The organism is Kitasatospora sp. NPDC056531, from assembly GCF_042794375.1.
In the GTDB taxonomy this organism is placed as follows: Bacteria; Actinomycetota; Actinomycetes; order Streptomycetales; family Streptomycetaceae; genus Kitasatospora.
In genome coordinates, this window is the sequence record NZ_JBHTTU010000058.1 from 1 (window position 1) to 42,698 (window position 42,698).

Here is a 42,698-nt window from a genome sequence, read left to right on the forward strand (position 1 = left end):
CATCTCGAAGCGTGGAGAACGGCCGCCTCCGCTGTCTCGGGAAGAACCGCAGATCAGCAGGTCGGGTGACCTGCGAGGTTAAACGCCAAGCTCAGACGGGGTATCCGATCCGATCCGCTCCGCCTGGCGGAAATCGGGGGATCCGCGGCCGTTGCCGGATCCGGATGCGATCGTGGTGGCGCCGGCGACGTTCAACACGATCAACAAGTGGGTCGCCGGGATTTCGGACACGCTCGCGCTCGGGATTCTGTGTGAGTCGTACGGGTGGGGGATTCCGGTGGCGGTTCAGCCTTGTCTCAGTGCGGCTCAGGCGGCGCATCCGGCGTACGAGGAGAGCCTGGCGAAGCTGCGGCGCATGGGGGTGCGGATCGCGGAGTACGTACCCGGGGCGTACAGCTGGACGCGGGCACTCGACCTGCTCGACAGCTGACAGGCTGGCTGGTCCGGCGTCGGGATCCTGGCAGGCTGAGGGGTGGCCCGCCGTGATCGGCCCGGGGTGCACGCGATGTACGCCGCGTACCACGCCGCCGACCGGCAGGAAGCGGCCGGGCGGGCCGTCACCTCGCCGATCGCCCGGGTGGCGGACCCGGTCTCCGGGCGAATCCGACGGTCCGTTCGGAGGATGTGTGCGGCCGGGCTGCCGCGCGGTCCGCCGTGAGCCGCCCACCGTTGGGGCGTGCTGAGGAGAACCCTGCCGGTCCTGGGCCTTGCCCTGCTGCTCTGCGCGCCCGCGAGCCGCGCGTACGCCGGGTCGTCGCAGGGGGAGGTGGTTGCCGTGGACCAGGCGTCCCGCCGTGTCCTCGTCCTGCGGGGAGCCGAGGAGCTGGTGGACTACCAGGGGCCCGACCGGCCGCCCGTGGTGTGGTCCTGGGGCGCCGACCGGGCGGACGACCTCGGTGACCTCGATCGCGAGCACAGCTGGACCAACCCGGACGAGGCGAAGAGCCGGATCCTGGACGGCCGCCGCTACCTGCTGACCACCGCCTCCGGCGGGCTCGCCGCGGTGGTGGACACCGCCACCGGTGGCAGCCGCTGGGCGGCGGACCTGGGCAGGGCCGCCAATCCGCACAGCATCGAGCTGCTTCCGGACGGCAACGTCGCGGTCGTCGCGAGCGGCGGCGGGTGGGTGCGGCTGTACGCGGCCTCGCAGGGCCCCCGGACAAACACCCACGCGACCTTCCTCCTCCCGGGCGCGCACGGGGTGCTCCGGGACGCGCGGACCGGCCTGCTCTGGGTGCTCGGCGACGACCGGCTGACCGCACTGCGGGTCGGCGGCACCGCGGCCGAGCCCACCCTGACCGCCGTCCGGAGCGCCCCGCTGCCCGACCAGGGCGGCCACGACCTCGCACCCGTGCTGGGTGAGCCCGGCCGGTTCTGGGTGAGCACGCTGAACGGTATCTGGACGTACGACCCCGGCGCCGATCGGTTCACCCCCGTCCATCTGGCCGATCCCGCCGCCGAGCGGGGGGTCAAGAGCATCGGCGACGACCCCCGCACCGGCCGGCTGCTCACGGTGGCGCCCGATCACAACGGCCCGTGCGACTGGTGCACCTCGGTGATCCGGCTGGACCGCCCGGAGGGGACGTGGACGCTGGGCGGTACGCAGCTGTACAAGGCGCGCTGGTGGGAGTCGCACTAGCAGATCAGCGGCGGACAGCAGTTGATCTTGCTCGGCGGGTCGGCGATACCACCCGTTCTGCTTACCGCGATCGGCTGATGGGGCATATTGTGTACTCCCGCAAACTACTCCAATAGAAGTCAGTTTCCCGTCGCGGTCCGAAAACCATCTGCGGACCCGCGCCGACTGGGATAGCGTCGAAGGCGTCGGGGGGTCGACACCGAGCCGGTGTATTCGAACGTTAGTTACCGGGCCGTAACGGCTCGAATTGGTCCTGGAGAAAAGCATGCGAAATTCCCCCAAGGAAAGCCGGTCGGACGTTATCGACGATCTGCAGCTCGCGGTCGACTCGCTGGCCGAATTCCCGGCCGGGAACGCGGCCGGCGCGGCCGATGTCACCGAGCGGCTCGCGGCCGTCGCCGAACTCTGTCGTTCGGTCGACGCGGTGCTCGACAGCCTGGTCGTCCAGGCGGCCGCCGAGGCCGCCGAGGAGGGGTGGACCGTGGCCCGGATGGCGGCCGAACACTCCGGCTACTACGCGAGGTTGCGGCGCGCGCTGCTCCCCGCCGGGGTCGCGGCCGGGCTGACGCAGCAGTGAGCGCGGTGTACGCCCGCGCGCACGTGCTGTCCTGCCCCACCCGGTGGAGCGACGTCGACGAGAACGGGCACATCAACAACGCCCGGCTGGTCGGCTACATCCAGGAGGGGATTTACGACCTGTTCTGCCACCACGCGACGGCCGTCCGGGAATCCCTTTTCCCGTCCGGATTCATTATCGCGCGGCACGAGATCGATTACCTGGAACAGCTCCACCACGGGCCGGAGCCATTGTCGGTGCGGCTGACCGTGGAACGGCTCGGGCGGAGTTCCGCCCAGGTCGAGGTGAATGTCTGCCGCGAGCCGCTCACCTTTATGCGGGCGCGGACCGTGGTGGTCGCGCGGGACCGGGAATCCGGCCGTTCGCGCAAACTCAGCGAGAACGAGCGCCGTTTTCTGTCGGCGTATATGACGGACACGGCGCGTGGCGACGCCCTGGCCGTGGTCGGCCAGCCGACGGCGCCGGGCCCGCGACTGGCGGCCCGGTCCGGTAGCGGCGGGGTCGGCTCCCAGCGCGGCGCGCGCAGACGGTGTCGGGCCTCGGCGGGCTGACCGCCGCCGCTCGAATCCGTGTGTTCCCGTGAAGTCCCGTGCCGGTGACGGCGCGGGCCGGCGGCGTGATCGACAACGGCGTCGATCCGTCCGTCCGGCACAACGTCGGCGTCCGTCCGTCCGTCCGTCCGTCCGACCGGCGCCGGCGTCCGCGTCAAGGTTCCGTTCGGGAACGGAGCTCCCGCCCGAACCCGCGGGTATCGGCCCGGCCCGACCGCAGTACGCTGAGCAGCACGGGAACCGGCACGTCCCCCGGCGGTCACGGGCTGCGATGAGGCAGGCCCCTCGGGCCATCGGCCGCCGGTCCGGCCGGATCCCGCCGACCGGATGGAGGACGCGATGACCATCTCCTGGGAGGACTTCCTCGCCCGCATCGTGGAGCGCGGCGAGTACCGGGGCGAAGCGGAGGCTGACCATGCCGCCCGGGTCGTGCTCGGTCTGCTCGGCGAGCACCTGGTGGGCGCCGAACGCCTCGCACTGGCCGACGCGCTGCCCGTGGCGTACGCCCCGCTGCTGCGCGACGCGCAGCCGGCCGCCGAGCCGCTGACCGCCGAGCGTTTCGTGGACGCCGTGGTCGGCTGGATCGACGGGGCGACGCCGGCCACCGCGCAGTGGGACATCGGGGCGGTGCTCAGCACCGTGGCGGACCTGGTTCCGGGGGAGCAGATCGACCGGGTGATCGAGCAACTCCCGGTGGGGTACGACCTGCTCTTCGGCCACCCCTTGCGGGCCTGAGGGCCTCCTTCGCCGGCGCGGGCGGCCTGGGGCCCGTCTCTTGGATCCTTGCCGGGCCCGCGACGCTCCCCCAGCCTTCGGCCGGGAGGTGCCCCCAGGGCACAAGTGCACCTCGCGGCGTTGTCGTCGGTCGCCAATGTCCCCCAGCCTTCGGCCGGGAGGTGCGCCCACCGCAGTGGCTCCCTCCTCCGCCTTGCGATGCACGCACCCCAACACCGCGCGCTGATCCGACAAAATCCAAGAGGCAGGCCCTACCGGCCCGTGGTGGCCCGGAACAGCTCCGAGCCCGGGCCCGTCAGCTCGACCGGCCCGGCGCCCGGCCGCAGGTAGGCGGACGCGCCCGCCGGCAGGTCGAGGTCCGGACGGCCGGGGGCGCGCAGCCGGGCGCGGCCCGCGACGCAGAGCAGGATCCGCGGGGTGGGCAGTTCGACGCGGACGGGGGCGTCGCCCGGGCGCAGTCGGGAGAGGCGGAACTCCTCGGAGGCGGAGGGGAATTCGGCGGTCCGGGCGTCGGCGGTGAGCACCTCGGGCGGCCTGGTGCGGAAGGCCGTGACCGCCGGCAGGCCGTCGACGTCGATGTGCTTGGCGGTGAGCCCGCAGCGCAGCACGTTGTCCGAGTTGGCCATCAACTCCACGCCGGTGCCCCGGAGGTAGGCGTGCGGCACCCCGGCGTCCAGGTACAGCGCCTGCCGGGCGGTGAGCCGGACGTGCTTGAGCAGCAGCGCGGCGAGCAGCCCGGGGTCGCCGGGGTCTGCCCGGCGGCCAGCACCTTGAACAGGAGGGGCAGCGCCGGGCCGAACCGCCGTACGGTGTCCGGCCCGAGCAAGCCGTCCGGGTCCGCGGCGATCAGCCCGTCGAGCGGCCGGCCGTTCAGCCGGGACGGCGCCGAGAGGTTGTGAGCTGTGCGGCCGCGAGTGAGCCGGAGCGCACCTAAGGGCGCACGCGTTGCGTGCTCGCGCCCTCCGGATTGGGCTCGATCCGGTGGTGCGGTAGCGTCAAGCTCGCGATCTGGGACACCGGGAACGGCGCCAGCGTGCGGGGCTCCCTCTCCACCAGAGCGATGGTTTGAGACCTCCCCGTCGCCTCTGGCCGTGCCCACTTGGCCAGGTCGTGAGGGAACCGGCCTCCCGGGACGGACCACGCACGGGATGTGTGGCGCCCAGCGGGGTTGAGTACGCCGGGGACCAGTGCGCCCAAGACCGTTCGGGGCGTGCGGCTCATCGGGAGTCACTCCTGATCAGTCCAGAGGAACGGTGCGCGCCCATCCACAGTTCGGCCTGCGGGGTGCCGTCGGGCCCGGTGCCGGTGAGCGCGGGGATGGCCGTGGCGGAGCCCCAGGCGTAGCGGCGGACCGGGTTGTCGAGCAGGGCGTAGGGCGGCATGGCACGGGTCTCCGAACGGGGCGTCGTGCCAGTGGGCGGCGGGCGGTGGGCAGCGGTCAGCGGCAGAGCGCGGCCGCGCCGATCAGCCCGGCGTCGGTGCCGAGTTCGGCGCGCCGCACGTCCAGGCCGCGGATGTACGAAAGGGCGGCGTAGCGGTCCAGGTGGCGGGCGAGCGGGGTGAACAGCACCTCCCCGGCGGTGGCGACGCCGCCGCCGACCACCACCCGGTCGAGGTCGACCAGGGCGGCCGTAGCGGCGATCCCGGCGGCCAGTGCCTGGGCGGCCCGGTCGAAGGCGGCGAGCGCGATCGGGTCGCCGGCCGCGGCCGAGGCGGCGACGGCCCGGGCCGTCCGGTCGTCGGTGCCGGGAAGGCCCCGCCAGCCGTCGGCGAGGGCCCGGCGGGCGATCGCGGTGCCGCTGGCGAGGCCCTCCAGGCAGCCGCGCGAGCCGCACGGGCAGGGCTCGCCGTCCAGGTCGACGCTGATGTGGCCGAGGTGCCCGGCGTTGCCGCTGGGGCCCGGCCGGACGGCGCCGTCGAGCACGAGCCCGGCGCCGACGCCCGTCGAGACCACCAGGCAGAGCGCGTTGGCGGCGCCCCGGGCCGCGCCCTGCCAGTGCTCGGCGGCGGCCATCGCGACGCCGTCCCCGGCCAGGCGGACGGGCAGCCGCCGGGCGGCCACCGCCGGGTGCGCGGAGACCTCGGCGACCAGCGGGAAGGCGCGCCAGCCGGGGATGTTGACCGGGCTGACGGTGCCGTCGGCGAGGTCGACCGGGCCGGCACTGCCGATCCCGACGGCCGTCACGGCGGCCCAGTCGGCCGTACCGGCCAGCTGGTCCAGCACCTTGTGCACGACGGCGAGCACGGCCGGGCCCGGCTCCCGCGCCGGGGTGGGCAGCTGGAGCCGGTGCCGCAGCCGTCCGTCGCTGTCGACCAGCGCGCCGGCGATCTTGGTGCCGCCGATGTCGACGGCGGCGAAGAGGGGGGTGAGCGGCACGGTGGGCTCCAGGGGTGGGAGGGTCGGCGCCCCCGGCCGCGGGGGCCGGGGGCGCCGCACAGCGTACGCGGATCAGCCGGTCAGCCGGCCGTGTTGAGCCGCAGCGTGACGAGTTCAGCCCGTGGTGCTGAGCCGCAGCGTGACGAGTTCGAACGGCCGCAGTGCCAGTCGTACCCCGCCGTCCTCCACCGAGACCTCGCCGCGGGTGCCGCCCCAGGGCCGCTCCAGCAGGTCGCAGGGGACGGCGCCGGCCAGCGGGAAGGAGGTGGTGAGCCGGCCCCGGGAACGGCCGCCGCCCGCCTCGTAGACCCGGACGATCAGGTCCCCGCTGCGGTCGTCGGCGAGCTTGACCGCGCTGACCACCAGAGCGTCGTTGTCCAGCTCGACCAGCGGCGCGACCTGCTCGGCGCTGCCGGTGACCCGCCGCTCGGGCAGGCCGATCCGGTAGCCCTCGCGGACGGCGTCGGCGATCGCGGCGCCCGGGACCAGGGCGTGCCGGAAGCGGTGCGGGCCCTGGTCGGTCCTCGGGTCGGGGAAGCGCGGGGCGCGCAGCAGCGAGAAGCGGACCGTGGTGGTGGTGCCGCCGTCGGCGTCGCGCACGGTGCGGGTGACGTCGTGGCCGTAGGTGGAGGCGGTCACCAGGGCGACGCCCCAGCCGGGCTCGTCCAGGTGGACGAAGCGGTGGTTGCAGGCCTCGAACTTGGCGGCGTCCCAGCTGGTGTTGGTGTGGGTGGGCCGGTAGAGGTGGCCGAACTGGGTCTCGGCGGCGTAGCGCTCGGTGTGGATGTCCAGCGGGAACGCGGCCTTGAGGAACTTCTCGGTCTCGTGCCAGTCGACCTCGGTGTCGATGTCGAGTCGCTGCTCTCCGGCCCGCAGGGTGAGGGTCTGGACGACGGTGGAGGAGCCGAAGGAGCGCGCGATCCGGACCGAGGCCTGGCCGCCGGCGGCCGAGGCGGTGAGCGAGTCCACGCCGGTCAGGTCGGTGACGGTGTTGCGGTAGAACTGGTCGACGTCCCAGGCGTCCCACATGTTGGGGAAGTCCGGGTGCAGCTGGAGCAGGTTGGCGCGGCTGCCGGGGGCGACGCTCTCCCGGCCGCTCGCCGTCTCGACCACCGAAGTGATCAGGCCGTCGGCGTCGACCACGACCTCCAGCAGGCCGTTGCGCAGCGTGAAGCCGCCCCCGTCCACCGGGGCCACCGAGCAGGCCGCACCGTCCTGGACGGCAACCGCCGCCCCGCCCGCCGGAACGGCCGAGCGCGCGTGCGGCGCCGCGTTGAACACCAGCTCGCGCCCGCCCGAGGCGACCCCGGCCAGGGCCTGCTGGGCCGCTTCGATCAGCGCCTCCAGCTCGCCCGCCAGCGCCGCGTACGTCGCCTCGGCCTCGCGGTGCACCCAGGCGATCGAGGAGCCGGGCAGGATGTCGTGGAACTGGTGCAGCAGGACGGTCTTCCAGATCCGGTCCAGCTGTTCGTGCGGGTACTGGGCGCCGGTGCGCAACGCGGCCGTGGCGCACCAGAGTTCGGCCTCGCGCAGCAGGTTCTCGCTGCGCCGGTTGCCCTGCTTGGTCTTCGCCTGGCTGGTCAGGGTGGCCCGGTGCAGCTCCAGGTAGAGTTCGCCGACCCAGACCGGCGGGTTCGGGTACTCGGCCTCGGCCTTGGCGAAGAACTCGGCAGGCTTCTCCCAGCGGACGGTGGCCGAGCCCTCAAGGCTCTTCATCCTGGCCGCCTTGGCGACCATCTCGCGGGTCGTCCCGCCGCCGCCGTCGCCCCAGCCGGTCGGGGCGAGCGAGTGCCGGGCCACCCCCTTGTCCTTGAAGTTCCGTGCCGCGTGGGCGATCTCGCTGCCCTTCATGGAGCAGTTGTAGGTGTCCACGGGCGGGAAGTGGGTGAAGATCCGGGTCCCGTCGATGCCCTCCCAGAGGAAGGTGTGGTGCGGGAACTTGTTGACCTGGCTCCACGAGATCTTCTGGGTCAGCAGCCACTTGGAGCCCGCGTTGCGGATGATCTGCGGCAGGCCGCCGGCGAAGCCGAAGGTGTCCGGCAGCCACGCCTCGTGGTTCTCGACCCCGAACTCCTCCAGGAAGAACCGCTTGCCGTGGACGAACTGACGTGCCATCGCCTCGCCGCCCGGCATGTTGGTGTCGGACTCCACCCACATGCCGCCGGCCGGGACGAACCGTCCCTCGGCCACCGCCTTGCGGACCCGCGCGTACACCTCGGGGCGGTGCTCCTTGATCCAGGCGTACTGCTGCGCCTGGGACATGGTGTAGAGGAAGTCCGGCTCGTCCTCCAGCAGGGCGGTCATGTTGGCGGTGGTGCGGGCCACCTTGCGGACGGTCTCGCGCAGCGGCCAGAGCCAGGCGGAGTCGATGTGGGCGTGGCCGATCGCGCTGATCCGGTGCGCGGACGGCACGGCGGGCGCGGCCAGCACCGCCTCCAGCTCCGAACGGGCCGCGGCAGCCGTTCCGTTGACGTCCTGCAGGTCGATCGCGTCGAGGCAGCGCTCGACCGCGCGCAGGATCTCCCAGCGGCGGGCGCTGTCCACCGGCAGCTCGGCCGTCAGCTCGCCGAGCACCTCCAGGTCCAGCGACAGCTGCCAGACCGTGTCGTCGAAGACCGCCAGGTCCATCCGGGCCAGCTTGTACTGCGGCCGGTCGCCCGCCGTCTCCCTGTCGCCCAACTCGGTGGGCAGGAAGGGGTGGTAGTCCAGGATCACCGGGTTGGCGGCCGCCTCGACGTGCAGCAGCACCTGCTCGCCGCCGGCCGCCGGGGCGGCGATCCGCACCCACTGGTTGCGCGGGTTGAGGCCCTTAACCGGGCTGCCGTCCGGGCGGTAGACCAGGCCCTCGCACTGGAAGCCGGGCATGTTGGCGTCGAAGCCGAGGTCGATCAGCGCCTCGACCGTCCGCCCGGCCCAGGCCTCGGGGACGGTGCCGGTCACGGTCAGCCAGCTGGTGCCCCAGGGCGCGCCCCAGGCGTCGCCGACCGCGATCGGGGTGCGCGGCGCGGCCAGGCCCTCGGCGACCGGGACGGGCTCGCCGGGGGCGGTCCAGATGCCGACCTCCAGCGGGACGGACTCGGGGTAGACCGCCGGGAGGATGCGCTCCTCCAGGACGCGCTTGAGGCGGGACTCGACCAGGGTGCGGTCATCGTGCATGTCGGCAGGCTCCGTTGCGTGCTGGGGGACGGTTACAGGGAACGTACGTCGTCGGGGTGGACCACCTCGGTGATGCCGCGCGCGGCCAGGTGCGCCCGGTCCCCGGCGCGCTCGGCGAGCACGGTGGTCGGGCGGGCGCCCGCCTCGGCGAGGCGCATGAACGCCTCGTACGCCGGGCCCCCGGGGCCGCAGACCGAGCGCCGGGGGGAGGAGACCTCGTCGCCGGCGGCCACCACCACGGCGGTGCTGCGGGGCTTGGGCGGCTGCCAGGAGCGGCGGGCCTCGGCGGCGGCCTCGGCGAGCCGGGCGCCGGCCGGCTTGACCCGCCGGTCCGTGGTCAACAAGCCGAGGCTGTACTCGAGTTCGGGGAAGTCGGCGAGGGAGCGGTCCACGTCGTGCGAGCACCACCAGGTGACGCCCCACAGGTCCGGGCAGTCCAGCACGGACGCGACGGTCGCGCCGGTGAACCGGGCCGCGTCCTCGGCGCTGATGTGCGGGGCGGGCGCGCCGACCTCCTGCAGCCAGACCGGGCGGGCCGGGTCGTCCGCCCAGGCCTTGGACAGCTCCACCAGGTAGGCGGCGTGCTCGGCGGTGGCGGTGGACCGGGCGCCGTAGCGCTGGGCGGTGCCGTTGAAGACCCAGGAGTGCACGGCGGTGGCGGCGCCCAGCCGGGCCGAGTGCCAGGGGGTGAACGGGTGCCCGTCCAGGTACCAGGCCGCGTCGTAGGAGGCGTGCAGGTGCAGCCGCCCGGGCGCGCCCTGCTCGCAGGCGGCGAGCATCCGGCGCAGCCAGGCCTCGGCCTCGGCGGGGGTGACCCGGTCCGGGTCGGGGTGCGGGGCGCCGGAGAACTGGTTGATCTCGTTGCCGAGCGTCATCCCGAGGAAGTTGGGCCGCTCGCTCAGTGCCTCGGCCAGGGTGCGCAGGTAGGCGGCCTGGCCGTCGAGGACCTCGAGGTCGGTGAAGATGTTCCGCCGGTGCCAGGTCCGGGTCCAGGAGGGCAGGAAGTCGAAGCTCGACAGGTGGCCCTGCAGACCGTCCACCGCGACGTCCAGGCCGCGCTCGCCGGCCGCGTCCACCAGGGCGGTCAGCTGCTCGACGGCGCGCGGGCGGATAAGGGTGCGGTTGGGCTGGAACAGCGGCCAGAGCGGGAAGACCCGGACGTGGTCCAGGCCGAGGGCGGCGATGGAGTCGAAGTCGGCGCGCACGGCGTCGAGGTCGAAGTCGAGCCAGTGGTGGAACCAGCCGGCGCTGGGGGTGTAGTTGACGCCGAAGCGCGGAGGGGTGGTCACGTAGTCCTCAACTCGGTCGGGGAGTAGTGGAGACGGGCTCATCCCTTGACGGCTCCCTCCTCGACGCCCTTGAAGAAGAAGCGCTGGCAGAGGCCGAACACCACGACGATCGGCAGGAAGGCGATCATGGTGCCGGCCGCGATCAGCCGGGGATTGGCGGAGAAGGTGCCGTTCAGGTACTGGAGCCCGACGGTGAGGGTGTACTTCTGCGGGTCGTTGAGCACGATCAGCGGCCAGAGGAAGTCGTCCCAGGCGCCGATGAAGGTGAAGATGACGATCACACTGAGCATGCCGCGCACGTTGGGCAGGCCGATGTGCCACAGCCGCTGCCAGACGTCGGCGCCGTCGACCAGCGCGGCCTGGTCGAGCTCGGCCGGCACGGCGGCGAACGCGGTGCGCATCAGCAGCACGTTGAGCATCGCGATCGCGCCGGGTAGGGCGACGCCGGCCAGGCTGTCGGCCAGACCGAGGCTGCGCACCAGCACGTACTGGGAGACGATGGTGACCTCGCCGGGCAGGACCAGGGTGGCCAGGAAGAGGCCGAGGACCAGCTTGGCGCCGCGGAAGCGCAGCCGGGCCAGCGTGTAGCCGGCGAGGGTGCAGCCGACCACGTTTCCGGTGATGCAGACGGCGGCCACGATCAGCGAGTTGAGGGCGTAGGTCCACACCGGGATGGTGTCGGCGACCTTGCCGTAGTTGCCGAGGGTGGGCTGGTCGGGGACGAAGCTCGGGGTACGGGTGAAGACGTCCTCGGCGGGGCCCTTGAGGGAGGTGGAGAGCTGCCACAGGAAGGGGCCGATGACCAGCAGCAGGACGAGGGTCAGGAGCAGGTAGCGGGCGACGGTCCGGGCGGGGGAGGGGGTGTTGAAGCCCCGGGAGCCCCGCGCGGCCTTGGCGTGGACGGTGGTCACGGGGTCAGGCCGCCTTCCGGTTCAGCCGCATCAGGAACAGCATCGGGCCGAGGGTGATGACGAACAGCAGCAGGCTGAGCGCGGAGGCGTAGCCCAGGTGGCCGTTGAAGCCGCGGCTGTACATCTGGATCAGCATCACCACCGACATGTCCCGGCCGCCGGGCCCGCCCTGGCCGTTGGAGAGCACGTACAGCTCGGAGAACACGCGCAGCGAACTGACCGAGATCAGGGCCGAGACCAGTACCATGGTCGGCCGCACCCCCGGCAGCGTGACGTGCCAGAACCGGCGCACCGGGCTGGCGCCGTCCACGGCCGCCGCCTCGTGCAGTTCGCGCGGGACGTTGGCGAGGGCGGACAGGTAGATGACCATGTAGTAGCCGAGGCCCTTCCAGACGGTCAGGGCGATCGCGCTGAACAGCAGCAGCCAGCGGTCGGTGAGGAAGGAGACCGGGGAGTCGGCCAGGCCGCTCTGTCGGAGCAGGCCGTTGACCAGGCCGCGGTCGTCCAGCACCCAGCCCCAGATCAGCGCCACCACCACGGCGGAGGCGATCACCGGGGTGTAGAACGCGGTGCGGAAGAAGGTGATGCCGGGGATGCGCCGCTGGACCAGCAGGGCGAGCAGCAGCGGCAGGACGGTCAGCAGGGGGAGGCAGACCAGCATGAACACGATGCTGTTGAGCAGGGCGTCGGCGAGCTGGTCGTCGTCGAGCATGCGGCCGTAGTTCTCCAGGCCGGTGAACTGCCCGCCGCCCAGGGGCTTGGCGTTGGTGAAGGACAGGATCACCGTGTTGACGGCCGGCCAGAGGTTGAAGACGGCCAGCCAGACTATCGCGGGCCCGGCGAGCAGCCAGGGAGTGAACCAGCGCCGGTGGGTCATGCCGTTGCCTTCCTGGGGGCGGTACGGGTCATTCCCGGGGCGGCGGGTGCGGGGGAGACCCGCCGCTTCGCCGGTACGGTCCTCGGAGCGGGTGGTCAGCCCTTGAGTAGCTTGTCGCACTGCTCGACGGCGGAGTCCAGGGCCTGCTTGGAGCTCGCGTCACCGCTGATGGCCAGGGCGATCTGCTGGTTGATGACGGTGCTCATCGCGTCGTCGACCTGGACGGGCTGGATCAGCTCGGCCTTGGCGAGCGAGTTGAAGGCGATCACCTTGGCGTCGCCCGCGTTGGTGCCGTCGCTCCTGCTGAAGAACGGGTCGTTCGACGAGGCCTTGGTGGACGGGAAGATGCTGGTCAGGTGGGCGAAGGCGGCCTGGTTCTCGGGGCTGGTGACCCAGCGGGCGAGAGCGACCGCGGCGGCCGGGTTCTTGGTGCTCTTGGGGATGGACAGGCCCTGGACGTACAGCGGCGGGGTGGCCAGCGCGGGGGAGGGGACGACCTTCGGGGCGAGCGTCGGGTTGTCGGTGGCGAGGCTGGTGATGTAGTTGGCGCCGGCGGTGGTCCAGGCGGCGGTGCCGGCGTTGAACAGCTTGGAGTTGCCGGCGTAGGTGTTGGTCAGCACGTCTTTGGGGAGCAGGCCCTCCTTGAAGGCGTCGCGGTACTTGTCGAGCAGTGCGGCGGCCTCGGGGGTGTTGAAGGTGAAGGACTTGCCGTCGTCGGCCATGATCTTCACGCCGGCGTTGTAGAGGTCGCCGAGGCCCGGCTTGCGGCTCATCAGGTAGGTCTGGCCGCCGGACTTCTCCTTCATCACCCGGGCCTGGGCGATCAGTTCGTCCAGGGTGGTCGGGGGCTTCTTCGGGTCCAGGCCGTTCTTCGTGAGGAGTTCCGAACTCCAGTAGTTCACATCGGTGTTGAGGTACCAGGGGTAGCCGAAGGTGCCGTTCTGGCCGGTGAAGCGGTAGGCGTCGACCCCGCCGGGGACGTACTCGTCGGCGAGCTTCGGGTCGGCCTTGGCCACGTCCAGCAGGAGGTCCTTCTTCGCCAGCGGGAGGGCGAAGTCCGGCGGGAGGTTGACCACGTCGGGCAGGGTGTTCGAGGCGGCCTGGCTGAGCACCTTGTCGGAGTAGCCGTCGCCGGGCTGGTCCAGCCAGTCGACCTCGACGCCGGGGTACTTCTTCTTGAAGCCGTCGATCACGCCCTGCATGTAGTCGGTGAACTTGGGCTTGAGCGCCCAGGTCTGGAGCGAGACCTTGCCCTTGACCTCACCGGTGGCGGCCGCACTCGCCACGCTGTCGCTGCTCTTGCCGTCGCCGGAGCCGAGTCCGCAGCCGGTGAGGGCCGCCGCGGTGAAGGCCGTTGTCGTCAGTGCCGCCCAGATTCTTCGCATGAGGGTCTCCCGGTCCTGGGGTGGGTGGGGGATGGTGCGGAATATCAGAATCGGCATAACTAAACCGGTCTAGCTATGGCAGGGACTATGCTCCCGCCTAAACTTGGCTGTCAAGAGAAGGAGTCGGGTTCTGTGGGCAGACCGACGATCGCCGACATCGCCCGCCAGGCAGGTGTCTCCAAGGGCGCGGTGTCCTTCGCGCTCAACGGCCGCCCGGGGGTCAGCGAGGCCACCCGGGCCCGGATCCTGCGGGTCGCCGAGGAGATGAACTGGCGGCCGCACAGCGCCGCGCGCGCCCTCGGCGGGGCCAAGGCGGACGCCGTCGGCCTGGTGATCGCCCGCCCGGCCCGCACCATCGGCGTCGAGCCGTTCTTCAGCCAACTGCTCTCCGGCCTGCAGGCCGTGCTCTCGGCCAGCTCGGTCGCGCTGCACCTGATGGTCGTCGAGGACACCGCCGCCGAGATCGAGGTCTACCGGCGCTGGGCCTCCGAGCACCGGGTGGACGGCTTCATCGTGGTCGACCTGCAGGTCAAGGACCCGAGGCTGCCGGTGCTGGATGAGCTCGGGCTGCCCGCCGTCGTCCTGGGTGGGCCCGGCAAGGGCGGCAACCAGCTGCGGATCTGGGCCGACGACCGGGAGGCGATGCTCTCCATCGTCGACTACCTGGCCGCCATCGGGCACCGCCGGATCGCCCACCTGGCCGGGCTGCCGCACTTCCAGCACACCCAGCGGCGGATCCGCGCGCTGCGCGACGCCTCACGCCGGCTCGGGCTGGAGGAGGCGGTCTCGGTGCCCACCGACTTCAGCGACGCCGAGGGCGCGGCGGCCACCCGCACCCTGCTCTCCCGGGCCAAGCGGCCCACCGCGATCGTCTACGACAGCGACGTGATGGCCGTCGCCGGGCTCGGCGTGGCGGGGGAGATGGGCGTCGCGGTGCCCGGCGAGCTGTCCATCGTCTCCTTCGACGACTCGGTGCTCGCCCGGATCGTCCACCCGCCGCTGACCGCGCTCAGCCGGGACACCTTCGCGCTCGGCGAGCAGGTCGCGCGCAGCCTGCTGGAGGCGGTGGACGGGACCGGGCCCGGACGGGACCTGCAGATGCCCACGCCCCGGCTGACCGTACGGGAGTCCACCTCGCCGCCGGGTGCCGCGCCGCCGTCACCGGTCGGTGTGATTGCTGCGCGAGTCGTTGACACGGGTTCTGAACCGGTTTAGCCTCGCTGCGCCGAGGGGGCCCGGTCCTGCGCACCGTCCGCTGTCATGTTCACTGAATTCCCCCTCTCGATGAGCACCGCCGCGCCCGCATGCACCCGGGCCTGCCGCTGCCGGTGGGCCCGGCTCCACCCACTCCGCTCGATCGGAGCCACCGCATGTCAAGACGTCTCCCCCTGCTGCTCAGCGCCGCGCTCGCGACGGCCGCGCTGGGCGTCGTACCCGCCGCCCAGGCTGCTCCTGCTGCTGCTCCTGTTTCTGCTCCTGGTCCGGCCTCGCCGGTCGTCGCCGCTCCCGGGAACCAGCCCTACGCCTCCTACTGGTACCCCAGCACCATCCTGAACTGGGACCCGGCCACCGACCCGGACGCCCGGTTCAACCGCTCCCGCGTCCCGCTCCAGCCGCGCACCAGCGACCCGGCCCTGGCGGCCAACCCCAACGCCCATGCGGGCGAAGGGAAGATCGCCTCGCTGGTCTCCTTCGCCCCCACCTCCAACAACCCCTCCCAGGGCTCCGCCGACCCCAACTACTACGCCTTCGGCTACTGGCAGTACGTCGACAAGCTGGTGTTCTGGGGCGGCTCGGCCGGCGAGGGCCTGATCCTCGCCCCCAACCCGACCGTCATCGACGCCGCCCACCGCAACGGCGTCAAGGTCTACGGCACCGTCTTCTTCCCGCCCACCGCGTACGGCGGCCAGCTCCAGTGGGTGCGCGACTTCGTCCAGAAGTCCGGCGACCGCTACCCCGTCGCCGACAAGCTGGCCCAGGCCGCCCAGTACTACGGCTTCGACGGCTGGTTCATCAACCAGGAGACCGGCGGCGGCGACTCGGGCCTCGCGACCGAGCTGCAGAACCTGATGCAGTACACCAAGGCGCGGAGCGGCACCGACTTCATGTGGTACGACGCGATGACGACATCGGGCGCGGTCGACTGGCAGAACGCCCTCACCTCGGCCAACTCTCCGTTCCTGCAGGACGGTCCGAAGCGCACCTCGGACTCGATGTTCCTCAACTTCGGCTGGACGCCCGACGGCCTGGACTCCTCCCGGACGCTGGCCCGGCAGCTCGGCCGCAGCGAGTACGAGCTGTACTCCGGCGTCGACACCGAGGCCAACGGCTACAACACCTCCGTCGACTGGAACACCCTCTTCCCGTCCGGGCAGCCGCACACCACCTCGCTCGGCCTCTACCGGCCCGAGTGGACCTGGAAGTCCGCCACCGACCGCGCCGACTTCTACGCCAAGGACGCCCGCTACTGGGTCGGCGCCAACAACGACCCCTCGAACACCGACCCCTCCAGCAGCTGGCCCGGCCTGGCCGGCTACGTCGCCGAGTCCTCGCCGATCACCGCCAAGCCCTTCGTCACCAACTTCAACACCGGCCAGGGCGACTTCTACAACGCGGCAGGCACCCGGGTCGCCACCGGCGGCTGGAACAACCTCTCGCTCCAGGACGTCCCGCCGACCTACCACTGGGTGCTCAACTCCAGTGGCAGCAAGCTGAGTCCGTCCGTCGACTTCACCGATGCCTATCAGGGCGGCTCCTCGCTGCGGCTGACCGGCACCCTGGACGCTGCCAACACCGTGCGGCTGTACGAGACCAGCCTGCCGGTCGCGGCGAACACCAAGCTCGACCTGGTGGTCAAGACCCCGGCCGCCGGACCGACCAAGCTCAAGGCCGCCCTCTCCTTCACCGACTCCCCGGGCGGCTTCACCACCGTGGACGTCGGCGACGACTCCGGCACCGGCTGGGAACGCCACACCCTCGACCTCTCCCCGTACGCGGGCCGGATCATCTCCCAGGTCGCCCTCCAGGTGGACGGCTCCGACCCGGCGTACGACCTCCGAGTCGGCCAAGTAGCCATCCATGACGGGGCGGTGGAAACCCCGGCCGCGCCGGGCGGGCTGACCGTTCTCGGCGCGAGCGACGTGACCCCGGGCGCCAGCCAGTCGCTGCGGCTCTCCTGGACGGCCGCACCCGGCGGCAACGTCCACCACTACGAGGTGTACCGGCGCAATGCCGACGGCAGCCGGACCTTCCTGGGCGCCACGCCCAACGACGCCTACTTCGTCGGGCGGCTCGACCGGGCCGGGGGCGAGTCCACGACCACGCTGGACGTGGAGGCGGTGTCCACCACGTACGGGCACTCGGGTGTCGCCTCCACGGTGGTGAGTTGGAACGGAACGCCGTCCACTTCCACCAACCTGGCGCTGAACCGCCCGGCGACCGCCTCCGGCCAGTGCAACGCCAACGAGGGACCGGCCAAGGCCGTCAACGGCAGTGTCAGCGGCGGCAACAGCGACAAGTGGTGCACGCTGACCTCGTCCAAATGGCTCGAGGTGGACCTCGGTTCGGCGAAGAAGCTGAACAAGTTCGTAGTCAAGCACGCGCAGGCGGGCGGAGAGAGCGCCTCGTACAACACCCGGGACTTCTCCATCCAGGTCCGGTCCAGCACAACCGACCCCTGGACGACCGTCGCCACCGTGACCGGCAACACGGCCGGAACCACCACCCACCCGGTGAACACCACCGCCCGCTACGTCCGGCTGGTCGTCACCAAGCCGACCCGGACCAGCGATCCGGCCGCCCGCATCTACGAGTTCGAGGCCTGGGGAGCCTAGACCCGCCCGCTTCCTCGGATCTCCGGAAAGGAACCACCCCCGTGCCGGTCACCACCATCACCGCCGTCGAGAGCACCGACCTGTTCGTCGGCCCCGAGGACACCCCGCGCCAGATCCTGCGGGTGGCGATCGAGGGCCCGGCTGCCCGGATCACCGTCCGCGGCCCGGGCGTCCACGGCGAGGCGACCGGCACGGGGCTGGTCGACGTCCCGCTGGAGATCACCGGCGCGGACGTCGGCGACCAACTGCCCGTCACCGTACGGGCGGGGTCGGCAGCGGCCGAGGCGCTCGTGGCGGTCGCGGAGCCCGGCTGGACGATGTTCCTGGTCTCGCACTTCCACTACGACCCGGTGTGGTGGAACACCCAGGCCGCCTACACCTCGCCGTGGGAGCTGCTCTCCGCCGACGCCACCACCCGGCCGCTCTGGGAGCGCAACGGCTTCGCGCTGGTCGACGCGCACCTGGACCTCGCGCTGCGGGACCCGGTGTACAAGTTCGTCCTCGCCGAAGTCGACTACCTGAAGCCGTACTTCGACCAGCACCCGGAGCGCCGCGAGACCCTGCGGCTGCTGCTGGAGCGCGGCCAGGTCGAACTCGTCGGCGGGACGTACAACGAGCCGAACACCAACCTCACCGGCGCCGAGACGACCATCCGCAACATCGTCTACGGCATCGGCTACCAGCGCGACATCCTCGGCGGCGATCCCCAGACCGCCTGGCAGCTCGATGTGTTCGGGCACGACCCGCAGTTCCCCGGCCACCTCGCCGCGGCCGGCCTGACTGGCAGCGCCTGGGCCCGCGGGCCCTTCCACCAGTGGGGCCCGATCCAGAAGAACTTCCGCGAGGCCAAGGACGACGCCCGGGCGATGCAGTTCCCGAGCGAGTTCGAGTGGATCGCGCCCGGCGGCGAGGGCGTGCTCACCCACTACATGCCCCACCACTACTCGGCCGGCTGGTGGATGGACTCCTCCCCGGACCTCGCCACCGCCGAGCAGGCCGTGTACGAGTTGTACCGCAAGCTCAAGCCGGTTGGCGCCACGAAGAACCTGCTACTGCCGGTCGGGACGGACTACACCCCGCCGAACAAGTGGGTCACCGAGATCCACCGCTCCTGGGCCGCCAAGTACCTGTGGCCGCGCTTCGTCTGCGCCACCCCGCGCGACTTCCTCGACGCCGTCCGGGCCGAACTGTCGGTCGGCGGCCGCCGACTCAGCCCGCAGACCCGCGATATGAATCCCGTGTACACCGGCAAGGACGTCTCGTACATCGACACCAAGCAGGCCCAGCGGGCGGGCGAGGTCGCGGCGGTGGACGCGGAGAAGCTCGCCACGCTCGCGGTCGTGAACGGACTCGGGCGCTACCCGGCCGCCGCGCTCGACAAGGTGTGGCGCCAACTCGCCTACGGCGCACACCACGACGCGATCACCGGCTCGGAGTCGGACCAGGTGTACCTGGACCTGCTGGGCGGCTGGCGGGAGGCGTACGACCTGGCGTCGGCCGTCCGGGACGCGGCGCTGGACGCGCTGACGGCGCGGATCTCGACGATGGGGGCTGGATCGGCGGTGGTGGTGACCAACACGCTGTCCTTCGACCGGACGGACCTGGTGGTGGTCGAACTCCCGGACGGCGTACGGTCGGTGTGGGTACTCGACGAGGCGGGCTCGCCGGTGCCGAGCGTCGTCGACCGGGGGACGCTTCGCTTCCTGGCCGAGGACGTTCCGGCGCTCGGCTGGCGCACCTGGCGGCTGGTCTCCGGGAAATCGGTGGACGCCTGGACCGCCGCCGAGGGTGCCACGATCACCAACGGGCGGTACCGCGTTTCCGCCGACCCCGCACGAGGAGGCGGCCTGACATCCGTCTACGACCTGCTGCACGAACGGGAGTTGATCCAGGACGGCCGGATCGGCAACGAGCTGCGGGTGTACGAGGAGTACCCGCAGCACCCCGACTTCGGCGAAGGCCCCTGGCACCTGGTGCCGAGCGGGCCGGTGCTCGGCTCCGGGGACGCTGCCGCGTCGATCCGCCGCGAGACCGGTCCGCTCGGCGAGCGGCTGGTGATCGGCGGGACGGTCGACGGGGTCCGCTACGAGCAGACGGTCACGCTGTGGCGCGGCCTCGATCGGGTGGACTGCCGGACGAGGGTCGTGGACTACTCCGGCGCCGACCGGCTGCTGCGGCTGCGCTTCCCGGTGGATGTGCCCGGTGGGCTGCCGGTCAGCGAGGTCGCGGGAGCGGTCATCGGGCGCGGCTTCGCGATGCCGGACGTCGACTCGGTGGAGGCGCCGTGGACGCTGGACAACCCGGCCAACACCTGGTTCGGGCTGGGCGCTACGGCGCGGGTGGAGCTCACCGACCCGGCGGGGGAGGTGGTGGGCTCGCGGGCGCTCGGTGTGGCGGAGGTGGTGGTGCCGACGCTGGACGACGCGGCGGACGTCCGTCCGCTGGTGGTCGCCCTCGCCCGGGTCGGGGTCACCGCCACGACCTCGGGGGCGGACTGGGCTCGGTACGGGTGGCTGGACGTGGACTCCAACCTGCCGGACTTCCGGATCGTGGTCGGCGGGCCGGAAGTCAACGATACTGCGCGGGAGTTGATCGCTCGGGCGGGGGAGGAGTACGCGGCGGTACTGAAAGCGTACGGCGCGGTGTGGGTGCCGGCGCTGACGCCGCTCGCCGAGGTGTGGCGGCCGGATGCGGACCTGCGCGACCTGCGATCCCTTCCCGCCCTGGTCGTGTCCGATGTGCCGGCGCTGGTGGACGACCTCGCCGATGCGCGGATCACCGCCGTCTGCCCGGTGGCCGTCCCGGACCAACTCGCCGACCACACCGTGGCGTTGCTCAGCTTTGGCCTCCCCGGCTTCGCGGTGGACGCCACCGGCGCGCTCCACCTGTCGCTGATGCGCTCCTGCACCGGCTGGCCGTCGGGCGTGTGGATCGATCCGCCTCGGCGTACCCTGCCGGACGGGGCCTCCTTCCAACTCCAGCACTGGACGCACGAGTTCAACTATGCGTTGGTCGGCGGGGGCGGTGACTGGCGGGCACAGACGCTGCCCGCGCAGGGGCAGGAGTTCAACCACCCGCTGTACGCACGGATCGTGGAGGCCCAGGAGGGGCCACTGCCGGCCACGCTGTCCTGGCTGCGGGTCCAACCGCAGCGCGAGGTGCTGCTCGGCGCGCTCAAGCCGGCCGGGAACCCGATCGCCCACGGTTCGGCTTCTTCGGAGGGCGGGCGGGACCTCACCGTCCGGCTGGTCGAGTCGACCGGCCTCGGGCGGACGGCGCAGCTCGGCGGCGCGCTCGGCCTGGATGAGGTGCGGCCCGCCGACCTGCTGGAACGCCCGCTCGGGGAGCCGGCCGATGTCCTGGACCTCGCTGGTTCGCAGATCATCACCCTGCTCGCGGCTCCTGCTCTGACTGCCCCAGCCGATGACCCCGTGCTCGGCCCGGTCGCCGAGCCCGCCCAGCCGGTCCACGCCCGCTATTGGCTGCACAACCGGGGCCCGGCACCGCTCGGGTATCTGCCGGTGTCCGTCGGCGCCTCGCCGGGGCTGCTGCGGACGGCGGGGGAGTCGGTGACACTCTCGGTGGCGCTCTCCTCCCAGCTCCGCGACGCCGCCGTCGAGGGCACGGCGGTCGTCCTGCCGCCCGAGGGTTGGACGACCAGCCTCGGCAGCCGCCCGTACCGACTGGAGCCCGGCGGCCACCTGCGCTTCCCGGTGACCTTGACCCCGCCATCGGACACCGAACCCGGGCTCTACTTCACGGCCGTCCGGATCGAGCACGACGGTCAGCAGGTCGAGGACGTGGTGACCATCGCCGTCGGCGACCTCCCTGACCTGTTGCCGGTCCCCGGAGACGTCCCAGAGGACTGGACCGCCGCCCAGGGCGCCAAGGCCACCACCGGCCGCGACACCGGCCTGTCCGTCGACGTTTCCGACCAGTCCCTTCGCCTAACCCCCGGCGGCCGCGCCACCCTCGGCCTCACGCTCACCAACCGCACCCGAGGTGAGATCCGGGGCGAACTGCAGCTGGTCTCGCCGTGGGGCACCTGGGACGCGATCGCCGAACCCGTCCGAGGCTTCACCGTCCTGGCCGGCTCCGCCACGACCGTCGACTTCGACCTCGCCGCTCCCGAGTCGGCCGACCCGGGCTCGTACTGGGCCCTCGCCAAGGTGATGTGGTTCGGCCGCTGCCAGTACGCCCCGACCGTCGCCCTGGTGGTGGAAGCATGACTCTCGGTCTGCTCGACGGACATCCCGTCCCACGCACCGCTCTCGACCAGCGCCTCGCCGCCCTCCGAAACGGTCCGCGCTCCACCGCCCTTCCCCAGCCCGGAAGTGCAGAGGACCGCCAGCTCACCCGGTGGGTCGCCCAGGTGCTCCTCACCGAAGTCCTGTGTGAGACAGTCGCCGCCGAACGCAACCTGCCCATCGGCCCCGGCGGCCCCGCCCACCTCGACCAACAAGCCGCCGTAGAGCTCGGCTCCATCACGGCGGCCGCCTACGAGGGCAGCGCAGCCGTGCGGGCCGTCTACGCCTCCGTGACGGCCGACATCGAGCCCTCACTCGCCGACATCGCCCACTACCGCGCCCTGACCACCCACCCACCGGCCACCCGCTGGCACATCGCGACCCCCGACGGCGGCTTCGAGGCCGACCCCGACACCCTCCCGGTGGCCCTCTCCGAGGCCCTCTGCGCGGCCCCGCCCGGCGAGTTGGTCACCGTGGGCCCCTGGAAGGCCGCCCTCCTCGCCACCCTGACCATCCCCCAGAACACCGACCCCACGCCCACCCTCCGCGAAGCCGCTCGCCGAGTCGCCTTCGTCCGGTGGCTCGACCGCGAGCGAGCCCAACGCCTCACCCTGGTCGAGGGATTGGAACACCCCGGCGACCCCGCCCAACCAGACAACCACCATCGTCACTGAGAGTCGCGCCACTTCGCGAGGAGTCTTCCGAGTTCGTCGACGACGAGCTCATCGGGGGCATCGCCTTCTCCGGGCCGCCAGATCAGCGTCAAGTCCCCTCTCTTGGTCACGATGCGGTACGGAAAGTAGTCAGCCATACGGGTCTCCCTGATGCCATGGCGGCACTTGCTGCGTTGGCCATTCTGCTTGCAGCGTTCGCCACGTGGTGAGTTCGGATCAGGTGGAGCGGTGGGGCGGCAAGGTCGAGCTCGGCGACGGGCGACGAGGCGGCTACCCTCCGTGGCAGGCTTTCCGGGCTGGTGCCCGAAGTGGCCGATCTGCCGATCGGTCTAGGATCGCCGCATGGTGACCGTACTCGTGAACGGACTGCCCGCCGCGGGGAAGACCACTCTTGCTCGGGATCTGGCGCGGCAGTTGAGACTTCCGCTGTTCAGCAAGGATTCCGTCAAGGAGACCCTGGCGGACGTTCTCGGGGTGGAACCCGCAGCCGGTACCTCCGCGCGTGAGTGGAGCGGCGTCTTGGGGCGCGCCGCGGCCGAGACGCTGTGGACGCTGCTGAGGTTCGCGCCTGACGGCGCTGTGCTGGAGAGTCCCTGGCTGGGCCATGTGCGCCAGTTCGCGATCGCGGGACTGGCCCGGGCGGGGGTGGAGGAGGTCCAAGAGGTCTGGTGCGACGTGCCGTTGGAGGTGGTGCGACGCCGTTACGCCGAGCGAGCCGCGAGCAGGCACCCGGTGCACCTCGACGACCGGCCGGACTCCGACGAGCGGTGGGAGCTGTGGAGCCGGACGGCCGAGCCTTTGGGCCTCGGGCCGGTACATCGCGTCGACACGAGCCGCCCGGTGGACATTGTGCTGCTCGCGAAACGGATCAGGGAGGCGAGCGGCGAAGGCCGCGCGGTCGTCCCCTAGGCAGAAGCCCCTGTCGCCGGCTGTCCCACGCCACCCTGGGCGGGACGACGGTGTGCGTCAGATCGGCAGGTCCCAGCCGGGCCCGTCCTCGGTGCGGAGCCAGACCCGCTGTCTGGTGGCCGAGACCGTGATGCCGAATTCCCCCTGGTGAGGTTCGTCGGCGGCCTGCCAGCGCTGCACCGCCTGCTCGACCCGATCCCACAGACGGACGGGACCGCGCTGCACGACGGTCCACCCGCCATCGGGGTTGGGTGCCGTCCGGGCCTGCGAACCGGTGGACACGTCCCAGAGGACCTGTTCCGCTCCCGCCCCCATGCGTTCGGCCGGGGGCGCCGCGAGTTGCGCGACCCAACCGCCGGTCCAGTCGTCGAGCTTCGCCGGGTCGATCAGGCTCAGGCGCTCCTCCCCGGGCAGCAGGGCCAGCGTCGGGCGGGGCGGCCGGTCGTGGGGCCGGGCGATCATGAAGCTGGTGTAGCCGGGCAGGAACCGGCCCGTGGCCTGTCCGGGGCCGGTCACGTCGAGCAGCGCGAGGGCGTTGGCGTAGCTCCACCCGGACAGGGTGACCAGGATCTTTCCGCCCGGCTTAACCTGGTGCAGCCACGGGAGTGGGATGTACCGGACCGAGCAGGTGGCGATGAGCCGGTCATACTGCCTGCCGTCCGGGTCGCCGCGCAGCCCGTCACCGATGATCAGTCGGGGCGCGAAACCGGCGGCCTTGAGTGCCGCCGCCGCAGCCCCGCCCACCGCCGGGTCGTACTCGATGCTGGTGAGGTTGGCGTCCCCGAGGCGGCGCGCGCCGAGCGCGGTCGAGTAGCCGGTTCCGGTGCCGATCTCCAGTACCCGGTGTCCGGCCTCGGCGCCGAGCTGGTGCCACATGCGCAACACCAGCGATGGCAGGGTGGACGAGGACGAAGGGGAGCCGGTCACGGTCCCCTCGGTCACGTCGTCGGGCCGGGTGCGGCCGTCGAGTTGAGTGATCAGCGTTTCATCGGAGTACACCCCCTCCAGCCATCCGGGCTCACCAGCTCGGACGGGGCGGTAGCTGGTCGGGACGCTGCCCGCTACCGGCAGGAAGTAGGACCCCGTGAACAGCTCGCGGGGCACCGCCCTGGCGGCGCTGCTCCATTCGGGTTCCGTGAGGGTGCCGTCCTCAGTGAGTGTGTCCGCCAGGGCAGTGCGGAGCTGAGTTGCCGTGCTCATGTGTCGGGGCCTTTCTCCAACTGGTCGGCGATGGCGTGGGCGACTGCTGCGGTGGTCTCTGCCGGCTGCCACGCCCACTGGCCGTTCGGGTTGCACTCAAGGAAATACCAGTCACCTGCGGTGGTTGCGGCCAAGTCGAAGGCGCCGTAGGTCAAACGGAGTTCAGCGAGGTAGGCGACGGTCGCACGCGCGATCGGCTCTGGTACCTCGACCGGCGTGCACGTCATGAGGTCCTGGCGGTGGCGCCAGTCGAGATCGGGGCTGTCGATCCGGACCCCGAACACTCGGCCGCCTACGGCGGTCACCCGCACATCGAACGCCTTGTCCACCTTGGCTTGGAACATGTGCGGGCAGACGGACACGGCATCGGTGATCTCGGCCGCATGCACCTCTCGGACCCACACGCTGTGCGGCCGGTCGTCCACGCGGTAGAGCGTGTTCCACAGCGGTTTGTAGACCACTCCGCCGGGTTGGTGAGTGGCGAACTTCCGCGCCTCGTGCGGGTCGTTGGTGATCACCGTGTCTGGCACCAGGAATCCGCAGCGTCGTGCGGTCGAGAGCTGTGCAGGCTTGAACTCGGCGGCGCGGTTGTTCCACGGGTGGTTGAGGTAGGACGCACCCGGCAGGGACGCGAGGATGCCCCTCGTGCCCCACAGCGCTTGCTCTGCGGCGAACCGGCGGTCCTGGTCGTTCAACCCGGGTGGCCCCTCGTACGGGGAGGGCCTGCGTACCCAGACGGACCGGATCCGGGTGGTGTCGAGTTCCCGGCTTGCCGTGCGCAGGGTGCCCCGCTGCTCGTCCGTGTCGTACGTGACGGTCAGCGAGGCATCCGCGTGCAGGTCGGCGCCGGGGTCGAGACGGACCACCGGAACCCGGCGTTCGGCGAGAAGCCGCAACACCACGTCCGCCGTCACGTCATAAGGGTTGGTCAGCACCAGGACCGACCTGTTGTCGCTCATCAGCCGGAACTCTGGTCCTGGTCGTACGACTCGGTGCTGTCCGCGTCGGTCGCACCGCCCGGACCGGACCCGTCACCCGGAGTGGTCGTGGTGGGCGTCAGGCCACTCGTGCTGGTGCCGTGGCTGCCCAGCTCGACCGTCCGGCCGTGCTCGTCCAGGATGACCGCGATCTGCGTTTCGGGGTCGATCACGGGCGTGTACTGCGGGACCGTGGTGGTGACCGCGTACGGTCCCATTCGCTGCGTACCCCACGGCGCGGGCGTCTTCGTCATCTGTCGCTTCATGCGCAGACTCCTTCCGTTTCGTGAAGGAAGTTCTTCGGTGTGTGTCGAGTACAACCCAACTCGTCATCACTGAACAGGCGTTGCCGGTAGTCCCGGGGTTGTCCCGCTAGCGCTGACGGTAGGCTCGCGGGCACTGTCGATGATGGGATTGGCCCGTGGACGACCCGATCCGGCATCCCCTCGCCTATGCGCGCGAACTGCGCGGCTGGTCGCAGGGCGATCTCGCCGCGCACCTCGACAAGGCTGCTCGTGGCCACGGGCTGCGTTCAGGTGCCGACAAGGCGGCCGTGAGCCGGTGGGAGAACTGGCGCAAGACGCCGAACCTGGACTCCCAGCTCCTGCTCGCCGAAGTCTTCGGCGTCACGGTTTCGGAGATGGAGGCCTACGGCTGGCCGTACTGGCTGCCCGGGCGCGACGAGCCGCTGCCGCTGGACTCCGCCCACACAGTCCAAGCACTCCACGACGCACAGAGGGCTCTGATGGACCGCCGCACCTTCATGACGTACAGTGCCGTTTCCCTGGCGGGACTCGCCGCCCAGTGGGCCGTGATCGAGCCCGAACACCTCCGCTCCGCGTTGGACGGCAAACGTGTGGACGCCGAACTCGTGGACTGGCTGGAGGCGACCAGCAAGCAGCTGACGGCCCTGCCGACCGAACAGCGGCAGCACACCGTCCGGTTGATGGACGCCCAGCTGGCAACGGTGACCGGATTGATTGCTGACGGCCGCTACAGCGAGTCCATCGGCCGGCGCCTCCACCTGCTGGCGGCATCACTCGCGACCACGTGTGGGTGGTACCGCTTCGACCACGGCCAGCACTGGGCGGCCGGCAAGCTCTGGGGAGCTGCTCTGCAGTCCGCCCACGCCGCCGGGGACCGTGACCAAGGTGCTGGAGTGCTCTCGGACTTCGCCTACCAGTCGAACTGGCTCGGTGAACCCAAGGTCTCGGTCGACCAGCTCGGGTACGCGCTGTCGGGTACCCGGCATCCCACCGCGCGGTCGCTGCTGTTCCTGCGCCGCGCTCGGGCACACGCCACCCTCGGGGACCGTACGGCCTGCTACCGGGATCTGGCGGATGCCGAGACGGCTCTCAACCTGGATGCCGCCGACCCCGCACCGGGCTGGTGCGCATGGATGGGCCCGGCCGACCTTGCCGTTGACTCCGGCCAGTGCCTGCTCGACCTCGGCCGTACCGAGGAGGCTCACGCCCGGATCGCCGAGGGGATGGTGCTGTTGCCCAGGGCCCGCGACAAGACGCGCGGGATCTTCCTGACCTACCAGGCCAGCGGCTACCTGCAGTCGAACGACGTCGAGCAGGCGCTTGCCGTCACCCGGGAGTCGCTGGACCTGGCCACACGCATCGGAGCCCCACGGTGTGTCGCCCTCGTACGCGACCTCGTGCCGGCCTTCAAGCCTTACCGCCAGGTCGACGGCGTCCAGGAGTTCATGGAACAACTCAAAGTCTATTGATTTGCGGTACCAACGCGCGGAACTCCGCCTTGGATTGGCCCCTCGCCCCGCGGAGCGAGGGGCCGATCGTTTCAGCGTCCCGTCAGGCCGACTGTGACAGGACACCCGGGACCAGGCGACAATCCACCGCATGGATGACGCGTTCACACTTCTTCGACGGGCTGTCGACCTGGTGCCCGAGAATGCCGTGGCGGAGAACGGGCAGACGGTCGGAGATGTCCGTAAGGATCTCGGGCTCCAGGAGTGGGAGATGGCGCTCGACATGCTGATCGAGATCGCGGATGCCCATCCTGTGCCGATCTCCCTCTGGGAGATGCTCGCCGAGGCAGCCCGGCAGATGATGCTGGACACCAATCGTCGTTGGTGCGAGTGGCGGGGCTTGGAAGTCCAGCACGGCACCATCCGCGCGAGGCTGACCCTGCTGGGCGCCGACGAGGGCGGACGCCGCAGTGCCTTCGACGGGGACGGTCGGCTCAGGCCGCTGTGGGACATCGGTAACCGCACGGAGGACGGACAACGGGATCTGAACATCGCGAGGCTCTGGGTGGAGTTCGCGCCGAAGCTCGGCCCCGGGGAGACGGCTGACATCCGGCTGGCTCCGCTGCGCCCCGAGCAGTGGCGGCACCTGAAACCCGGTGATGTGATCACCATGCACGAGGCCCAACCTGTCGTCGGCATCGCCGAGATCATCGAGGTTCTGCCGCCTCGCGTCTGAGGCGGCCCTTCGCTCCGTGGAGCGAAGGGCCGCCGAGTCAGTCGGCATGATGGTCGAACTCGCCGGCCTTGGCTGCTAGGAGGAACCTGGCGAAGTTGGCGGGGGAGGATCGGATGACTATGCCGGAGTCGTCCGACTCGCGGAGCTCCACCAGACCGCTGTCTACGCGAAGTTCGACACAGTTGTCACTCGCACCGGAGTAGCTGGACTTCTGCCATGCGGAGCTAGCCATGCTCTTGTTCCATCTCTTCTTTGACAGATCGGATCAACTCTCGTGAGTCCTCCTCGGAGAGGGCCGTGGAGTCCATCTGCAAGATCAGGGCACGGAACCTCGCGAGGTGCGCTGGGGCATCGAACAGATGGATGCCGTGGCCAGTGTCCATCTGCGCGGTGTCCAGCTCCGGGATCGGCCCCTCGGCGTAGGTGAAGTTCTCGCTGGGGCTTGGGACGACGCCAGCGCTGAACGGCACCACTCGAACGGAGATACTCGGATGTTCCGAGTCTATGCCGAGTGTCCTGAGCTGTTCGGTGAGCACTCTCGGTCCGCCGAACTGCATGTGAAGGGCTGCTTGGTGGATGAACGCCGTGTAGGGCGCAACTCCGGATCGGACTACTCGCTGCCGCTGCATGCGGAAGGCTGTCCTGAGATCGATCTCATGATGGGGCAGCGGAGGGAAGGTCTGGGCGAACAGGGCGGTGGCGTAAGCGCCGGTCTGAAGCAGGCCAGGGATGAAGGACGTTGAGTATGTGGTCAGCCGCTCCGCGCCGCTCTCAAGCTCCGCGACCTCAAGGAAGTCTGTCGCCAGGGTGTCCCGGTACTCCTCCCACCAGCTGCTCTTCCCTCGGTTCGTGATGATCTCGGAGAGCGCGTCGATCAGGGGCTGATTGACGCACATGCACGTCGCGGCGATCGTGTGAAGCCGCTCCACACTGATGCCGATCTTTCCGGCCTCCATCTGCGTCACCTGGGCCGGGTTCATCCCGACGGCGCGGCCGAGCTGGCTGCCGCCGAAGCCAGCCTGCTCCCGCATCCTTCGAAGCTCTGCGCCCAGTCGGCGTTGGCGGAGTGTTGGGTTGGTGCGAGCCATTGGGTCCTTCCGCGACAAGGGTGATCCCAGTCTGCCGCGCCGGTCGGGCGACGGTCCATTTCGGGCTTGCGATGCCACCTTAGAGGGAATATCGCGAATCCATGGAAAATTTGCCATGGGACTGCGTTATGGTCGATGTCACATCGATCCGATGGATCGTCAGTAACGCCTGTCTTCAAGGGCAGTAGGCGCCTGCTGCCCCGGCACCGAAGAGCAGCCACCCATGGCCTGGCTCACGGCGACGAATCCACCGGTTCGCCTCTCTTCGCTCCCCACCACTGCCTCATGGAGGTCTCCATGTGCACCCGTAACACGCCCTCGCTCGCCCTCTCCCGGCAGGCCCTGCGGGAGGTCCTGACCCGCGCCGGCTGGGACCCCGAGACGATCTTCAACGCCGAACTCGCCCTCTGCGAGCTCATCGTCAACGCCTGGCGGCACGGCGAGACCGCCGCCCCCGTCGTCTACTTCTCCCTCCTCACCCGCACCCTCAGGGTCTGCGTCTCGGACGAGAACGACGCGCTCCCCGAGCAGCGCACCCCCGCCAACCTCGGAGAGTCCGGCCGTGGCCTCCAGCTCGTGGAGGGCCTCACCCACCGCTGGGGCGTCGACCCCCAGAAGCGGGGCAAGATCGTCTGGTATGAGCTGGACTCCGTCTCGTGAGCCCCCACCACGCGCCCATCGCGCCCACCGACCCCCGGCTGCGCGACCACACCGAACCGCAGGTCACGGCACTCCTCCGCGAACTCCACGAGTGCGGGCGCGAGTTCGGCCTGCTCTGGGGCTCGGCCACCGTCACCGAGACGACCCTCGACGGCCGCATCCTGGTCGACTTCGGCAACGCGCCCGTGAGCACTCTGCTCAACCTCCTCCACCTCCTCCGCGACCTCGAAGGGGGCGAGCGGGGATGAGACCGAGTACCGCCACCTTCCTGATCGGCGCCGCCTTCGCCGTGCTCCTCGCGCTCGCGTTCGCCACCGTCGCCCTGGGCGTGATCACGGCCCTCCGGATGCCCAAGCCCGACGACCGCACCGACCCCGAACGTCAGGACCAGGACCCGACCCGGGGCATACCCGTCTGACCATGACGCCGCGCGGCCGAGCCGAGTCCCACGGCTCGGCTCGGCGGCAGGGAATCCTTGCCCGTCCTGCCGTACGAGCTCCCGTATCCGCAGCTGAGCGAGTAGCGGCATCAGTCCTGCTCATGCGCAGTGAAGCAGACCTCATTGGACGTGATCGCGGCCGCGACTTCAGGATGGCCGCATGACCGTTTCCTCTGCCATCGCCTCCTTCGCCGTCGTGGCAGGCATGCTGACCATCATGCCGGGCCTGGACACCGCTCTGGTGCTGCGCTCCGCCATCACCCTGGGCAGGCGCCGGGCCTTCGCGACGGCCCTGGGGATCCTCTGCGGCGTGCTCGTGTGGGGCGTGGCCGCCGCGGTCGGTGCCTCGGCGGTGCTCACGGCATCCCATCTGCTGTACGACGCGTTGCGCTTGGCCGGTGCCGGGTACCTGGCGTGGCTGGGGATCGGCATGATCCGCCGGACGCTCAAGGAGCGCGGCCGGCCCGTGTCGGGGGATGCGGCGGGTGGAGCGGGTGCCACGACCGCGGAGGCGACGTGGGTACGGTCCTGGGCGCGCGGGCTGGGCACCAGCCTGCTGAACCCGAAGAACGGTGTCTTCTACATGGCGATGCTGCCCCAGTTCATCCCCAGCGGCGCCCCGCATCTGCTGATGGGGGTCGTCCTGGCGACCGTGCATGATCTGGAGGGGCTGGTCTGGTTCAGCGCGCTGATATTCGGCACCCAGCTCGTCCGCCGGTGGCTGAACCGCGGCTCGGTGCAGCGGGTCATCGACGGGATCACCGGCACGGTACTCGTCGGCTTCGGCATCAAGCTTGCACTCGGGGACAACTGACCACTGAGGCCGACCGGCGACTCGTCGACCGGTGGGGGTGCGGGAACGGTGGCTGTTGCCGCGCTGGCGTACGGCGTGCGGGGCGAGTGCGGACTGCTGTCTCCCAGCGCGGGCGTTTCACGGGTGGCGGTGAGCAGGGCGGGATGGCAGCCGCTGGGGATCGTTTCCCGGACCGGAGGAGATCGATTCCCGAAACTGCGGGCGCCGGGGTGCCGTCTGTCAGAGCGTGGACAAGTGCTGTCCCTGTCCGCAGTACCGGCACCCGCCACGGCGTCGCAGGTAGTACGAGTAGGTCGCGATGCCCAGGGCCGCTCCCCAGACCATCCAGAAGATGCCCGGTCCGTTGGTGCCCGGCATCGCGGCATCGTAGTCCCGGATGTTCATCAGCCCGCCGGGGATGAGGACGACCGACACGATGGAGGCTGGAACGATCGCGGTGGCCGGGTGGATCCTCTTGCCCCTCTTGAGGGGTACCCAGCGGGGCCACACCTCGCCCCAGCGGCTGACCAGACCGTGCGTCAGGAGACTGCCCAGCGTGGAGGCGCACCCGAGCCCCAGGCCGATCCCCAGTATGCGGGGTGTGTCCTGCATGTTTTTCAGGAACGCGTCGGTGATCCCCAGCGGCCAGCCGAAGTACCAGGCGAGTCGGGTGATGTCGTAGGGGAGGGTCGAGATCACTGCCGTCCACACCGCCCAGCGGCCCCAGCGCAGTGCCGCGGCCGGTTCGGTCCACGCGGCGGCAGCCCTGCTGCCGCGCCCGCACCGCACGCACTGCCCGCCGGTGCGCCGTTGGTACGCCAGCGTCATCGCGCCCCACAGTAGACCGCCAGCGAAGACGATGACCAGGTTCTCGCGGTGCCAGTACAGGATGTCGCCCATGGTCTGGTGCCCCGGCACCCCGGTGAAGGCGAAGACCAGGAGCAGCGGCGAGAACGCCAGCAGACCGAGCAGTGAGTAGTCCGGAATCAGGAAGGTCAGCAGGCAGGCGGAGAGCCATCCGTAGGCCAGCAGTGCCTTGCGCTGCCAGGCGGTTCCCCAGCCGCGGATCATGAGGACCCCGACGAGGATGCCGACCGCGCAGAACACCGCGATCACGGGCGCGACCACGGAGGCACTGCTGGGCTCGAGGACCGACGCCGAGGCACGGTCGTTGACCGTCTTTCGGAAGGGGTACCCGGCACCTCCCAGGGCCCAGTACAGGCTGGCCAGCCCGTAGAGCAGGGACCACGCCACCGCCAGGTACGAGGACCACTCGGGCCACCTGGACCACCAGCGACGGGAAGCGGCCTGCGCGGTCGCCGTCGGACTTTCCTCCTGGTGCGTTTCAACGACTGGTCCGGTCATCGCGGGCGTCCTCTCCCTCACCGCCCTGGGCGGGAGTCGTCTCGTGGGTCAAAGGCTGCCGTCGAGCGCGTACCGGTCCAGAGAGGTCGATCGGGAGACCGTACGGCCGAGCGGTGGGGCACATCCGAACAGATGCGGTGCCGACTCCAGCCTCGTCCAACAGCTGGGAGGGGACTATGTGCCGATCGGCATACCGTCGGAGTCCGCGGGCACCCGGGCTGTGCCGTTAGGCAGGGTGTCCGCAGTCCCCCAAGCCATGGCCCCCGGCTGGTCAACGGACAGGCTGGTGTTCGTCGTGGCGGGCGACCGGGTCTCGTACGAGGACGGCGGCGTTGTGGTGACTCGCCCGACCGGTGGGTGACGCAGGCAGCCAGCCCGCAACAGCTACTGGATCTGTCGTTGATAGTCCGGCGGTCGAGATCGCTTGGCAAACAGTCGAGATCAGCTGTCACAGGACAGCCCGCTTCCTCCGTTACCTCTTCGCCCCCACCATCGCCACCGTGCGGCCCGGCTTCGGCCCCGCCTGAACCGGGGAATCCCTGACCGTCCACACCGACCAACTCAAGCCCGTCTGCCGCCTGTTCCGACTCCCCGCACACGGCACCGGCGTCGCCGACCACGGCTGAGTGCACTACGGCTTCACCGGCACCGGCCTGTGGATCTCGCCCGAGGGCGTAACTCGGGACGGCCGGGGAGCAGGTTGTTACGCTGCCGCGGTGATTCTTCCGACCATCGAAGAAGTACGCGCGCTGCACGAGCGGCACGCGCCGACGCACGAGGCGCTGGATCTGGTGCTCACCCACTGCGAGATCGTCAGCGGTATCGCCGAGCAGCTGCTGGCCCGCGCCGCCCTCCCGCTCGACGCCGACCTGGTGCGGGTCGGCGCGCTGCTCCACGACATCGGGGTCTACCGGCTCTACGACCGAGCCGGCCGGCTCGATCACCGCGGCTACATCCGCCACGGGGTACTCGGCCACGAGATCCTGCGCGAGGAGGGCTACCCGGAGCGCCTGCGCCGGTTCTGCAGCCGCCACACCGGCGTCGGCCTCAGCCGGCACGACATCCGCGAACAGGGGCTGGCCATACCTGAGGCCGACTACCTCGCCGAGACCGCCGAAGAGCAACTCGTGATGTACGCGGACAAGTTCCACAGCAAGACCACGCCCCCGACCTTCCTCACCGCCGACTCCTACGCCACGTACGTGGCGCGGTTCGGCGCGGCCAAGGTCGAGGCCTTCGCCCTGCTGCGCGCCCGGTTCGGCGAACCCGACCTGACGTCCGCGCGGGATCGGCACAGCCACCCGCAGGCCTGAGAGGGCGGTGAGCGAGCCGACGCCCCGGCTGGGGCAGGCGGCCAGGTCGCGGGTTCACGGGCGGCTACGGCCGTGAAGGACCAACTTGCCGGGTGGTGCCGTAACTTGGACGCCGGTACGCGCCAAGCTGGGTAGTGTGACCGTATGAATCTCAGCGGCTTCCCCTTCACCGCCACCGACTGGAGCCAGGTCCGTGAGGAGCGCAAACCAGGTGAGGGCGGGGAGGTGACCAGCCGCGTGCAGCACTTCGGCGGGGTTCGGGTCCGCCGGGTGGACTACAGTCCCGGGTACGTCGCGGATCACTGGTGCCACAAGGGTCACGTGCTGTACGTGTTGGAGGGCGAGCTCGTCACGACGCTCGACGACGGCCGCGTCGTGGTCACCGGCAAGGGCGGCAGCTACCAGGTGGCCGACGATGCCGAGGCGCACCGCTCCAGCGCGCCGAACGGGGCCAGCCTGCTGATCGTTGACTGACGAGTCGGCTCGGCGGCCGGGTAGTTGATCCGTTCGTGCGAGCTCCGGCAGCGCCGGGTGGGCGTGGCGGTACCGTCGACCGCATGACTGAACTCAGCGACTGGACGTACGTGGTGACCGACATCGAGGTCGACGGTCCGTGGGCGGGCCCGAACTCGATGAGGTCTTTCGCGTCCATTGCCACGACGATGGACGGGCGGACGTTCGGCGAGTTCGAGGCCATCCTTGAACCGCTCCCCGGTTCGGCACCGAACCCGCGCACCAAGGAATGGTTCGATTCCGAGCCGGGCACGTGGGAGGCCGCGACCGCGGACCCGGAGCCCGTCGTCGACGTGATGAGCAGGTACGTGGAGTGGGTTCGATCACTGCCCGGGCAGCGGGCATTCGCCGCGGCGCCGCTGTCGTTCGACGGCACATGGATCGACTACTACCTGCGTCGGTTCACCTCGTACGGGCTGCACCAGGGCCCGTACGAGCAGGATCCCCTCTTCCATGGACCGGCGTTGTGCCTGCGCTCGTACACGGCGGCACTGACCGGGCAGCCGGCAGCGGACCTTGCGGCGCCGAAGCTGCCCCCGCACTGGCTCGGCGATGTGGAACACACCCACAAGGCGATCGACGACGCGCGCGGCTTCGCCAACCTGCTGCACTTCCTCGCCCGGAACGCCGGGACACCAGTGATCACGTTCGACGCGTGAGCCAACATGCTGCGGCTCGGTCCTCGACGGCTTCGAGGACCAAGTCGTGCAGCAGGGCCAGGCTGGGCTCCCCCTGCGTCCGGTCCGACGGACCCCCGGCCTGAGCCGAATCGGTTCGGGGCTACACCTTCCCGGAGGCGCGGCCGCTCCGCGTCCACCCGGCCCCTGCTCGTCGGGATACGTATTAATACTTCGCTAATATGCATCGTCAGTTTTTGATCATTGCGGACCGGCCCAGCAACCGGTCGGTCCGGATCTGACGGGGGAACGAAGCATGGCAGATCCTGACGCGGGTTTGGAGTTCAAGGTCAAGCCGGCCGAACTGGATGGCTGCGGACAGAGCGCACAACACATAGGCGGCCTCATACCGGGCGAGACATCGAAGATTACCGACCCGTGCAGCCAGGCCGCCGGGGGCCTCAAGGGCTGGCTGACCGCCACCGCCATCACGAACTGCGGCACGAACTGGAAGACGCTGCTGGACAAGCTCGGCGGAGACATGGGCGACGTCGGCACCAAGCTCGGCACCTCGGCCGCCTACTACCGCCAGGCCGAGCAGAACGCCCACAACAGCATGCGGAACCCGAGCGCGTCCGTCGCGAACGGGCAGGAGCCGGATCCCTTCGACACCACCTTCGTCCCCGGCCCGGTGAAGCCGAGCAGCGCGAAGGCGGCCGAGTAACCGATGGACATCAAGACCCTCCACGACGCCGACATCATCGGCATCTCCACTGCGAAGAACGCCTTCGACACCCTGGCCACCGCCTTCGGCCAGCACGTCGAGAACTGGCAGCACGACGTCGTCGACCGGCTGGGCCACTCCGAGTGGACCGGCACCGCCGCCGGCCACGCCAACACCCGGATCACCAACCTGGGGACCGAACTCCAGTCCGCCAAACAAGAACTGGGCCTGGTCAGCCGCGCCCTCCAGGACGCCTACGACGGCTTCGCCGCCGCCCAGGCCCACCTGATCAGCGCCCTCGACGACGCCAAGGCCGCGGGGCTCACCGTGGGCCCCGACGGCGGGATCACCTGGGACAACGATCCCAAATCACCCACCTTCGCCGGGCACGGCGCCCCAGAGAAGGCCAAGCAGATCCAGGACCGGATCACCGCCGCCCTCAACGAGGCCGACCACGCCGACCAGACCATCAATGCCCGGCTCGGTCACCTCGCCACCAACGCGAGCAACGGAACCGGCCTCGACTCCGCCACCGCGAAGGCCGACACGGACGCCGCGAAGGCGCTCCAGCAGATCCCCGCCGCCGGCACCGACCCGAACAGCGTCAAGGCCTGGTGGAACGGCCTGACCGACGACCAGCAGCAGCGGATGATCCTCAACCACCCGGACCAGATCGGCAACCTCGACGGCATCCCCGCCGCCGTCCGCGACAAGGCCAACCAGACCAACCTGAAGAACCTGATCCAGGACCGCAACAATCAACTCAAGAACCTCGGCCCCGCGCCGAAGCAGTACCTGGACCCCGCCGAGACCAACGGCGGGCCCGTCGAGAACCCCGACTACACGGAGTGGAAGCGCAAGCGCGACACCCTGAAGGAGCAGCTCGCCGGCTTCCAGTCCATTCAGGACCGGCTCGACGGCAAGTTCGACGATGGTGCGGGCGGGCCGCACTACGACCCACCCCTGCTCTTGTTGGGAATCGGTGATCAGGGGCAGGGCCGCGCGATCGTGTCCTGGGGTGACCCGGACAAGGCCCGGAACGTCTCGTCCCTGGTGCCCGGGCTGAACAGCAACATGGCCGGCGTCGGAGGCGGCGACGCCAGGACGGCGAAGCGCATCTACGATTCCGCGGTGAGCAGTGCGCAGATCAACCACGACACGCCGAGCGTCGCGTCCGTGTTCTGGCTGGGGTACGACGCCCCGCAGCTGGACGGCCCCTCGGTGCTCATGAAGGACCGGGCGGTCGAGGGCGGGGCCGCGTACAACCAGTTCCTGGCCGGGCTCCGAGCCACCCACGAAGGGGCGCCCGCGCACGTGACCGCGCAGGGGCACAGCTACGGATCACTGGTCGTCGGGCAGGCGACCCAGCACCCCGGCGGTCTGGCCGCCGACGACATCATCCTGGTCGGCAGCCCGGGTGTCGGGGTGGACAAGGCGTCACAGCTCGGGGTCGGTGCGGATCACGTGTACGTCGGCACGGCCAAGTACGATCCGGTGGCCAATGCGCCGAGCCCTGCAATGCTGGGTGGCCTGGGCGCGGCGATATACGAGACATTCGCGCACCCGGACGCGTCCTGGCACGGCACGGACCCGGCCAGCCAAACCTTCGGCGCGCAGCGCTTCTCGGTGGCGGACGGGACCGTGACCGACTCCCACGACAACTACTTCGGCAAGGAGAACAAGGGCGGCGACTCTCTCCCCAACATCGGGAAGATCGTCAGCGGCCACGGGAACACGATCACCAGGGAGGATCCGAGGTGAAGGCCACGGTACGGCGCATGACCGTGCCAGGGGTACTGCTGGCGCTCCTGGTCGGCTGGTACGCCTGGCCGGAGTCCGCAAAACCCACCATGCCGGTCGAGCAGGCGCAGCACCGGATCGAGGCCGAACTCGCCGATGTCGCGGGGGCCTTCCACCCGGGGCTCCAGTGGGCCGAGGCCAGGTACTACAGCGACCCCGACTTGACCGGATTCTGCGGTACGTCCGGGTGCAAGAAGACGGGTCGGGCGATGATGATCGCCCAGCAGGCGGCCCGAGTCCAGATCAGCTCACAGCGGTTCAACGAGCCGCTGGAGATCGTCCAGGCGCTCTGGGCCGCAAAGGGGTACCCGGTTCGCCGTGAAGGGTGGTCCGTGGAGGTGAAGGACCCGGGATTCACCCTCTGGTTCGTCGTGGGTGTGAACGGTTGCGCTGAGATGCGGGCCACCATGACCGACGTCACCGACACCACCGATGACAAGTTGGAGGGCGGGTTCGGTCAAGGACCGCTGAACTACGCCGCCCAGTGCGCGACGGTCGACGACCCTTACTGGTCGCATGACCCCGCCGAGCCCGCTCGGCCCGAGGGGGTCGGGCCGAGCGGGATTGGCAGTCTCCCCCCGATTCAGCACCAGTAGAAGTCTGATGAAGATGTTGGGTTCTGGCCCCACCGCAGGGAGCGGTGGGGCCGGACTCGTTTCGTGGCGATGGGGAACTGGTCGGGCCGGATGTGTGGGAGACCTGCCGGGAGTTGATCCCGGCGGGGAGTGTGTTCGCGTTCCTGGCCGAGCACCGGGAGGCGTTGTTCCCGGGTTCGATGTTCGCGGACATGTACCCGTCGAAGAACGGGAGGCCGAGTATGCCGCCGCAGGTCCTGGCCGCCACGATCGTGCTGCAGTGCCTGCACGGGCTGTCGGACTTCGACACGCTCCAGGAGCTGCGCTGCGATCTGCGGTGGAAGGCCGCCTGCGCGCTCGACCGCAACGACACCGCGCATGCTGCGGCTCGGTCCTCGACGGCTTCGAGGACCGAGCCGTGCAACAGGACCGGGTCGGGCGGTGAGAGCCCCGGCGAGCGCGCTCAAGCCGACAACCACCACTCAGCGGTCGGCCACCTCGCTCGCCGCGCCCGACAGCCGGGCGCGGCGAGCGAGTTCCTCGACCCCGGGCCCGAAATCTGTTGGCTGACGGGGCCCCAGGGTCTGATGCCTCCCATGGCCGGAATGAGCATCACCGTGTGCCTGCCCGCGCGAGCGGCCGGCCGGGTGGAGCAGGCCGTCGCGGAGGCGATGGCGCCGTTCGAGATCGACTACACACACTCCGAGGATCTGGACATCTGGGACTCCTGGCGGATCACCGGTGGCACGGCGTACGGCGGCGGGTTCAACGTCCTCCCCGGCCACGAGCGGGACGCCAGGCTGGTCCACGAGATCCCGAGCAGGTGACTGTCCGCCCATGTCTGAACGTCGGCCACCGGCACCCGTCCGTCACAGCTCGGTGAGTTCGCCCAGGCCCAGGGTGCGCAGGGTGTGGTTGGCCATGCGGAGGTGGCCGGCGGCGTTGGGGTGGGCGGGGTCGTCCAGCCAGGCGAGGGCCTCGCCGTCGGGGAACTCGGCGAGCCAGTGGGCCTCGTGGTCGACGAGCAGGGCGCCGGTCTCCTCGGCGAGTTCGCGGACGGCCTGGCAGTAGGCGGGCAGTTCGGCGCGGGCGGCGCGGCCGGCGTGGCTGACCACCAGGGGCGTGTGCAGCACGATCTGCGCGCCTGCGGACCGGTCGATGATCTCGCGCATGGCGTCGCGGAACCCCTTGACCCCGTCCAGTCCGGCGCGGGCGTCGTTGGTGCCGAGCGAGAGCGACAGCACGTCCGGCGCGAACCGCCCGATGAGGAAGTCGTACGCCCCGAGGACGTCGGTGGCCTTCCAGGCGGACACGCCGCTGTTGACCACGATGTCCGTCAGCCGGTCCAGCTGCCAGCAGACGCGCTCCTGCACGTGCTCGACCCAGCCGCGGGCGCCGTGGGTGTGGTAGACGGCCTGGGTGATGCTGTCTCCGGCCATCACCCAGGTCATCGGGTTGTCCGAGAGCGCGACCATGCGCTGATTCCCCCTTGATCGTTCTTGATCGTTCGTCCCGCGTCGCAGCTGCCTGCTGCGACGATCGGGAAGTTGATCTTAGCCACGCGTGATCGGCGGAAGGCGGCGCCCGTCCGGGTGGGGAACTCCGTCGTGCACAGACTCATCAGATCGGGGAGCCCGTGCGCCGCAGGCCACGGGAGCGGAGCGGGGCTGTTGGGCCAGGCAGCCGATGGGCGCCGGTCCGAGCGCGGTGGCGGGGGGACGGCGGGCGGGTTAGCAAAGGTGCGGGGCCCGGGGTGACAGCCGCACTGAGGCGGTGTCACGGGAGCCCGGTTCGACAGCCCCCGTGTTTGGAAGGAAGTGGGCCACATGGCCGCTAACCGGAAGTCCCTGCCGTCCGCCTCGAACGCCCGGCGTGTTCCCCTGCTGCTCGCCGCGAGCGCCCTGACCCTGCTGGTCGGCACGGGTCCGGTCTTCGCCGCGGCGCCGGTCGCCCCGTCGAACGGCTCGGTGACGGCGGGGTCGCCGGTGACCGACGACGGAAGGCCGGGGAAGTGCGTCGACGGATGGCTCGACGGAAAGATCGACGGGAAGCCGGTGAAATGTGAGGACGTGGGGGCCGGGGTGTTCTCGTCGAAGGCGCAGACCATCCCGACCGGCACGACCGTCCAGATCACCTTCAACGGCGTCGACTTCGACACCGACCACATGTTCGACCCCACCAACTCGACGCTCGTGGTCCACACCCCCGGGCGCTACCTGCTCAAGTCGCGGTTCTTCTGGAGCTTCATCCCCACCGCCCTGGGCGCGGGCGGCGAGCGCGAGGTGGCCGTGAACGTCAACGGCAACCCGGTGGCCGTGGACTTCCAGGGCACCGTGGACGGCGCCCTGGGCGTCACCCAGGAGGCGTCCACGATCATCGAGCTGAAGAAGGGCGACGCCATCTCCCTGTCGGTCTTCCAGAACACCGGCCAGGACGCCACCTCGGTGCCCTTCGTCGCCAACGGCAAGACGATCACCCCGCAGCTCCAGGCGCAGATGGTCGCCCCGTAGCCGCTCGCGCCGACGCACCGGACGCCGTGGAGCGTCCGGTGCGTCGGTGTGTCGGTGTGGCCGGGGGTCAGCCGCGCAGGCCGCGGACGCCGTGGGGGGTGCCGAGGCCGGTGGGGCCGTCGTAGCCGCGGACCGCCGTGCAGAGGTAGGAGCCGCCGCAGGAGCCGGTGGAGCCGGTGACGATGTCGTTGAAGGCCCGGGGGCGGGCGTACGGGTAGGAGGCGGCGAAGTCGTTGGCGCCGGGCGTGCCGGCGACCGCGTACATGCCGGAGATCAGCGGCGCGGCGACGCTGGTGCCGCCGATCACGTGCCAGCCGGCGCCGTCGGTGGGGTCGGTGAAGTAGACCGCGACGCCGGTGCCGGGGTCGGCGACGGCGGAGATGTCGGCGATGGTGCGGTTGGCGCAGCCGGGGTCGTGCTGCCAGGACGGTTTCGGGTCGAAGAGCGAGCAGCCGGAGCCGGAGCCGACCCAGGCGCTCTCGGACCAGCCCGGGCGGTTGAACGGCAGGAACGGCGGCCGGACCCGGTGCAGGCTGGTGCCGCCGGCGGCGGTGACGAACTGGGAGGCGGCAGGGTAGAGCGGGTTGGGGTAGCCGTTGTCACCGCTGGCGGCCACGAACGCGATACCGCGGTGGAAGAAGAACGCGTCGACGAGGGTCTGGTTGGGGAACTCCGGTGCGCCGAAGCTCATCGAGATGAACGTGGCGCCCTGCTGGAAGGCCTGGCCGACCGCGTGGATCTCGTTGACGAGCAGGTCGTTGTCGGCCTCGACCAGCAGGAGGTGGCAGTCCGGGCAGGTGGCGCTGACGGAGGCGAGGTCGGTGGCGGTCTCCGCCACCCAGCCGGGGTCGGTGGTCGGGGGCGGGGTGCTGCCGCCGTTCTGGTTGATCTTGCGGAAGCAGCCGTTGGCGGTGGTGCACGGCGGCAGGTGGAACTGCTCCCGGTAGACCGCGAGGTCGCTCTCGGCGGTGCGGTCGTCGAACGCCACCACGATGGCGACCGTCCGGTCCCCGCCGCCGTGGCGGGGCAGGTCGTAGGCGGACTGGAGGTCGCGCGGTCCGAAGCCCGGCGGTTCGGTGCCGGGCTTCGTGCCCCGCAGCCGGGGCAGGTCGGTGCGGATCAGGGCGAGACAGGGGCCCCGCAGGTCGGCCGGCACGGCGGCCGTCTCACCGGACGGGGCGGTGAGCGTCACGGTCGGCGCGTCCGCCGCAGCGGCCGGGGCCGGTGCGCAGGCGCGTTCGGCCGTCACGGCCGCGGGGTCGGTCGGCGTGGCGACCTGTGCCCGTACGGCGGCCTGCGCGGGCGCGGCGATGCCGGCCAGGCCGAGCATGAGGGGTAGGACGAGCAGGAGACGGGTGAGTGGGGTGGGCCGCATGGACTCCTCGTTCCGCCGGCCCGGGCGCGGGCCCCGTGGAGGCGTCCCCCGATCCGGGCCGTGTTGCCGTTCGATGCGCGGTTCCGCGCGGGCGGACCGCTCGATGTGGTCGTCATCGTGGCAGCCGTCGGCCCGGAGCGGGCCGACGGCCGACCGTACGACGCCGGAACGCGGTGGCGAGATCACGCTGACGGTCCATCGGTCGACGGAGTCGGCCCGCCGAGCGAGGGGCTCGGCGGGCCGGGGGCCTCGCGTCAGGGCGTGCCGGTCGGCCGGTCCGCCCGGGTGAGGGCCTGCTGCCGCAGGCCGCGGAGCCGGTCGAGCAGCGGCTGGTCGCCGCCGAGGACGGTCTTCTCGACGTCGCCCTGCGCCTGGCTGACGGCGCTCGCGAGCCCGGCCTGGTCCTGGCACCGGGCCGAGGTCTTGGCCAATGACAGTTCGCCGCCGATGAGTTCGTGGGTCTTCGCCGGGTCGCCGCCGTCCTGCTTCACCCGCTGGTCGATCACGGCCACCGGGTCGGCCAGGTGGGTGGCGCTCTGGTGGGCGGCGGACATGCAGTCGCGCCAGCGGCCCTCGGCGGCGGTGAACCGGCCGTCGGCCTGGACGTCGCTGACGACCTTGCTGCTGAGCACCTGGAAGGTGTTGAACAGCCGGAAGTAGTCGGGGCCGTAGAGGGTGTCGCGGGCCTGAGCGAGGCAGGAGTCGCTGTTGTAGTAGAACTGCTGGTGGTCGGGCAGGTCGACGGTGACCCGGTGTGCGTCCGTCCCCAACAGGGCGGACTTCCAGGCCTGGTCGGCGGCGTGGTCCTGGTTGGGGTCGGCGGCCTGCTTCAGGTTCAGTGCCGTGCTGATCACGCCGAAGCCGTCGTCGGCGGCCTGGTCGCCGCTGAGCAGTCCGTACGGATTGGCGTCGACGAGGTGGTCACCGGTGGCGAGGCCCTGCGAGCGGTAGTCGAAGCCGCGCTCACGCATGCAGGAGACGACCCGGCCCTCCTCGGCGTCGTGCAGGGCGACCCGCTGCCGCTCGTCGAAGTGGGTGACGCCGCCGAAGGGGCGCGGCTGGGCCCCGGGCGGGGTGGTGGGGGCGGGAAAGGGGGAACCCGCGGGAACAAAAAAAAAAAGAAAAACCCCCAAAGCAAG

Annotated in this window: 41 protein-coding genes and 2 pseudogenes; 25 read left to right on the forward strand and 18 right to left on the reverse strand. The window is 70.7% G+C overall.

The features are described 5' to 3' along the window. Window positions 1-109: 109 nt before the first annotated feature. The 5 genes and pseudogenes from ACFQ87_RS32525 to ACFQ87_RS32545 form a co-directional block, all read left to right on the forward strand. A pseudogene (locus tag ACFQ87_RS32525) lies at window positions 110-430 on the forward strand (flavoprotein); the annotation flags it as partial. A 246-nt stretch (window positions 431-676) separates the two neighbouring features. Next, window positions 677-1,639 carry a DUF6528 family protein gene (locus ACFQ87_RS32530; protein WP_380614450.1) on the forward strand — a complete coding sequence of 321 codons (963 nt, stop codon included), beginning with the start codon at window positions 677-679 and terminating at the stop codon, window positions 1,637-1,639. Window positions 1,640-1,904: 265 nt separating this feature from the next. After that, a complete protein-coding gene (locus tag ACFQ87_RS32535; protein ID WP_380614452.1) occupies window positions 1,905-2,216 on the forward strand; it encodes a hypothetical protein in 312 nt (103 codons plus the stop codon). After that, a complete protein-coding gene (locus ACFQ87_RS32540) occupies window positions 2,213-2,767 on the forward strand; it encodes an acyl-CoA thioesterase (RefSeq protein ID WP_380614454.1) in 555 nt (184 codons plus the stop codon). Before ACFQ87_RS32535 ends, ACFQ87_RS32540 begins: the two co-directional genes overlap by 4 nt. A 339-nt stretch (window positions 2,768-3,106) precedes the next feature. After that, entirely contained in the window at window positions 3,107-3,502 is a 396-nt protein-coding gene (locus ACFQ87_RS32545; RefSeq protein WP_380614456.1) for a DUF2267 domain-containing protein, read from the forward strand. Window positions 3,503-3,753: 251 nt separating this feature from the next. Here ACFQ87_RS32545 and ACFQ87_RS32550 read toward each other — a convergent pair whose 3' ends face one another. Continuing rightward, window positions 3,754-4,167 (reverse strand): hypothetical protein, encoded by a 414-nt coding sequence (locus ACFQ87_RS32550; protein ID WP_380614458.1) that lies wholly within the window; start codon window positions 4,165-4,167, stop codon window positions 3,754-3,756. Here ACFQ87_RS32550 and ACFQ87_RS32555 point away from each other — a divergent pair. After that, window positions 4,159-4,401, forward strand: a complete 243-nt coding sequence (locus ACFQ87_RS32555) for a hypothetical protein (protein WP_380614460.1) — start codon at window positions 4,159-4,161, stop codon at window positions 4,399-4,401. The genes ACFQ87_RS32550 and ACFQ87_RS32555 overlap by 9 nt on opposite strands. 318 nt (window positions 4,402-4,719) lie before the next feature. On the opposite strand, the gene ACFQ87_RS32560 is transcribed toward ACFQ87_RS32555, so the two are convergent. The 7 genes from ACFQ87_RS32560 to ACFQ87_RS32590 all read right to left on the reverse strand — a co-directional run bounded on the left by ACFQ87_RS32560 (window position 4,720) and on the right by ACFQ87_RS32590 (window position 13,497). Further along, the gene (locus ACFQ87_RS32560) at window positions 4,720-4,884 is read right to left on the reverse strand and encodes a hypothetical protein (RefSeq protein ID WP_380614461.1); all 165 of its coding nucleotides are present in this window, start codon (window positions 4,882-4,884) and stop codon (window positions 4,720-4,722) included. 56 nt (window positions 4,885-4,940) lie between these two features. Next, the gene (locus ACFQ87_RS32565; RefSeq protein WP_380614463.1) at window positions 4,941-5,879 is read right to left on the reverse strand and encodes an ROK family protein; all 939 of its coding nucleotides are present in this window, start codon (window positions 5,877-5,879) and stop codon (window positions 4,941-4,943) included. Between the two features lie 114 nt (window positions 5,880-5,993). After that, on the reverse strand, window positions 5,994-9,035 hold the full coding sequence (locus ACFQ87_RS32570) for an alpha-mannosidase (RefSeq protein ID WP_380614464.1): 3,042 nt from the start codon (window positions 9,033-9,035) through the stop codon (window positions 5,994-5,996). 32 nt (window positions 9,036-9,067) lie between these two features. Beyond that, window positions 9,068-10,366, reverse strand: a complete 1,299-nt coding sequence (locus ACFQ87_RS32575; RefSeq protein ID WP_380614466.1) for a glycosyl hydrolase — start codon at window positions 10,364-10,366, stop codon at window positions 9,068-9,070. Next, a complete protein-coding gene (locus ACFQ87_RS32580; RefSeq protein ID WP_380614468.1) occupies window positions 10,363-11,235 on the reverse strand; it encodes a carbohydrate ABC transporter permease in 873 nt (290 codons plus the stop codon). The genes ACFQ87_RS32575 and ACFQ87_RS32580 overlap by 4 nt, the downstream gene beginning before the upstream one ends. Before the next feature lie 4 nt (window positions 11,236-11,239). Continuing rightward, the gene (locus ACFQ87_RS32585; protein WP_380614470.1) at window positions 11,240-12,112 is read right to left on the reverse strand and encodes a carbohydrate ABC transporter permease; all 873 of its coding nucleotides are present in this window, start codon (window positions 12,110-12,112) and stop codon (window positions 11,240-11,242) included. Window positions 12,113-12,207: 95 nt separating this feature from the next. Then, on the reverse strand, window positions 12,208-13,497 hold the full coding sequence (locus tag ACFQ87_RS32590; RefSeq protein ID WP_380614471.1) for an ABC transporter substrate-binding protein: 1,290 nt from the start codon (window positions 13,495-13,497) through the stop codon (window positions 12,208-12,210). A 132-nt stretch (window positions 13,498-13,629) separates the two neighbouring features. Here ACFQ87_RS32590 and ACFQ87_RS32595 point away from each other — a divergent pair, with 132 nt between their 5' ends. The 4 genes from ACFQ87_RS32595 (at window position 13,630) to ACFQ87_RS32610 (ending at window position 22,251) form a co-directional block, all read left to right on the forward strand. After that, window positions 13,630-14,712 (forward strand): LacI family DNA-binding transcriptional regulator, encoded by a 1,083-nt coding sequence (locus ACFQ87_RS32595; RefSeq protein WP_380614473.1) that lies wholly within the window; start codon window positions 13,630-13,632, stop codon window positions 14,710-14,712. 155 nt (window positions 14,713-14,867) lie between these two features. After that, window positions 14,868-17,330, forward strand: a complete 2,463-nt coding sequence (locus ACFQ87_RS32600; protein ID WP_380614475.1) for a discoidin domain-containing protein — start codon at window positions 14,868-14,870, stop codon at window positions 17,328-17,330. A 41-nt stretch (window positions 17,331-17,371) separates the two neighbouring features. Further along, entirely contained in the window at window positions 17,372-21,559 is a 4,188-nt protein-coding gene (locus ACFQ87_RS32605; protein ID WP_380614477.1) for an NEW3 domain-containing protein, read from the forward strand. Beyond that, window positions 21,556-22,251, forward strand: coding sequence for a hypothetical protein (locus tag ACFQ87_RS32610; RefSeq protein WP_380614479.1), 696 nt, complete (start codon window positions 21,556-21,558; stop codon window positions 22,249-22,251). The genes ACFQ87_RS32605 and ACFQ87_RS32610 overlap by 4 nt, the downstream gene beginning before the upstream one ends. Here ACFQ87_RS32610 and ACFQ87_RS32615 read toward each other — a convergent pair. Then, a complete protein-coding gene (locus tag ACFQ87_RS32615) occupies window positions 22,245-22,388 on the reverse strand; it encodes a hypothetical protein (RefSeq protein WP_380614481.1) in 144 nt (47 codons plus the stop codon). The genes ACFQ87_RS32610 and ACFQ87_RS32615 overlap by 7 nt on opposite strands. A 205-nt stretch (window positions 22,389-22,593) precedes the next feature. On the opposite strand from ACFQ87_RS32615, the gene ACFQ87_RS32620 reads away from it, so the two are divergent. Beyond that, window positions 22,594-23,160, forward strand: coding sequence for an AAA family ATPase (locus ACFQ87_RS32620; protein ID WP_380614482.1), 567 nt, complete (start codon window positions 22,594-22,596; stop codon window positions 23,158-23,160). A 57-nt stretch (window positions 23,161-23,217) separates the two neighbouring features. Here ACFQ87_RS32620 and tgmC read toward each other — a convergent pair whose 3' ends face one another. Genes tgmC through tgmA form a run of 3 tightly spaced genes read right to left on the reverse strand, consistent with a single transcriptional unit; the run spans window position 23,218 to window position 25,591 of the window. Beyond that, the gene (gene tgmC, locus ACFQ87_RS32625; RefSeq protein WP_380614484.1) at window positions 23,218-24,360 is read right to left on the reverse strand and encodes an ATP-grasp peptide maturase system methyltransferase; all 1,143 of its coding nucleotides are present in this window, start codon (window positions 24,358-24,360) and stop codon (window positions 23,218-23,220) included. Next, a complete protein-coding gene (gene tgmB / locus ACFQ87_RS32630) occupies window positions 24,357-25,319 on the reverse strand; it encodes an ATP-grasp ribosomal peptide maturase (RefSeq protein WP_380614486.1) in 963 nt (320 codons plus the stop codon). The genes tgmC and tgmB overlap by 4 nt, the downstream gene beginning before the upstream one ends. After that, a complete protein-coding gene (gene tgmA / locus ACFQ87_RS32635) occupies window positions 25,319-25,591 on the reverse strand; it encodes a putative ATP-grasp-modified RiPP (protein WP_380614515.1) in 273 nt (90 codons plus the stop codon). Before tgmA ends, tgmB begins: the two co-directional genes overlap by 1 nt. Window positions 25,592-25,758: 167 nt before the next feature. Between tgmA and ACFQ87_RS32640 the strand changes: the two genes are divergently transcribed. Both ACFQ87_RS32640 and ACFQ87_RS32645 read left to right on the forward strand, forming a co-directional pair. After that, window positions 25,759-27,072: a helix-turn-helix transcriptional regulator gene (locus ACFQ87_RS32640; protein WP_380614488.1), complete on the forward strand. Its 1,314-nt coding sequence runs from the start codon at window positions 25,759-25,761 to the stop codon at window positions 27,070-27,072. A 130-nt stretch (window positions 27,073-27,202) separates the two neighbouring features. Further along, window positions 27,203-27,787 carry a hypothetical protein gene (locus ACFQ87_RS32645; RefSeq protein WP_380614489.1) on the forward strand — a complete coding sequence of 195 codons (585 nt, stop codon included), beginning with the start codon at window positions 27,203-27,205 and terminating at the stop codon, window positions 27,785-27,787. Between the two features lie 37 nt (window positions 27,788-27,824). On the opposite strand, the gene ACFQ87_RS32650 is transcribed toward ACFQ87_RS32645, so the two are convergent. Both ACFQ87_RS32650 and ACFQ87_RS32655 read right to left on the reverse strand, forming a co-directional pair. Next, window positions 27,825-28,019 (reverse strand): DUF397 domain-containing protein, encoded by a 195-nt coding sequence (locus ACFQ87_RS32650; protein WP_380614491.1) that lies wholly within the window; start codon window positions 28,017-28,019, stop codon window positions 27,825-27,827. Then, the gene (locus ACFQ87_RS32655) at window positions 28,012-28,875 is read right to left on the reverse strand and encodes a helix-turn-helix domain-containing protein (RefSeq protein ID WP_380614493.1); all 864 of its coding nucleotides are present in this window, start codon (window positions 28,873-28,875) and stop codon (window positions 28,012-28,014) included. The genes ACFQ87_RS32650 and ACFQ87_RS32655 overlap by 8 nt, the downstream gene beginning before the upstream one ends. Window positions 28,876-29,172: 297 nt before the next feature. On the opposite strand from ACFQ87_RS32655, the gene ACFQ87_RS32660 reads away from it, so the two are divergent. From ACFQ87_RS32660 to ACFQ87_RS32675, 4 genes are all read left to right on the forward strand, one after another. Further along, the gene (locus tag ACFQ87_RS32660; RefSeq protein ID WP_380614494.1) at window positions 29,173-29,535 is read left to right on the forward strand and encodes an ATP-binding protein; all 363 of its coding nucleotides are present in this window, start codon (window positions 29,173-29,175) and stop codon (window positions 29,533-29,535) included. Then, complete coding sequence (locus ACFQ87_RS32665; RefSeq protein WP_380614495.1) at window positions 29,532-29,783, forward strand: hypothetical protein; 252 nt, start codon at window positions 29,532-29,534, stop codon at window positions 29,781-29,783. The genes ACFQ87_RS32660 and ACFQ87_RS32665 overlap by 4 nt, the downstream gene beginning before the upstream one ends. Then, window positions 29,780-29,953, forward strand: coding sequence for a hypothetical protein (locus ACFQ87_RS32670; protein ID WP_380614497.1), 174 nt, complete (start codon window positions 29,780-29,782; stop codon window positions 29,951-29,953). Before ACFQ87_RS32665 ends, ACFQ87_RS32670 begins: the two co-directional genes overlap by 4 nt. Before the next feature lie 181 nt (window positions 29,954-30,134). Next, window positions 30,135-30,788 carry a LysE family translocator gene (locus ACFQ87_RS32675; protein ID WP_380614499.1) on the forward strand — a complete coding sequence of 218 codons (654 nt, stop codon included), beginning with the start codon at window positions 30,135-30,137 and terminating at the stop codon, window positions 30,786-30,788. A gap of 219 nt (window positions 30,789-31,007) precedes the next feature. Here ACFQ87_RS32675 and ACFQ87_RS32680 read toward each other — a convergent pair whose 3' ends face one another. Continuing rightward, on the reverse strand, window positions 31,008-32,132 hold the full coding sequence (locus ACFQ87_RS32680) for an NYN domain-containing protein (protein ID WP_380614501.1): 1,125 nt from the start codon (window positions 32,130-32,132) through the stop codon (window positions 31,008-31,010). A gap of 716 nt (window positions 32,133-32,848) precedes the next feature. Here ACFQ87_RS32680 and ACFQ87_RS32685 point away from each other — a divergent pair. The 7 genes and pseudogenes from ACFQ87_RS32685 to ACFQ87_RS32715 all read left to right on the forward strand — a co-directional run. Then, a complete protein-coding gene (locus tag ACFQ87_RS32685) occupies window positions 32,849-33,445 on the forward strand; it encodes an HDIG domain-containing metalloprotein (protein WP_380614502.1) in 597 nt (198 codons plus the stop codon). A gap of 144 nt (window positions 33,446-33,589) precedes the next feature. Continuing rightward, window positions 33,590-33,919, forward strand: a complete 330-nt coding sequence (locus ACFQ87_RS32690; protein WP_380614503.1) for a DHCW motif cupin fold protein — start codon at window positions 33,590-33,592, stop codon at window positions 33,917-33,919. Between the two features lie 83 nt (window positions 33,920-34,002). Continuing rightward, on the forward strand, window positions 34,003-34,617 hold the full coding sequence (locus ACFQ87_RS32695) for a hypothetical protein (protein ID WP_380614505.1): 615 nt from the start codon (window positions 34,003-34,005) through the stop codon (window positions 34,615-34,617). Window positions 34,618-34,891: 274 nt separating this feature from the next. Then, entirely contained in the window at window positions 34,892-35,299 is a 408-nt protein-coding gene (locus ACFQ87_RS32700) for a hypothetical protein (protein WP_380614507.1), read from the forward strand. 3 nt (window positions 35,300-35,302) lie between these two features. Continuing rightward, window positions 35,303-37,060, forward strand: coding sequence for an alpha/beta hydrolase (locus tag ACFQ87_RS32705; protein WP_380614509.1), 1,758 nt, complete (start codon window positions 35,303-35,305; stop codon window positions 37,058-37,060). Window positions 37,061-37,077: 17 nt separating this feature from the next. Beyond that, entirely contained in the window at window positions 37,078-37,695 is a 618-nt protein-coding gene (locus ACFQ87_RS32710; RefSeq protein ID WP_380614510.1) for a hypothetical protein, read from the forward strand. A 77-nt stretch (window positions 37,696-37,772) separates the two neighbouring features. Continuing rightward, window positions 37,773-38,033, forward strand: a pseudogene (locus tag ACFQ87_RS32715) (transposase); the annotation flags it as partial. 510 nt (window positions 38,034-38,543) lie between these two features. On the opposite strand, the gene ACFQ87_RS32720 reads toward ACFQ87_RS32715, so the two are convergent. Further along, window positions 38,544-39,149 carry an SGNH/GDSL hydrolase family protein gene (locus ACFQ87_RS32720; RefSeq protein WP_380614511.1) on the reverse strand — a complete coding sequence of 202 codons (606 nt, stop codon included), beginning with the start codon at window positions 39,147-39,149 and terminating at the stop codon, window positions 38,544-38,546. 351 nt (window positions 39,150-39,500) lie between these two features. On the opposite strand from ACFQ87_RS32720, the gene ACFQ87_RS32725 reads away from it, so the two are divergent. Beyond that, on the forward strand, window positions 39,501-40,184 hold the full coding sequence (locus tag ACFQ87_RS32725; protein ID WP_380614512.1) for a hypothetical protein: 684 nt from the start codon (window positions 39,501-39,503) through the stop codon (window positions 40,182-40,184). Between the two features lie 67 nt (window positions 40,185-40,251). Here ACFQ87_RS32725 and ACFQ87_RS32730 read toward each other — a convergent pair whose 3' ends face one another. Together ACFQ87_RS32730 and ACFQ87_RS32735 are read right to left on the reverse strand one after the other, a co-directional pair. Next, on the reverse strand, window positions 40,252-41,559 hold the full coding sequence (locus ACFQ87_RS32730; RefSeq protein WP_380614513.1) for a S8 family serine peptidase: 1,308 nt from the start codon (window positions 41,557-41,559) through the stop codon (window positions 40,252-40,254). Between the two features lie 254 nt (window positions 41,560-41,813). Continuing rightward, a partial coding sequence (locus ACFQ87_RS32735; protein WP_380614514.1) for a hypothetical protein occupies window positions 41,814-42,698 on the reverse strand: 885 nt, incomplete at its 5' end.

Coding starts and splice junctions, on each gene's coding strand:
- ACFQ87_RS32535 (WP_380614452.1), top strand. CDS start 1,905: ATGCGAAATTCCCCCAAGGAAAGCCGGTCGGACGTTATCGACGATCTG.
- ACFQ87_RS32545 (WP_380614456.1), top strand. CDS start 3,107: ATGACCATCTCCTGGGAGGACTTCCTCGCCCGCATCGTGGAGCGCGGC.
- ACFQ87_RS32560 (WP_380614461.1), bottom strand. CDS start 4,884: ATGCCGCCCTACGCCCTGCTCGACAACCCGGTCCGCCGCTACGCCTGG.
- ACFQ87_RS32570 (WP_380614464.1), bottom strand. CDS start 9,035: ATGCACGATGACCGCACCCTGGTCGAGTCCCGCCTCAAGCGCGTCCTG.
- ACFQ87_RS32575 (WP_380614466.1), bottom strand. CDS start 10,366: ATGAGCCCGTCTCCACTACTCCCCGACCGAGTTGAGGACTACGTGACC.
- ACFQ87_RS32585 (WP_380614470.1), bottom strand. CDS start 12,112: ATGACCCACCGGCGCTGGTTCACTCCCTGGCTGCTCGCCGGGCCCGCG.
- ACFQ87_RS32590 (WP_380614471.1), bottom strand. CDS start 13,497: ATGCGAAGAATCTGGGCGGCACTGACGACAACGGCCTTCACCGCGGCG.
- ACFQ87_RS32600 (WP_380614475.1), top strand. CDS start 14,868: ATGTCAAGACGTCTCCCCCTGCTGCTCAGCGCCGCGCTCGCGACGGCC.
- ACFQ87_RS32610 (WP_380614479.1), top strand. CDS start 21,556: ATGACTCTCGGTCTGCTCGACGGACATCCCGTCCCACGCACCGCTCTC.
- ACFQ87_RS32615 (WP_380614481.1), bottom strand. CDS start 22,388: ATGGCTGACTACTTTCCGTACCGCATCGTGACCAAGAGAGGGGACTTG.
- ACFQ87_RS32620 (WP_380614482.1), top strand. CDS start 22,594: ATGGTGACCGTACTCGTGAACGGACTGCCCGCCGCGGGGAAGACCACT.
- tgmC (WP_380614484.1), bottom strand. CDS start 24,360: ATGAGCACGGCAACTCAGCTCCGCACTGCCCTGGCGGACACACTCACT.
- tgmB (WP_380614486.1), bottom strand. CDS start 25,319: ATGAGCGACAACAGGTCGGTCCTGGTGCTGACCAACCCTTATGACGTG.
- tgmA (WP_380614515.1), bottom strand. CDS start 25,591: ATGACGAAGACGCCCGCGCCGTGGGGTACGCAGCGAATGGGACCGTAC.
- ACFQ87_RS32645 (WP_380614489.1), top strand. CDS start 27,203: ATGGATGACGCGTTCACACTTCTTCGACGGGCTGTCGACCTGGTGCCC.
- ACFQ87_RS32650 (WP_380614491.1), bottom strand. CDS start 28,019: ATGGCTAGCTCCGCATGGCAGAAGTCCAGCTACTCCGGTGCGAGTGAC.
- ACFQ87_RS32655 (WP_380614493.1), bottom strand. CDS start 28,875: ATGGCTCGCACCAACCCAACACTCCGCCAACGCCGACTGGGCGCAGAG.
- ACFQ87_RS32660 (WP_380614494.1), top strand. CDS start 29,173: ATGTGCACCCGTAACACGCCCTCGCTCGCCCTCTCCCGGCAGGCCCTG.
- ACFQ87_RS32670 (WP_380614497.1), top strand. CDS start 29,780: ATGAGACCGAGTACCGCCACCTTCCTGATCGGCGCCGCCTTCGCCGTG.
- ACFQ87_RS32675 (WP_380614499.1), top strand. CDS start 30,135: ATGACCGTTTCCTCTGCCATCGCCTCCTTCGCCGTCGTGGCAGGCATG.
- ACFQ87_RS32680 (WP_380614501.1), bottom strand. CDS start 32,132: ATGACCGGACCAGTCGTTGAAACGCACCAGGAGGAAAGTCCGACGGCG.
- ACFQ87_RS32690 (WP_380614503.1), top strand. CDS start 33,590: ATGAATCTCAGCGGCTTCCCCTTCACCGCCACCGACTGGAGCCAGGTC.
- ACFQ87_RS32695 (WP_380614505.1), top strand. CDS start 34,003: ATGACTGAACTCAGCGACTGGACGTACGTGGTGACCGACATCGAGGTC.
- ACFQ87_RS32700 (WP_380614507.1), top strand. CDS start 34,892: ATGGCAGATCCTGACGCGGGTTTGGAGTTCAAGGTCAAGCCGGCCGAA.
- ACFQ87_RS32705 (WP_380614509.1), top strand. CDS start 35,303: ATGGACATCAAGACCCTCCACGACGCCGACATCATCGGCATCTCCACT.
- ACFQ87_RS32710 (WP_380614510.1), top strand. CDS start 37,078: ATGACCGTGCCAGGGGTACTGCTGGCGCTCCTGGTCGGCTGGTACGCC.
- ACFQ87_RS32720 (WP_380614511.1), bottom strand. CDS start 39,149: ATGGTCGCGCTCTCGGACAACCCGATGACCTGGGTGATGGCCGGAGAC.
- ACFQ87_RS32725 (WP_380614512.1), top strand. CDS start 39,501: ATGGCCGCTAACCGGAAGTCCCTGCCGTCCGCCTCGAACGCCCGGCGT.
- ACFQ87_RS32730 (WP_380614513.1), bottom strand. CDS start 41,559: ATGCGGCCCACCCCACTCACCCGTCTCCTGCTCGTCCTACCCCTCATG.